Below are 57671 nucleotides of genomic sequence, written 5' to 3' on the forward strand. Positions count from 1 at the left end.
GGAGGGGAGGGTCTCGGATGAGCTGGCCGAGACGTTCGCCCGGTCGCGCAGCGCGATGGATGACATGCCGATGGACGACGCCGACTACACGCCGGATCCGTGGGACGTCGACCGGCTCCACGCCGTAGCCGATGCGGTGTCACACCGCGGCGAGATCCTCTGCGTGACGGCCGCGCAGAGTGACGACGGTGAGATCGCGGGCTTCACCGAGCTGGTCGTGCCCGGCGACGGCCGGGGCGACGCTCAGCACTACGGGACCGGTGTCCTGCCCGCCCATCGCGGGCGCGGGCTGGCCCGCTGGATGAAAGCCGGCCAGATCGCCCGGGTGCGGACCCGATTTCCGGAGCTGGGCGGGCTGCTCGCCGACACCGCCGACAGCAACACGGCGATGCGGCGGGTCAACGACTCCCTCGGATACGGCTTCACCCACCGGAGCCTGCTCTACCAGTACGACGTCGGTCAGGGCAGCACGACGCAGCGGCGGCAGCGGGCCTCGTAGGTGTAGGTGCCGTCGTCGGGGAGCGCGGTCGACGGGGCGAGCTCGCGGATCATCGGCTTGCCGTGCTCCAGAACCTGCGTGTGCGTCGCGCCCAGCGAACGGCAGACGTCGCAGACCGCACGCCGGTAGATGACCTTCTCGGGCGCCAGCTCGAACAGCGCCCGCACCGGGGCGAACAGCTGGCCCCGATGGTCGAGGTCGATGCCGGCGACGACCACCTTGACCCCGCGGCGGACCGCGACGCCGAGCTCCGCGATGTCGTCGACCGTGAACATGTGGATCTCGTCGACGCCGATCACCTCGACGCCGCCGTCGGCCGCCCCGGCCAGCGAGCTCACCTTCACCGTCTGCAGGCTGCCGCCGGAGCGCGAGGTCACCGCCGTGTCCCGCCCGTGCCGGGCCGACTGGTAGACGCGGTGCGGGATGCCGGCGTGCTGCAACGGCGACAGCAGGCTGATCATCTCGAGCGACTTGCCGCCCTTCATCGGGCCGAGGATCACGGTCAAATCCATGCCGCAGACCGTGCCATCGCCCACCCGGCGACCGCCACCCGGCCGTCCGCACCGAGACAACTGCCACACCGCCCGGCGCTACCAGGTCGGCCGGCGCCGCGGCTGAAGTTCCGGCACGTCGGCGAGCGGAACGCGATCCATCGGCAGCGCCGGGCCCGCAAGGGAACGGCCGAAGGGACACACGGCGTCCAGATAGGACATCAGGTCACCGTCGCTGACCAGTCCGAGGAGCCGGTCGAGCCCGCGGCGCGCGCCGTCGAACTCGTTCTTCGACACCAGGCCCAGCGTGACCGCTTCTTGCAGTTCGGGGAGGTCTTTCACCTGGTGGCTGATGCCGTCCGCCGCGACGAGCACATCCGCGAACAGATCTACGGCATAGATCGAATCTCCGCGGCGAGCCATCTGCGTGGCGACGTCACAGTTGAACGCGAACCCCGGGAGGCCGGTCTCGACGACCTGCCCCGCCTCGTCCAGGGTGACGTTGACTTTGAACCATTCGTCGCGGAAAGCGAAGTGCCGCAGCGTCACATCCCCGAACCGGGCATCGCTGACATACGCCTCGTCGTCGCAGCGCAGCACGTCGCGCTGGGGCACCTGAAATCGCCGCACATGCGGTTCGGAGGGGTGGAAGTCGAAGTCGCTGACCAGGGTCATCGAGACAAGTCCCTCCTCCGAAGGCAGCCGCCTGGGGTGAGCTGTAGCGACGGGAACAGCCCGGCGGCGGCACGCGGAGAAGGACCACGACGGACCTGATGCCCCTCGGCGGGGCTTACTGAAAATTCCGTATATCTGCGGTTTTCAAGGGGGTTATCGCATGCGGACCAGGGCGCCCCGGAGGCCTTCGCGGGTGCGGCGGCGATTTTCGTTCGTGGCGCCGACCCAGAGCAGGATGATGCCGAGCGGGACGAGGACCAGCCACGGGCCGACGAGATAGACGGCGAAGTGGATGGCGGCGAAGACGGTGGCCACGGCTCCGACGACCACGGGGGCCTGCTGGCGGTTGCGGGAGCCGATGATCAGGGTGGCTACGGCGCCCAGCAGGAGCAGGACCTCGCGGAGCTCGCCGCCGTTGCCGGCCAGGACGATGCCCATGGTGGGGACGAAAGCGGCCAACAGCGCCACGCCGTAGGCGGCCCAGCTGCTCAGGTCGGGGCGGTGATGGGACTCGATGACGCCGACGATCAGGGCAAGGGCGGCGAACGGGAGGGTGTACGCCTCGGGGAGCGCCACGTCGGCCAGGGCGATGAACAGCCACCAGCCGACGATCTCGAAGCCCACGGCGAGCCAGAAGAGCAGGCGGCGCTGGTTGGCGGGGCGGCCGGCCCGGGAAGCGGCCAGGCCCAGCACGGCGCCCCAGGCCGAGAGCAGGGCGGCCAGGTGGGCGGGGGAGTCGAAGGCCAGGACGCCGGCCAGGATGGCCGAGGCGTAGCCGCTCCACTCGACCGTCTGAGCCTCCAGGCGGTACTGCGGGAGGCCCATGCGGGGGACCGTGGCCTCCAGGATGAGCAGGGCGGCGCCCACGGCCAGGACGCCGAAGGCGGCCCACGGGCGCTCGACGCCGGCGGCGATGGCGGCGGTGAGGACGAAGAACTGGCCCATCACCGCGGTGAACAGCCAGCCCAGGACGCGGGCGTGGCGGCTGCGGCCGCCCAGGGCGCCGACCAGGCCGACGCCCACGGCCGAGCCCAGGGTGAACAGGGTCAGGCGCTGCTGGGCCAGGCTGCCGGCCAGGCCCGCGTTGCCGGCCAGCAGGCCGATCACGAAGACGATGGTGCGGGTGACGCGCAGCAGCGAGGCGCGGGTGGCGACCGGGGGCGGGGTCAGGGCCAAGCCCAGCATCGAGATCGTGAAGACGACCAGGGCGGCCGAGGTCGCGGCCGGGAAGGGCATGTGCAGGGCGATCGGGGCGATCAGCAGGGTGATGGCCAGGCCGGGCAGGATCACCGGCACGGACTCCGACGCCTTGCCGCCGAAGCCGATGGCGGCCAGGGCGGCGGCGCCGGTGAGCAGCACGATCGCCAGGACGCTGGTGCCGTCGACGTAGCCGGCGGGCGGGTCGGACAGGGCGGGGATCGGGCCGTCCCAGATGTGCTGGATCTGGGCCAGCGGGTCGATCAGGGCCGCCTTGAGCGCGGGGGCGATCGAGAAGAGGGCCAGGATGGTCGGTACCAGCGCCAGCACGACGGCGCTGGTGGCCGGGTCGACCAGCCAGCGGCCGCTCAGGCCGAGCGGGCGGCGCGGGCCCCGGAAACGGGTGTTCGACCAGTAGTGGTCGCGGGCCAGCGTGATGCCGGGAGCCGGAATGGAGCCGCGCAGCAGCTCGGCCATCACGCCGAGCAGGGCGGCGGCGGCCGCGTAGAGGGCGGTCGAGAACGGTGTCGGGATCGACACGAACGCGGTGACGGTCGCGCCCAGCACCAGGCCGGCGGTCGCCCACGGCAGGTACTGCGGGATCAAGCGCCCGGCCAGCGCCAGCAGGGCCAGGCCCAGGCTGGACGCGGCCAGGGCGGCGGTCAGCGCCACCTGCGCGTCGTGGCCCTGGTCGGCGGCGAGCGAGGCCAGCACGCCGGGCAGGGCCAGCAGGACGGCGCCGGTGGCGGCGCCGCCGATCTGGGCGCGGTGGCGGGGCATGCCGGTGTCGTCGCGGGCCAGGTCGCTTTCGGTCACCACGAACGGCGCCCAGAAACGGCCGGGACCCTCGGGCGCGGTGTCGTCCTCGACCGGGTCGGGGATCTCGGCCACCGGGGTCCGGGCCATCACGGCGGCCAGCAGGCCGACCATCACCACCACCAGCAGCGCCAGCGCGGTCGACCAGGGCCGGGCCAGGCCGGCGCCGACCGCGTAGAGCAGCACGACGGCGGCCGCGCCGGCGCGGCACAGCGCGGCCCGCGGGTCGACCGTGGCCACGGCCGCCATCACGTAGCCGACGGCGACCGCGCCGCCGAGCAGCAGCGGCGACCACCAGGGCAGGCCCAGCGCGAACGGGGCGCCGACGGTGGCCAGGGCGCCGCAGACGGCCGAGATCAGGTAGGAGAACGGGCGGGGCGCGGCGATGGCGGCCGCGAAGGCGACCATGAGCAGGGCGAACGGGGCCTGCCAGGCGCCCGGGCCGGGAGCGGGGTACCGGGTCAGGTCGGCGTCCCACACCTCGCCCAGCACGGCGATGACGCGGCTCGCGCCGGCCAGGGCCTGCCAGCCGGCGATCGCGCCGACCACGATGCCGGCGACGGCCAGGCCGCGGTTGGGGCCGCGGCTCCAGTCGGACGGCAGCACGGCCACGCCGAGGGCGACGATCAGCACGACCACGCCGGCCACGGCCAGCGGCGCGCTCGGGAAGGCCAGCGCGAAGACCCGGGCCAGGGCGCCGCAGATGGCGACGGTGGCGGCCGCGGCGGCGATGTCGGGGCCGTCCAGCACCCGGTCGCTGCGCCGGCCGTTGTCGATCGACTTGGCGAAGAACAGCAGGCCGGCCGCGACCAGCAGCAGCGCGCCGACCCAGACGTCGGGCGGGGTGGCGCCGGGCGCGAGCAGGGCGGCCAGGGCCAGCGAGATCGCGCCCAGGCTGGTGCCGGCGGTCAGCGGGGTGCTGATCTCGCGGCGGGCCACCTGGAAGACGGCGGCGTAGCTGAGCGTGGCCGCCACCGCGAGGAAGCCGACGGCCAGCGCGGGAACGGTGACGGCCTCGGTGGCCGGCGGGCCCTCGCCGCGGTCGGCCACGGCGAGCGCGGCGGTGACCACGGCCCCGGGCAGGGCCAGCGCGGCGGCGCCGGAGGCCCAGTCGCCGACCAGCCACGCGTACAGCCGGATCGGGATCTGCCGGGCGGCCACGGCGATCATCACGCCGGCGCCGGCCAGCGCGGTGAGCACGGCGGCGGTCAGCCAGGGTGCGCTGAGGGCGGAGCCGGCGCCGAAGAAGCCGACCACGGCGGCCGCGGCGACGTGGACGATGGCGATGCGCCGGGTGGTGGCGGCCAGGCCGGCCGCGCCGATGCCGACCGAGGCGATGACCAGCGGCCAGGGTGCCTCCGACCAGCGCATGCTGAGCGAGGCGGGCACGGCCAGGGCGGTCAGCGCGATACCGGCGACGGCGCCCTCGTGGCGCACGCTGCGGGGCAGCGCGAGCGCGGCGCCGATGGTGACGATCAGGGCGCTGAAGGCGAGCAGCCAGCCCTGGCCCTGTGTGGCCTCGGCCAGCTTGGCCGCGTAGCCCTCGGTGTCGGCCCGCCAGATCGGGCGGGCGGCCTGCAACGGGGCCAGGGCGGCGCGCAGGCAGTCGATGGTGAGGACGACGCCGACGATGCCGAGCGCGATCGCCGAGGCGATCTCGGGCCCGCGCCGGACCTCGGCCGGCAGCAGGGAGACGACGGCGCCGACGACCGCGACGACGGCGGCGGCCACGACGATGGTCCAGCGCGGCGACACGACATCGGCGATCCGGGCGGCCGAGCCGACCAGGGCCAGGGCCAGCACGCCGCCGGCGATGTTGCGGGCGGTCAGGTTGTCCAGCAGCCAGGCGGCGGCCACGGCGGTCAACGCGGCCAGCACCACGATCAGGCCGGAGCGCATCGCGTCGGGCACCAGCTGGGCCTGCAGCAGCGCCACCGACGAGTAGAGCAGGGCGCCCGCGCTGGCCACGCAGAGCAGGGCGAAGGTGAGCTCGCGGAGCCAGTCGGCCGAGGGCGGGCTGGCCGGCGGGGCGAGCGGCACCGAGCCCGCGGCGGGGGCGCCGGCCGGGCGGGGACCGGGGAAGATGCGGCTGCGCAGCCAGCGCCGCTTGGGCCCGGTCAGCCCATGGATGATCAGGTCGGGCTCCTCGGGCGCCGACTCGGGCCGGAGCGGGGTGTCCTCCGCGTAGGCGTCAGCGTCGGGGGCGTCGTCGGCCTGGGCCAGGTTTTCCCGGTCGCCGGCCACGGGGCGGCCGATCGGCCAGCGCGGCAGCAGCCGGCCGCTGCGGATCACGGTGGTGAGCAGCAGCAGGTCGAGCACGGCGACGATGGTCAGGGCCATGCCCCAGCCGGCCGGGCTCTGGATCATCGGCTGGGCCAGCAGCAGCGGCACCGGCTGGAGGGCGACGACGGTGGCGTAGCGGGGCGCGGCCAGGCGGGTGACGCCGGCGTAGAGGAAGCTGGCGACCGCGGTGATGGCGAAGGTGATGCCGAGATAGAGCGGGACGGGCACCTCGGCGCCGCCGGTCAGCTCGCTTCCGTGCAGGGCGAACATCGTCATGGGCAGCAGCACGAGGCCGACGCCGGCGACGGTCTCGGCGGTCGAGCTCAGGCCGCGCTTGGCGATGCCGGGTGCGGCGACCAGGGCGATCGCGGTGGCCATGGCGAGGATGGTGGCCCGGGCCAGGGGGTTGTTGACGGCCACGCCGGCGAAGACGACGGCGGCCACGCCGATCAGCAGGGCGCCCAGGGCGAGCGTGATGTTCTGCACCGACTGCGAGGACGCCTCGGGCGGGTGGACCTCGCCCCCGGTGAAGCTCGCGACCCGGCGCGGCGGGGGAGAGACCCGCTCGGTCGGTGGCGGGTCGTCGACGAGGGCGGTCACGCCGTCGGTGGCGACGCCGGGCGGGCCGCTGTGCGCCGTGCCTGGCGCGGCCCAGTCGGGCGGAGGCCCGGCCGGGCGGGCGGTCCGGCGCGGTGGAGGCGGCGGCTCCTCGTCGATCACTGTGCTGCCGGGCGGAGGCGGCGGGGCTCCGGTGGGGTCGTCCGGCCTGCGTACACGCTTGGCCTTCGCGGCCTTTTTGGCCTTTTTCTGCTGGTTGGCGTGCGCCAGGATGTCACGCTGGAACGCCGCCGCCTGGATCTTGGCGGCGATCTGGGTGCGCTCCTTGGCCGCGGCCATGTCGCGGATCTTCAGATCCGCGATCGAGGCTTCGATGCGGGCCAGCTCTTCGTCGTAGCTGTCGGGCTGTTCAGCCTGCGCCACGGAACCTCCTCGACCTGCCGGCCACCCAATCCATCTAGAGCATGCCCATACGACACCTCATTAGAACAGGCTCACGGGGGCGGAGATCTATAGAAAACGCCGCAGACCTCGTGCCCGGGTCTCAGGCGGGCGGGCGCCCCATCCCCCGATAGGACCACCCGGCGCGCGACCACTGGCGCGGATCCAGGCAATTCCGCCCGTCGATGACCTTGCGGTCGGCGACGAGCTCGCCGAGAAGCGTCGGGTCGGCGTTGCGAAATTCCGGCCATTCGGTCGCGACGAGGACGAGGGAGACGTCCGTCACGGCGGCCACCATCGACTCCGCGTAGTCCAGGGCGGGCTGGGCGCGGCGGGCGTTGGCCATGCCCTGCGGGTCGTAGACGCGGACGTGCGCCCCGGCCGCGGCCAGGGCGGCCGCGACGGCGAGGCTGGGCGCGTCGCGTACGTCATCGGAATGGGGCTTGAACGTCGCACCCAGCACCGCCACCGAGGTGCCCGAGAGGTCCGGCCCGGCCGGGCCGACCGGGCGGCCGAGCAACTCCGCGGCCAGGGTGAGCACCCGGAAGCGGCGGCGGGTGTTGATCAGATCGACCTCGTGCAGGAAGCGCAGCGCCTCGCCCGCGCCCAGCTCCTGCGCGCGGGCCTGGAAGGCGCGGATGTCCTTGGGCAGGCAGCCGCCGCCGAAGCCGAGACCGGCCTGCAGGAACCGGTTGCCGATGCGCGGGTCGTAGCCGATGGCCCGGGCCAGCTGGGTGACGTCGGCCCCGGCCACCTCGCAGACCTCGGCCATCGCGTTGATGAAGCTGATCTTGGTGGCGAGGAAGGCGTTGGCCGCCACCTTGACCAGCTCGGCCGTGGCGAAATCGGTCATCACCACCGGAACGTCGCGATCCTCGGTGGCCGCCAGGTCGAAGACGCCCTTGTGGGCGGCGCGCAGGCGTTCCGAGGCCCACTGGCTCTTCACCCCGCAGACGATCCGATTCGGCCGCAGCACGTCCTCGACCGCGTAGCCCTCCTGGAGGAACTCGGGCGACCAGGCGACCTCCACCCCGAGCGTGGGATCGGCGTGCTTGGCCACCAGCTCCTCGACCCAGTCGGCGGTGCCGACGGGCACGGTCGACTTGCCGACGATCAGCGCCCTCCGGCGCAGCCGGGGCGCCAGGTTGATCACGGCGCTCTCCACGTAGCTGAGGTCGGCGCCCATGCCGTCCGCCCGCTGTGGGGTGCCGACACAGATGAAATGAACATCGGCAAAAACGGCGATTTCCTCGTACGTCGTCACGAAGCGCAACCGCCCCGACGCGAGGTTGCGGCGCAGCAGGTCGTCCAGGCCGGGCTCGTGGAACGGCACCTCACCGCTCGCCAGCTTGGATATCTTCGCCTCGTCGACGTCGAACCCGAGGACCTCGTAGCCGAGCTCGGCGAAGCAGATGGCGTACGTGGCGCCGAGATATCCGGTGCCCAGGAAGGCCAGACGGGGAAGCGTGATCACGTCTGGCATAACGAGCGGGACCCTGGCGGGCGTACGCTACCTGCCAGTAACATCGCTCTCAAACGCGAGAAGGGCAAGGGCCATGACCGAGTTCGACGCCTACCGGCTTCCGGAGGACCACGAGACCATCCGGGCCGCCGTGCGCGAGGTCTGCGACGCCCGCGTGGCGCCGAACGCGGCCGAGGCCGACGAGACCAGCGAGTTTCCCAAGGCCTCGTACGACGCCCTGCGCGCGTCGGACTTCCACGCCCCGCACATCCCGGTCGAGTACGGCGGCGCCGGCGCGGACGCCCTGGCCACCGCGATCGTGATCGAGGAGGTGGCCCGCGCCTGCGCGTCGTCGTCGCTGATCCCGGCGGTGAACAAGCTCGGCACGATGCCGCTGATCCTGTCGGCGTCGGAGGAGCTCAAGCAGAAATACCTGCCCAAGGTCGCGTCGGGCGAGGCGATGTTCTCGTACTGCCTGTCGGAGCCGGAGGCCGGCTCCGACGCGGCCTCGATGACCACGCGCGCGGTCCGCGACGGCGACTTCTGGGTAATCAACGGCGTGAAGCGCTGGATCACCAACGCGGGCGTCTCCGAGTACTACACGGTCTTCGCGGTCACCGACCCCACGGCTCGCTCCCGGGGCATCTCCGCATTCGTCGTGGAGAAGTCGGACGAAGGCGTGTCGTTCGGCGCGCCGGAGAAGAAGCTGGGCATCAAGGGCTCACCGACCCGCGAGGTCTACTTCGACAACGTACGCATCCCGGCCGACCGCATGATCGGCGCCGAGGGCACCGGCTTCGCCACGGCGATGGCCACCCTCGACCACACCCGCGTGACGATCGCGGCGCAGGCGCTGGGCATCGCGCAGGGAGCGCTCGACTTCGCGAAGGGCTACGTGAAGGAGCGCAAGCAGTTCGGCAAGCCGGTCGCCGACTTCCAGGGCGTCCAGTTCATGCTGGCCGACATGGGCATGAAGATCGAGGCCGCCCGCCAGCTGACGTACGCGGCAGCCGGCAAGAGCGAACGCGGCGACGCCGACCTCACGTACTTCGGCGCGGCCGCGAAGTGCTTCGCCTCGGACGCCGCCATGGAAATCACCACCGACGCGGTCCAGCTCCTGGGCGGCTACGGCTACACCCGCGACTACCCGGTCGAGCGCATGATGCGCGACGCGAAGATCACCCAGATCTACGAGGGCACCAACCAGGTCCAGCGCATCGTCATGGCCCGCCAGCTCCTGAAGGACTGACCCCCTGCCGGACCGGGATCAGCTTTCCGCGGTGGATCCCGGCCTGGAACGCAGCGCATCCGGCGATGGGATCGGCCCGATGCTGTCGAGAGCGAGGGGTTTGAGGTCACGGTCGATCTGCGCTTGGAGACCTTCGCCCGGACTCGAGCCGGCTCAGGTTGCGGCGATGCGTGATCGTTTCCGAGCATGGCGGGCCTTCAGTCCCCAGGCGGCTGATACACCGTGTCCGGCGGTGGAGAGAAGTACGCGTGCAGCTCTGCGCTCAAGGCGACGGCGAGAAACAAGACTCCGGACGTGGCCACGGCGGTCAGGGCGGCCATCGCCGGGCGGCCCCGCAGCCAGCCGGTGGCGCCCAGGCCCAAGGTCCAGGGGGACAGGAAGCCCAGCGCGGCGAAATAGCCGAAGCCGTCGGCGGCCAGCAAACCCGGCATTGTCACGAGCAATGTGAGGCCGCCGGCGGTGAAGCCGGGCAGGATCGGGGTCAAGCTGGTCCAGCCGCCGGCCGGGGAGCGGCGTGCCGTTGAGATCACGCTGATGGCCGCCGCGGTCAGGATTGTCGTTGCCACGACGGCGGCGGTGGTCCAGGCGAGCAGCAACGGCCACGTGAGGCCGCCTCCGAGGTCATCGGTCATCTGGGCTCAACCTCGTGACCGGGCCTTCGGTCACGATGCTGTAGGACTGAGAACGTGATCGAGTACGTGGTGCGGGACGGGGCCGGGTGGGTGACCATCGACAATCCGGCTCGGCGTAATGCCCTGTCGGTGGCGATGATGGGGGCGCTCGAGGCGGCCGTCCGTGACCTGGACGAGGACCCTGAGGCCCGCAGCATCGTGCTGGAGGGTGCGGGCGAGACGTTCTGTGCGGGGGCCGACATCTCCGAGTTCGCGGGGCACCACGACTCCGCGGACGGGCGGCGGGCCTTCAACGACGCGCTGTCGGGGCTGTTCGGGTCGTTGAGTGGGCTTCGGACGCCGTTGATCGCCGTCATTCGGGGGCATTGTCTCGGCGCCGGCATGGCTTTGGCGCTCAGCGCCGATCTGCGCATCGCGGCCGAGGGGAGCTCCTTCGCCATTCCGGCGGCGCGGCTCGGGGTGGGCTATCCGGTTGCTTTGGCGGAGACGCTCGTGCATGTGGTCGGGCCCGCCCACGCGGCCGATCTGCTGCTCACCGCGAGGACCTTCAGCGGGGGCGAGGCGCTGGCGGCGGGCTTCGTCAACCGGCTCCTTCCGGGCGATGAGCTTGAGTCGGACGTACGGCGGACTGTTGAGGCCATCGCGGCCAACGCGCCCCTGTCGGTGCGGGCGGCCAAAGCCTCCATCAAGGCGACCGCCCACCCCGAGCTGGCCGCGCGGGCCCGCGAGCTGGTCGACGCGTGCGCCGACAGCGCCGACGAGCGTGAGGGGCAGCTCGCCTTCATGGAGCGCCGGCCCCCGATCTTCCACGGCCGGTAGCCGCGGGCGGATGTGTTCAGTTGTTTTGTCGGTTTGTCCAGATTGATGGAACTGATTGCTTCGCCGGCGGTTGCTTTGCCACTGTCGGAGGCCGCCGCACGGGGGCGGCGACGAAGCATTGGGGATTGTCTTGGACAGCGAGGAGCTGGCGGGCCTTCTCGAGGAGGGCGAGGAGCTGGCGCGGACGGCACAGTCCGCGGCGACCGCGCCCGCGGGGCCCGGCTCGGACGAGACCGGCTCGGTGCGCGTGACGGTGGACGCGCAAGGGCAGGTGGCCGAGGTGTCGGTGGCCGCCGGCTGGAAACGGGAGCGCGGGCCGGAGGGGCTGCCGGCCGCGGTGATCGAGGCGGTGCGGGACGCGCTGTCGCGCCGGCTTGCTGCCTGGGGTGAGGCGTACGGGGAAGGCAAGCCCGAAATGCCCGGGCCCATGGAAAAAGGTCAGGGCGATTTCCAGCGGAAACTGGGGGAGCTGGCCACCCGGCGGATGTCGGCCGAGGACCGGCGGGCCGCCCTGAGCGAGCTGCTGAGCCTGCTCGAGGCGGTCGAGCGGGGCCTCGACGAGGTCGACGGGCAGCTGGAGTCCACGTTGGGCGCCACCCACACGGGGCATAGCCCGGACAGGCATGTCGCTGTCACTGTTACCGGCGGCGGCGAAGTCGTCGACGTGCGGTTCGGCCGGGAGTGGCTGCGCGGCGCGCACGAGATCAACATCGGGCGCCAGACGACGGCGGCGTTCCGTTCGGCGTACGAGAAGGCGGCCGCGCACGGCGTCCAGCAGCTGATCGCCGGCAGCCCGCTTGGTGCGGCCCAGCGCGAGACGCAGGATCCGTTCGGTCTGGCTCGCAGGCTGAAGCTGACATCGGATGAGGGGACACGCTGGTGAGCGTTACGGCCGCGATCGAGGCGCTGCGGCGCGACGCCGAGATGTGGGACCGGGTCGCCCAGGTGACCGGCCGGGCCGGCCAGGAGGCGAGTGCCCTGACGCTGGACAACACCCAGCTCTCCTGGGCCAGCGTGCCGTCCGGGCTGATGCACACGTACGCCGAGATCCACGACAAGGTGACCATGCTGCTCGGCGAGGCCACGACCGTGTACGCCGATCTCGGCGTCGCCCTCGACAAGGTGGCCGCCGCCTACGAGGCGAGCGACGAGAAGGCCGCGCGCCAGTTCAAGGGGGTGTGGGATGTCCGTGAGTAGCACCGAGGCCGACCTGCTGGACAAGATCGACTCGGTCCTGGAGAGGATCCAGGCCAAGACCACCGAGCTCCAGAACGCCATCAACGCCAAGATCGGCTGGCTGCCGGGCTTCCTGCAGGACAAGGTCGTGGCCGGCTGGAACAAGTTCACCGGCTTCATGCAGCGGGTCTGGACCAACCTCAACGAGGTGCTGTCCAACATGGGCTCTCCGTCGGCGCTGGGCGACACCGCCGAGGCGTGGAGCGACCTGGTCGGCGGCCCGGTCAGCGCCCAGGTGCAGACGGCCGAGGCCGGCCTGCTCGGCGCGGACGACAAATGGGACGGTGACGCCGCCGACGCGTACCGGCAGACCCTGCCCTTGCAGAAAGCCGCACTGGACAAGGTCAAATCGACGCTGACCGACGGCATCGCCACCGCGCTGAGCACCGTGTCGACCGGCATCCTGGCGTTCTGGGGCGGCCTGGTCGCCGCCCTTGTCGCATTGGTCATCGGCATCATCGGCGCGCTCGGCTCCACCGCGACGATCGTCGGCCTGCCGGCCGCACCCATCATCGCGGCCGGCGCCGCCCTGACCGCCTCGGCGTCGATGATCGTCGGTGCCGAGACGCTGAAAGGGCTCTGCCGATCGGCCAACGCGACGCTGAGGCAGAAGCTCAACGACGACGGCGGCTTCCACGAGGGGCACTGGCCGCCGGCGGCGAAGGCCTGACATGACGACCTCACCGATCCGGGGCAGCCGCAGCATCGCCTCGGCCGTGCTGACCGCCGTGGTGATCGCGGCCGAGCTGGGCCTGGCCGCGATCAGCTATCTGGGCTGGACGTTGAACGACAACGCCAAGGGCGTGACGTTCGTCCTGGCCGGCGTCTCGGCCGTGATCGGAGCGGCGCTGCTGGTCCTGGTGGCCGTCGCGTTCGCCGGGGGTTCGGCCCGCCTCGCCGGCCGCGCGGAGGGCCTGATGTGGCTGCGGCTGTTCGGCGTGCTGGTCACGTTGACGGTGTTCGCCTTCCGCCCGGGATGGGTGGCCATGGCCGGTGCCGCGGCGGTCGTCGGCGCGGTCATCGCATTGGCCGACGCTGCCGGCGGTGTGGTGCTGGCGAGGCTGGCGCTGCGGCGCACGTCCCGTGTCTGAGCCCTTCGGCGCCCTGATCGGCCTGTTCTGCCTCGTGTTCGGGCTGCTGTTCGCCGTGCTCCTGGTGGTCGCGACCCGCCGGCGGCGCCGCGAGCGCGACCGCCTGCGCACCTGGGCCGAGAGCAACGGGTGGGGCTACACCGAGCGCCCGGCCGTCGACTGGGGCCGCCATCTGCCCGGTGCCAACAGGCGGGGCATCGAGTACGCCTTCTCGACCGTGCTCCACGGGCGCCGGGTGACCGTGGCCCAATATCTGGTGACCGACGCTGACGGCAGCTCCCATCACCACGTCGTGACCGTGGCGGCGCTGCACCGGCCCCTCCCGCCGGCCGAGATCAGCCGCCGCGGTCGCATCGCCCGGATGCTGAGCGGTGGCGAGAGCGGAACCGGACACCCCGGCTTCGACCGCGAGTTCCGCCTGCGCACGCCGGCGCCGCCCGGCTGGCTGACGGGCGCGCTGATCGACGCCCACCTGCGCGGGCAGATCCCGGTGCCGTGGCTCATCGACGGCACCGAGCTGATCCACCACTACCCGGGGCGGCTCGAGTTGGCCGACGTCGCGCGCCACGCGGCGGCGATCTCCTATCTGGCCGACTTCGTGGACGGGACCATCCGGCAGTAGATCGTTGCCCCCGAAGTAGCTCAACGTCACGTGTACGGGCCTGCTACCTGCGGGAATGAACCCGCGGCATGAGTCTTACGAAGCAGGACCTCCGTGCCGCCGTGGCGCGGGAGATGCCCGGCGCCCGCGCCGATCTGGAACGGCTGGTGCGCATTCCCGGCATCGCCTTCGACGGCTTCGACCACAGTCAGGTGGACCGGTCGGCCGAGGCGGTGGCCGATCTTCTGCGCGGGTGCGGTCTCGACACGAAGGTCGTCCGCAACGGTGGCCGGCCCGCGGTGATCGGGCGGCGGGCCGCGCCGCCGGGAGCGCCGACCGTCATGCTCTACGCCCACCACGACGTGCAGCCCGCGGGCGACCCAACACTGTGGACCGACGGCAGCCCTTTCGAGCCTCAGGAGCGGGACGGCCGGTTGTACGGGCGGGGAACCGCCGACGACAAATCGGGCATCATGGCGCACGTCGCGGCGTTGCGCGCCTTCGGCGACGACCTGCCGGTCGGCGTGGTGGTGTTCGTCGAGGGCGAGGAGGAGTACGGCTCCCAGTCACTGCGCGGCATCCTCCGCGACCACCTCGACGACCTGCGGGCCGACGTCATCGTGATCGCCGACTCGACCAACTGGGACATCGGCGTGCCGGCGCTCACCACGTCGCTGCGCGGCGAGGTCAACTGCTTCGTGGAGGTACGGACCCTGGAGTCGGCGGTGCACAGCGGCATCTACGGTGGCCCGGCCCCGGACGCCCTGACCGTGCTGTCGCGGCTGATCGCGACCCTGCACGACGCCGACGGCAGCCCGGCCGTGGACGGCCTCGGCGGCTACGACCAGACGACGCTCGACTATCCGGAGGAACGCTTCCGCCGGCAGGCCGGCGTGCTCGACGGCGTACGCCTGATCGGAACCGGCAGCGTCGCCGCCCGCAACTGGACCAGGCCGTCGATCTCGGTGCTCGGCCTCGACGCGCCGCCGACCGACGCCGCGCCCAACGCCCTGGTGCCGGCGGCCAAGGCGAAGATCGGCATCCGGGTGGCGCCGGGCGACGACGCCGGCGCGGCCTGGCTGGCGGTCCGCGCCCACCTGGAGAAGCACGTGCCGTGGGGCGCCCGGCTCACGGTCACGCTCGAGCTCACCGGCGAGCCGACCGCCCTCGACGCGACCGGCCCGTTCTACGACGCGGCCCGGCACTCGCTGCGCGACGCCTGGGACGGCGCCGAGCCGGTCGACATGGGCCTGGGCGGCTCGATCCCGTTCATCGCCGACTTCCGCGCCGTCCTCCCGGACGCGGTGATCATGGTGACCGGGGCCGAGGACCCGTACTCCCGAACGCACTCCCCGGACGAGAGCCTCGACCTTTCCGAGTTCGCCCGCATCTGCCTGGGCGAGGCGTTCCTGCTCCACCACGTGGCCGGGGTTCACCGCTGACACGAGCATCACTTTCCGTTTTGGCCGGATCGGCCGCGGAGAAGACGACGGACACCAGGGACAACGGGGAGGAATCATGCGCAGGACGATCATCGCGGTGGGGGCGGGCCTCGTGCTCGCGGCCGGGGGTTGCGCGTCGTCGAACGGCGACTCGGGCGCCGCTCCGGCTACGACGCCCCCGGCCACCGCAACGACCACACCGGACACCGCGGGGGCCACGGTCGCACCCACACCCAGTGCCACTCGGACCATGACCACCTCCGTGAAGTCCTGCCTCAGCAAGAACCTCGAGGTCACGGTCGTGGCCGACGCGGGCGGCGGCTCGGCCGGGCACACCACCGAGAACATCGTCTTCGCCAACAAGTCCGGGTTGGCCTGCACGCTGTACGGATATCCGGGCGTCTCGTTCGTCGCCGGTGACCAGGGCAAGCAGGTCGGCAGCGCCTTCACCCGCACGCCGGGGGAGAAGCGCAAGGTCACGCTGGAGCCGGGCGACAAGGTGCGGGCCGCGATCCAGATCGCGAACTACCAGAACGTCGACGCCGCCTCCTGCAAGCCGGTCCAGGTGCGCGGCTTGCGGGTCTACCCGCCGAACGAGACCGCCGCGGTCTTCGTCGCCCAGCCGCAGACCGCCTGCTCGGCGCCGAACCAGGCGGCCGGCCAGGTCCAGCCCGTCACGGCCGAGTGATCCACGCCTCGGTCCCGAACGCGCCGCCGTATCGCGCGTTGCAGTGAAAGTGCAGACCAACGACGTTTTCGCGTACGCCTTCCGGGACGGCATCGAGGCGCTGACCTCCCTCGTGCCGGGCTCGTTCCACACCACCGGCCCGGCGGGCACGCTGCTCGCCCTGACCCGCTCGGTGATCCCCGCCCTCAACCCGATCGTCGTTCCGCAGTCCGAGCCGGACGTGGACGAGGTCGCCACCCTGGCCGAGCTGGCCGACCGCGAGGCCGGCCCGGCGCCGTGGTCGATCCGCCTGCGCGGCCGGCCGGGCGAGCACCTTCGCGAGGTCGCCGCCCGGCACGGCCGGACGACGGCCACCGTTCAGCCGTTCATGACGCTGTCGCAGCCGCCGCTGTCGGCGGCGGGCCGGGTGCGGCGGATCAAGGGCGACGAGTACAAGACCTTCGCCACCGTCGTGGCCGGCGTCTTCGGCGCGCCGCCCGAGCTGGTGTCGGCCGTCTACACCGCCGAGGTGCTCGACAGCCCGCAGGTCACCGCCTACGTCGCCGAGACCGGCGAGGGTGAGCCGGTCGCGGCCGGCGTCGCCATCACGACCGGCGACCACGCCGGCCTCGCGAACATCGGCACGCTGCCCGCGTTCCAGCGGCAGGGGTACGCCCGGACGGTCACCCAGGCGCTGCTGTCCAGCGGGGCCACGCACTTCTACCTGCACGCCGACGAGCAGACGACGGCCTTCTTCGAGCGATTCGGCTTCGCCACCGAAGAGAACTGGACGATGCTCACGCAGTAAGTTCCCCGACTGCCCGCCGGCTCCGGGCAGGCCAGACTGTGCCCCATGCGTCTTCTCGAGCGCGAGCATGCCCTCGCCTCCCTGGTGGAGTACGCCCGCGACGGCGACGTGGGTCTCGTGCTGGTCGCGGGCGAGGCCGGCATCGGCAAGACGAGCCTGGTCGAGGCGCTGCGCGAGCGGACCGGCGACGAGACCCGGTGGGCCTGGGGGATGTGCGACGGGCTCTTCACGCCCCGGCCGCTCGGCCCGCTGTTCGACCTGGCGGCCGAGCTCGGCGGCGAGATCGACCAGCTGTGCCGCCGGCGGGCGCCGCGCGAGGAGCTCTTCGACGCGCTGCTCCAGCAAACGAATCAAAGGCCGCACGTCCTGGTCGTCGAGGACCTGCACTGGGCCGACGAGGCCACCGTCGACCTGGTGCGGTTCCTGGCCCGGCGGCTGCGCGGCACGATGCTGATCGCGACCTACCGCGACGACGAGCTCGACCCGCACGGGCCGCTGCGGATCGCGCTCGGCCGGTTGGCCGCGCTGCGCGGCACGCGCCGGATCAACCTGGCGCCGCTGTCGCCCAAGGCGGTGGGCGTGCTGGCCGGCGACAGCGGCCTGCCGGCGGCCGAGCTGCACCGGTTGACCGGCGGCAACCCGTTCTTCGTGACCGAGGTGATCCGCGCCGGGAGCACGGCCGTGCCGGCCTCGGCCCGCGACGCTGTGCTGGCCCGGGTGGCCGAGCTGAGCGCCGAGGGCCGCGCGTTGCTGGAGACGGCGGCGCTGGCCGGGTCGCGGGTCGATCCGCGCCTGGTCGAGGCGGCGCCGCTCGACGAAGTGATCAAGAGTGGCCTGCTGGTCGAGGACCCGCCCTGGCTGCGGTTCCGGCACGAGCTGGCCCGGCTCGCCGTCGAGCAGGCCGTCCCGGCTCATCGGGCCACCCGCGCGCACGCCGCGATCCTGGCCGCGCTGCACGAGCTCGGCAGCGACGACGACGCCCAGATGGCCTTCCACGCCGAGGTGGCCGGCGACGCCGAAGCCACACTTCATCACGCCGTACGGGCGGCCGACCGCGCCGCCGAGTTGGGCGCCCACCGGGAGGCGGCCGCGCAGTACGAGCGTGCGCTGCGGATCACCGAGAGCGCCGAGCTGTACGACCGTCTGTCGGCGCATCTGTCCCTTCTGGACCGTGGTGCGGATCAGCTTGTGGCCGCGACGAAAGCCCGGGATCTGTGGCGGGCCGAGGGCAACGAGCGCCAGGAGGGCGTGGCGCTGCTGCGGCTCTCGATCGCCCTGGTCGCGCTGTGCCGCCGGCGCGAGGCGATGGTGGCGGCCGAGCAGGCCCTGGCCATTCTCGAAAGACATGACAAAACCCCGGAGCTGGCCCGGGCGTACGCCCACCTGGCCGCCCAATGCATGCTGACCGACCGCCACGCCGAGGCGATCGACCTGTCCCTCCGGGCCCAGGAGGCCGCGGCCGAGCTCGGCCTGCCCGCGATCCTCAGCGACGCGCTGAACACGCAGGCCTGCGCCCTGTCGATGAGCGACCAGGAGTGGTGGGCCGAGATGACCGCCGCCCTGCGGGTCGCCCGGGAGCACGACCTGGACGAGCAGGCCGGCCGCGCCTACACCAACTTCTACGGCATCCTCACCTGCGAGCGCCGCTACGAGGAGGCCGAGCCGCACTACGAGACCGGCATTGCCTTCTGCGACGAGCACGACGTCTCCACCTTCGGCACCTGTATGCGCGGCGAGCGCACGGTCAGCCTGGCCCGCACCGACCGCTGGGACGAGGCGGCCCGGCTCGGCCGCCGGTTGATCACCGAGGTCGAGGCGTCGCCGATCAACCGGATCAGCCCGCTGCTCGGCCTCACCACGGTGCTGGTCCGCCGCGGCGACGACGACATCGCGCCGCTGCTGGACGAGGCGGCGGCCACCGCCGACGGCTCGGCCGAGCCACAGTGGATTGTCTACGCCCGCCTGACCAGGGCGGAGTGGCGCTGGCTGGCCGGCGACCGGGACGAGGCGCGCCGGGAGGCCGAGCTGGCCGATGACGTTGCGGGCGCGGGGAACCGGTGGCTGCGGGGTGCGGTTGCGGTCTGGCTCGTGCGTACACAATCGGAAAGGTCCTGGAAATCGCCAGTGGCCGAGCCGTTCCAGCTCTTCCTCGACGGCGACTTCGCGGGCTCGGCCGAACGGTGGGACGCGATCGGCAGCGGATACGAGGCGGCCCTGTCGCTGATGGCCTCGCCTCAGGAGGAACACCTGCGCGAGGCCGTCCGCCGGTTCGACGAGCTGGGCGCCGTGCCGGCCGCCCGCCGGGCCCGGCAACTGCTGAGGAGCCGCGGTGTGCGCTCGGTGCCGGTCGGCCCGCGCGCCGCCACCCGCGCCCATCCGGCCGGGCTGACCCGTCGCGAGCACGAGGTGCTCGACCTGATCGGCGCCGGGCGCACCAACGCCGAGATCGCCGCCCACCTGGTGCTCTCGGTCAAGACCGTCGATCACCACGTGTCGGCCGTGCTCGGCAAGCTCGGCGCGCCGACCAGAGCGGCGGCCGCCGACAAGGCGCGGAGTCTCGGGCTAATTGGGTAGCCGGTGAGGAAATCTGGGTAGCCGCTCCCGATCTCCCGGAACGCGCCGGCGGCGAGGGTGGAAGCCATGAATACGTACATGGATGTCCACACCGTCCCCGGCGGCGTCAACCTCGACGACGTCGTCAAGGCCCACCAGGCCGACCTCGCCACTCAGGGCGAGTTCGACGTCAGCTACCTGCGCTACTGGGTCGACGAGGCCCACGGCAAGATCTTCTGCCTCGTGGCCGCGCCGTCCGCCGACGCCGCCGCGGCCGTGCACCGCAAGGCGCACGGCCTGGTGGCCGACGAGATCTACCAGGTGGCCGAGGGCGCCTGAGACCCACTAGTCAGTCTTCCTGCTATGCAGCTAGTCTGACTACATGACGCCCCGGCCGTGGTTGCACGGCTTCCTCGACCTGTGCCTGCTCGCGATGCTGCGCGAGCGGCCCGACTACGGGTACGGCCTGGCCCAGCGGCTCGCCGCGGCCGGCGTGGCCGACGTGCCCGGCGGCACGCTCTATCCGGCCCTGCTGCGCCTGGAGCAGCAGGGCCTCGCCGTGCCCGGCTGGCAGCCGTCCGAGTCCGGCCCGCGCCGCAAGTACTACGCGATCACCGACGCCGGCCGGGACCTCCTCGACGGCCAGGCGGCCGAGTGGCGGCAGTTCCGCGACGGTGTGGATGCCCTGATCGAAGCCAGGGCTCCCCGATGAGCGACTGGCCCCGGCTCTTCGAGAGCGAGCTCCTGCGCCTCGGCCTGCAACCGGTGCGAGCCCGGCAGCTGACCGACGAGACGGCCCAGCAGGCGGCCGAGCACGCGGCGCCGCCGGCCGACGTCTTCGGCCCGGCCCACCTCTACGCCCGACATCTCGTGGCCGAGCTCAACACGCCGGCCACGGCGCAGAGGCTGGCGCCCGGTCCTGTCCTGCTGAGCCTGACCGGCGTCAGCAAGCGCTACCGCCGCCGGACCGTCTTCGCCGGCGTCGACCTGCGGGTCCGCGGCGGCGAGGTGGCCGCGATCGTCGGCGCCAACGGCTGCGGGAAGTCCACATTGCTCAAGATCTGCGCCGGCCTGACCCGGCCCAGCGCGGGCGAGGTCCGCCGCACCCGGCGCGTCGGCTTCGTGCCGCAGGACGGCGGCACGGCCGGCTGGCTCACCGCGGAGGAACACTTCACGCTCTTCGGCGCGGCGGCCGGCATGGTCCCCGGGCGCGCCCGTTCCACCGGCGTGCATCTGGCCACCCGGCTGGCCTGGCGGCCGAGCCGCAAACAGCCCGTGCAGCAACTCTCCGGTGGCACCCGGCAGAAGCTCAACCTCGTGCTCGGCGAGCTGCACGCGCCCGACCTGCTGCTGCTCGACGAGCCCTACCAGGGCTTCGACCAGGGCACGTACCTCGACTTCTGGCAGCAGGTCTTCGCTTGGCGCGACGCCGGCCGGGCCGTCGTGGTCGTCACCCACCTGCTGCACGACCTGCAGAACGTCGACCACGTGCTCGATCTGGGCGCTTCATTCGAGGAGGGACAGCGATGACAGCCTTCGTGGTGGCGAGCCTGTCGGCCCGCGAGGTCTCCCGCCGATGGGCGGCGCTGGCCCTGGTGGTCGCGCTTCCGCTCTGGTTCTATCTCGTACGGCGTGACCTGGCCGGCCAGTCGACGCGCATGCTGGCCCTGGGCATCGGCTGGTCGGTGTCCACTTTGACGTTGTTCGTGGTGAACGCCTCCCGCAGCGTCGATCCGCGCCTGCGGCTGACCGGCGCGTCCACGGCGAGCATCATCGGCGGCCGGCTGGCCGCGATGTCCGGCGTCGGCCTGGCCGTGGCGTTCGGATACTGGGTGCTGCTCGGCGTCGACCAGGACCTGCTCCACTGGTGGGTGGCCGGGCTGATGATGGCGGTCACGGCGCTGGTCGCGGCGCCGCTCGGCAGCCTGATCGGCGCGCTCTTGCCGCGCGAGCTGGAGGGTGCGCTGGCCCTGCTCAGCGTGTGTGCGGTGCAGATGCTGGCCGACCCGGCGGGCACGGTGGCCAAGTTCATGCCGTTCTGGTCCACACGCGAGATCGGGACGTACGCGGTGGACGGCGGCAGCTTCGACATGGTGTGGCGCGGTCTCGGGCACGCCGCTCTCATGTGGTTGATCTGCGCCGGCGGCACGCTCGCGATCTTCCGATGGCGCCTGCGCTTGGCGAACTACCCAGAACCCAGTTAAAACCTGACAAACGGTCAAGCAAGATCAGCCGAAAGTACGTATCAGCCTCCGCAAGACTCTTATGTCCGATATGCCACGATCTGTGGCGTAAGCGGAAAACACAGCTGGAGGTTGGATATGAACAAGGCAGTTCGGATGCTGACCATGATCGGCATGGGTGTGATGGCCAGCGCCGCGATCGGCGCCCCGGCCCTCGCGGCCGACAGCGGCTCGTCGGCGGCGGCCAAGAGCGAGTCCACGGCGAAGGTGCAGCGGCACGACCGCGACCAGGTCGTCGGCTTCTACCGGACGCTGCGCGACTGCGAGCGGGCCGGCCGGGTCGGCGAGTGGTTCGACCGCTGGGAGGACCACGACTGCGAGCGGGTGCGCTTCGGCTTCCGCCGCGGTTACTGGGCTCTCGAGGTCGAGCGGGACTGGCGCGGCGGCGGCCACCACTTCCGCGACCGCGACTTCCGCGACCGTGACCGTCACGACGGCAACCGCCACGACCGCAACCGTCACGACAACGACCGCCACGACAACGACCGTCGCGACTCGCGTCGCTGAAACGGCGGTTCAGACACGCCGCCGGCCATGACGCCCCGAACCGTCAGGGCCGCCGGCGTGCTCTGACACCCGCGCCCACCCAGCGCTCGAACAGCGAGGGGAGGGCGCGGCACCGGCCCCGCCGCTCGAGCGATGGCAAAGCGCGGCCTTCCCCAGCGCCCGGACGGCGTCGGCGCAGTGCGGCGCCCCATGCCCCATCCCGGCGCTGGGAAAGGCGTGGTCCCGCCGCCCGGCGCTTGGAGGGCGTTGGCGCGGCGGGGCGCCGACTGCCCCACCCCGGCGTTGGGGAGGGCGTGGACCCACCTCGGCGTTTGGGCGACGTCGGCGCAGCGCGGCGTCCACTGCCCCATCCCGGCGTTGGGAAGGGCGTGGACCCACCCCGGCGCCCGGGCGGCGTTGGCGCAATGCGGCGCCCAAGCGCTTGGGCGGCGCTGGGAAAGTGCGGCTCACGCCGCAGTCAAATCCACCCCGGTGCTCGGGCCGTGCCTTTCGGGGCGCGGCCCGAGCATTTTGCGCTAGATGCGCCGGAGAACGCTGACTACCTTGCCGAGGATGGTGGCGCCGTCGCCTGGGATCACGTCGTAGGCCGCGTTGCGCGGCACCAGCTCGACATGACCGTTGCTGCGGCGCAACACCTTCACCGTGGCCTCGCCGTCGAGCATGGCCGCGACGATCTCGCCGTCCTCCGCGACCTGCTGCTGGCGGACCACCACCGTGTCGCCGTCGCAGATCGCGGCGTCGACCATCGAGTCTCCCTTGACCCGCAAGGCGAACAGCGTGCCCTTGCCGACCAGGCTGACCGGCAGCGTGAGCTGCTCCTCGACATGCTCGTCGGCCAGGATCGGCGCACCGGCGGCGATCGCGCCGAGGACCGGGACCGAGACGTTGCCGTCGCCGGGCGTGCGGATGTCGATCGCCCGGGAGCCGCGCGCGCCCCGGCGGATCAGGCCGCGCTCCTCGAGGACGCCGAGCTGATGGGCGACCGACGACGGCGAGTCGAGCCCGACCGCGGCGCCGATCTCACGGATGGTCGGCGGGTAGCCGTGGCGGTCGATCCAGTCGCGGATCATCGCGTAGATCTGGCGTTGTCGCTTACTGAGGTGCACGTCATCCGGGGACGTCATGCGTGGATGATACTACAATCTTCGATCATCTGTACGAAACTCTTTTGGGTGATGCTCAGCCGCGAAGCCGGTTGAGCAGCGCGTCCTCGGTCTCGTCGACGTCCGGGTCGGTCCAGTAGTCGAGCGGGACCGGGCGCAGGTTGCGGCCCTGCGGATCCAGCAGGTGGCCGCCCAGCTTCATCACCCACAGCGCGACCGCCCGGTCGGTGACGGTCAGCTCGGGCACCCGCGCGACCAGCCGCGCCTCGAAGGCGGCGATCTCCTGCACCGAGCGCAACCACACCACGAGCAGCAGGTTGGCCGTGCCCGACAGGGTCGCGCACAGCCGCGTCTCCCGCATGCCGCTCAGCTGGGCCACCACCCGGGCCGTCTCGGCCGGTGGCACGCTGCCCCACAGCGACACCGAGATCGGCCAGCCCGACGCGTACCGGGCGATCTCGCACCGGTAGACGATCAGCCTGGCCGCGTCGAGGCGGTCCAGCCGGCGCCGCACGGTCGTCGCGTTCATGCCGACCAGTTCGGCGATCCGCGCCGCGGGGCGGCGGGGATCCTCGGCGAGAACACGGATCAGTCGCAGATCGCCGGCGCTCACCGGCCGTACAGCCGAAGGGTTTGTGGCCGCGGGACGCGGTTGCAGTTGATCTCCGCCATCGCTCAGCCGGTCCAGCCGCCAGCGACTGCCCTCGGCGTGCACCGTGACGGCGATCTGCGTCCGCGTCGACGCGATCCCCGGCATCGCGCCCAGCCGAAATCCGAGATAGCGGCCGAGCTGCACGTGATCGGCGAAGACGGCCGTGACCAGCAGGTCGCGGGGCCCGGTCACATGCTCGAGGGTCATCACGTGCGGATCGCCGGCGACCTCGGCCGCCACCTCGTGCAGCCGTCCCGCCACACAGTCGATCTCGATGAACGCGAGCACGACGGTGGACACCGCCAGTTGGGCCGGGAAACAGCTGATCCACGCGTGCCCGCTGCGGTGCAGCCGGTTCCAGCGCCGGGCCGCGGTCGAGCCGTCGACGCCGAGCGCCGCCCCGATCCGCTGCCAGTCGGCCCGCGGCCCCACCTGCAACGCGGTCACGAGCTGGTAATCAAGCTCCGTCAAGCGCGTTTCCGGCGTATCAGGGGCGCTCATCGCCGGATCTCTGCAATCCGGCGGCCAGGACGATCACTCTCGGGACCATACCCCGCATGTTCTCGCTCGATGACGGCCATCGCCTGGCCGACAGCCTGATCGACCTCCGCCACGCGCTGCACCGGGAGCCGGAGATCGGCCTCGACCTGCCGCTCACCCAGGCCAAGGTGCTGGCCGCCCTGCACGGGCTGCCGCTGGAGATCGAGACCGGCAAGGCGCTCACCTCGGTCACCGCGGTGCTGCGCGGCGGGCGCCCCGGGCCGGCCGTGCTGCTGCGCGCCGACATGGACGCGCTGCCCGTGCACGAGGAGAGCGGCGTCGAGCACACCTCGCGGATCCCTGGCCGGATGCACGCCTGCGGCCACGACCTGCACACGGCGTCCCTGGTCGGCGCGGCCCGGCTGCTGGCCGCGCGGCGTGCGGAACTGGCCGGCGACGTCGTCCTCATGTTCCAGCCCGGTGAGGAGGGCCAGGGCGGGGCCAAGCTGATGATCGACGAGGGTGTCCTGGAGGCGGCCGGCGAGCGGGTGACCGCCGCCTACGCCCTGCACGTGGCCGCGACCGCCCTCCCGCTCGGCATGATCGTCACCCGTCCCGGCAGCATCCTGGCCGCCAGCGACTCGGTCACCGTGACGGTGACCGGCGCCGGCGGGCACGGTTCGTCGCCGCACCTCGCGAACGACCCGATCCCCGCCCTGTGCGAGATGGTCACCGCCCTGCAGACCATGGTCACCCGCGGCGTCGACGCCTTCGACCCGGCGGTGGTCACCGTGGGCGCGATCCACGCCGGCGGCGCCGGCAACGTCATTCCCCATGCGGGGACCTTCGAGGCGACCGTACGGACGTTCTCGGCCGCCACGCACAAGAAGGTCCGGGAGGGCTTCGAGCGCGTCGTACGCGGCATCGCCTCGGCCCACGACCTGCACGCCGACATCGAATACCGGGAGAACTACCCGGTCACCGTGAACGACACCGCCGAGGCGGCGTTCGCCCTGCGCACCGCGGTCGGGCTGGCCGGGCCTCAGCAGGCGTTCAACGCCCCCAAGCCGATGGCCGGATCGGAGGACTTCGCCTTCGTGCTCGACCAGGTGCCCGGCGCCTATCTCGGCGTCGGCGCGGTACCACCCGGCACCGACCCGCGGACGGCCCCGATGAACCATTCCGCCCAGGCGGTCTTCGACGACCGGGCGGTGCCGGTCTCCGCGGTCCTGCTGGCCCAGCTCGCGGCCCGGCGCCTCCAGGAGAGCCCGGCATGACAGCCGTCTCGGACAAGCGCACCGCCACCTCGGTCCGGGCAGTCGTCGGCCTGCTCGTCCTGTTCGAGATCACCAGCGGCTTCATCCAGGGCGGTGTCGTCCCGCTGCTGCCCGACCTCGGCGACGCCCTGGGCATCTCCACCGCCGACCTGAACTGGGTCATCTCGGTGCAGTTGCTGGCGGCGGCGGTCTCGGTGCCGGTCTTCGGCCGGCTCGGCGACCTCTACGGCCACCGCCGCCTGCTGCGCATCGCTCTGATCTGCGTCGCGGCCGGCTCGGTGCTGGTCGCCGTGGCCCCGTCCCTGCCCCTGCTGCTGCTCGGCCGGGTGCTGCTGGGCCCGCTGGCCGCGCTGCTGCCGTTGGAGATCGCCCTGGTCCGCGACCGGCTGCCGGTCGAACAGGCCCGCTCGGCGATCGCCCGGCTCGTGGGTTCGCTGACCCTGGGCGTACTTCTCGGTGGTGTCCTCTCGGCCGGCCTGCACCAGGCGATCGGCAGCGTCCGCGGCACCCTGCTGGTGCCCGCGATGCTCGCCCTGATCTGCGTGCCGGTGTCGTTCCTGGCCGTGCCGGAGACCCGCACCCTGGCCCGGGGCAGGCTCGACCTGCCGGGCGCGGCCCTGCTCAGCGTGGGCATGATCGGCGTCCTGCTGGGGATCTCGGCCCTGGACTCCGACACCGGCCTGGGCCTGGCCCTGCTGGGAGCGGGCGTAGTGGTCCTGGTGGTGTGGGCGGTGGTCGAGCTGCGCACCACCGACCCGCTGGTGGATCTGCGCGCGTTGAAGGCGCCGACGGTGGCCCCGTACTTCGCCTGCTCCTTCGCCTTCGGCATCGTCTACTTCGGAAGTCAGTCACCGGACACGACGTTCCTGGCCGCCGACCGGGAGGTGGCCGGCTACGGCTTCGGCCTGTCGGCGCTGAACATCTCGCTGGTCTCCCTGCCGGCGGCGGTCGCGGCCATCATCGGCTCCACCCTGACGGTGCGGCTCGCCACCCGCCTCGGCTATCAGCGCACCCTGGCCGGCGCCTTCGTGGCGATCGCCGTCGGCTTCACGGTGACGGCGGTGTTCCACGACGCCATCTGGCAGTTGGTGGCCATCAAGGTGCTGCTGGGGCTGGCGCTGGGCACAGCACTGAGCGCCATGCCGACGGTGATCGCCGAATCAGCCGACCCGAGCCGCACCGGAATCACGACGGCCCTCTACAACAACGTGAAGACGTTGGGCGGCGCGGTGGCCGGCGGCATGGTCGCGGCGATCCTGGCCGAGGCGGTCCTGAGCGGAACAGACACACCGAAGGAATCGGCCTACGTGGCGGTGTGGTTGATGTGCGCCGCCCTGTGCCTGGGCGCCGCGGTGCTGTCGGCCCGCACCCGCCGGGCGAACTAGTCGCCGGCGGGCTTGCGCTGGGCGGGAATCTCATCCGGCGGACGTTCCATGCTCATCACGGTCATCTCGCGCTTCTCCGGCTCCTCCACACGAGGCCCAGGCGGCACGATCCGGCTGGTCGGATCGTCCGAGATGTCGGGTTGCTCGGCGTCCGCGATGGAGGCGGCCGGCTTCTTCACCGCGGCTTCGGCCGGCGAGGGCTGCAGGCGAATGATCTCGGTCCGATCGCCCGGCGGCTCCACCGAACCGGGCCGAACGACCTGGGTCTTCTCCGGATCCGGCTGCGACAGGCGAATCACCTGTGTCTGATCCCCGGTGAGCGAGCGGGTGGTTTCGTCGTCGCCGGGTCGGGCCGGCTGGACTCCACCAGGGACGGTGGTGGAGGGCTCGTAGGCGGGAATGGCCATGCCGGACTCGAGGCCGGGAAGCTTGATGGCCTGGGTCGGCTCAGAATCCGGGGCCTTCAGAGAACGGGTCGTGTCGGAATCGGGCGATACGGCGCCGATGGTCGAGGTGGCTTCGGCGTCCCCGGTCGTCTCGTCATCGGTGGACGCTTCGGCCGCGGCGGCGGTGACCTCGATCGGCTCGGTGGGTTCGCTCGCGGAGGCGGTGATTTCGACCGGCTCGGTGGGTTCGCTCGCGGAGGCGGTGACCTCGACCGGCTCGGTGGGTTCGCTCGAGGAGGCCAGCGCTTCGGTGGTGACTTCGCTCGGCTCGGAGGGTTCGCTTGGGGGAGTGGGCGTTTCGGCGGTGGGGTCGCTTGGGGGAGTCGGCGTGGGGGTCTGACCGAGGGAAGCGACGGTGGCGGCCTCGTCCGACGAGACGACGACGCCGGTCGAGTGTGAGGTGGGTGCGATCAGCCGGGAGGGCGTGGACTCCAGGTCGCCTTCGCTGGAGTCGTATGCCGTGGTTACCGGCTCCACGTGGAGCGGCTTGGCTGCCGGGGCTTCCGAGGGGCGGCCGGTCTTGCTCGCCGGCGCGGTGACCTGACTGCCGGCCACGGTGGGCTCGTCGCTGTCCGCGGTGGGTTCGCCCTCCGCGGGACTCGGGGCCGCCACTGTCGGTTCGTCGCTCGCGAATACCGTCGTCGGCTCGTCATCCGTGGTCGTCACGCTGGGTTCGTCGGTTGCGGTGACAGCCGGGTGACCCTGGGCGGGGGTGGTAACGGTGGGTTTGTCGGCGCCGGTCACCGTGGTGGGTTCGCCGCCGGCGGCGGCCACAATGAGCTTGTCCTTGGCGGTCACCGTGGTGGGATCGTCATCCGCGGTGGCCCCGGTGGGCTGGTAGTCCTGGGTGGCCGCGGTCGGGGCGTCGTTCGCGGTGGGCTCGTCAGCGTCGGCCGTGATCGGCTCGGTCATTCCCGCCCGCGCGCCGGGCCGCGTCGGCTCGGTGTTGTCGCGGACGGCCACGGTCGGGTCGTCGGTGAAAGAGCCGGTGGATGAGCCAACGGGAGAACCGGTGGAAGAGCCGGTGGAATAGCCAGCGGGAGAGCCGGTGGAAGAGGCAGCGGAGAAGCCAGGGGTGGAGCCGGCGGAAGGAGGGCTGGTGAAAGCGACCGTCGGGTCACTGCCGGGAACGGTGGGATTCGTGCCGGGGACGACCACGGCTGTGGTGCTGTCGGTGGTGGGTGGCTGAGGGGCCAGGCGCATGACCGTGGTCGGATTCGGGTCGGATGCTCTGTGAAGGACCGTTGTCTCCAGGACGGCGGCCGGGACGGTCGGGGCGGGTGCGGTGGCCCGGAAACGGCCGATCTGGCCGATCAGCGGGAGGACCGGGGGCTCGTATCGCTCCCAGCGCCGCGCGCTCAACGCCGTACACACCAAAGGAATTGCGAGCATCGCCGCCAAGCCGTAGCCGGGGCGGCTCAGGTCGAAGCCGTCTTTCGTCACCGAAGCCGGCCAGAGCGCCGCGTAGTCGGCCGGCGAGGCCAGCGCCCAGATCGACACCCCCAGGAAGGCCAACCCTCCCAGCAGCGGGCCGGCGGGGGAGATCGGGGCCAGGAGCAGGATGGCGTACGCCGCGCCGGCCAGCAGGAGCAGGGACAGGCCGCCCAGGGACTCGACCGCGAAGTCGTCGCGCCCTCGCGTCGTCAGGTCCTGGGTGAAGCCGACGGCGGCGAGGATCCACACCGCCGGGGCCAGCACGACGGCGTACAAGATCGACCTGAAGTGGCGCAAGGGGTGTCTCCACGTTTCTCTAGCTGCGATGGAAACGTACCGCCGCCGGGCAAGCCGTAACCTACGGCGCATGAGTGATCAGCTTGCCGGCCGGCCGACGTCGTATTCGCGGGTCACGCTTAGCCGGATCATGACCGCGGTGGACGTCAATCTGTACGGGACCGTGCACGGTGGTGTGCTGATGAAGTTCGTCGATGATGTGGCCGGTGCGGCCGCCGCCCGGCACAGCGGCGGCACCGCCGTGACCGCCGCGATCGACGAGATCCTGTTCCTGGAGCCGGTGCGGGTGGGCGATCTCGTGCACGCGTACGCGCAGGTGAACTGGACCGGCACCAGTTCGATGGAGGTCGGCGTCAAGCTGGTCGCCGAGCGCTGGGACGTGGTGAGCCCCGAGCCGCTGACCGTGGCGACCGCCTACCTGGTTTTCGTGGCCGTGGATGTGGCCGGCCACCCCCGGAACGTGCCGCCTGTGTTGCCCGAGCACATGGACGACGAGCGCCGTTTTCGCGAGGCTCTGATCAGGCGCGAGCACCGCCTGTCGCGCCGGACGGCGATCCAGCGGGCTCGTCAGGAGCAGGTGAATGAACGTTAAGGTGAGCGCATGACGGGCACAGTGTTGTGGGAGCCGCCGGCCGGCGTCCGGGAGACTTCGCGTATCGGGCGCTACATGTCCTGGCTGGGCCGGGGCGGGGACGACTACGCGGCGCTGTGGCAGTGGTCCGTCGACGATCTGCCCGGCTTCTGGCAGTCGATTTGGGACTATTTCGACGTGCAAGCGGCACAGAAGCCGACCGCGGTGATCAGCGAAAAGAGCATGCCCGGCGCGAAATGGTTCCCCGGCGCCACTCTCAACTACGCCGAGCACGTCCTGCGCGCGCCGGGGCTCGGCGAGGATGAGCCGGTCGTCATCGCGTACAGCCAAAGCCGTGACCGCAAGCAACTGACCGTGCGCGAGTTGCGCGAGGAGGTCCGGAAAGTCCGAGCCGGGCTGAAAGAGCGCGGTGTCGGCGAGGGTGACCGAGTCGCGGCGTACGCCCCCAACATCCCCGAGACGTACGTTCTGATGCTCGCGACCGCCAGCCTCGGCGCGATCTTCTCGTCGTGTGCGCCCGAGTTCGGTGTACGCAGCGTCATCGACCGCTGGCAGCAGATCGAGCCCAAGGTGCTCGTCGCGGTCGACGGTTACCGGTACGGCGACAAGGCCATCGACCGCCGCGAGGAGGTCGCCGCGATCGTCGAGGCGCTCCCGTCGATCGAGCACGTGGTGACGATCGGTTACCTGCATGGCGGCGGCGACTTCGCCGACCTCTACAAAGACGAGCCGATGGCGTACGCCCACGTGCCCTTCGATCACCCGCTGTACGTGCTCTACAGCTCGGGCACCACCGGCCTGCCCAAACCGATCGTCCACGGGCATGGCGGCATCCTGCTGGAACACCTGAAGATGCTCGCCCTGCATCACGATCTCGGCCCCGGCGACCGCTTCTTCTGGTTCACCACGACCGGCTGGATGATGTGGAACTTCCTGGTCAGCGCCCCGGCGGTGGGCGCGGCCATCGTGTTGTTCGACGGCAACCCGGCCTATCCGGACATGTCGGCGCTGTGGGATCTGGTCGACGAGGCCGGCATCACCTACTTCGGCACCTCGGCCCCGTACATCATGGCCTGCCGCAAGGCCGGTCTGACCCCGCGCAAGCGGCTCAAGGGCATCGGCTCGACGGGCGCGCCGCTGCCGCCCGAGGGCTTCGACTGGGTGTACGAGGCGGTCGGCTCCGAGCTGCAACTGCAGTCGCTGTCCGGCGGCACCGACGTCTGCACCGGCTTCGTCGGCGCGGTTCCGCTGCTCCCGGTGGTCGAAGGAAAGATCGCTTGCCGCGCTCTGGGTTCCAAGGTTGAGGCGTACGACCCCTCCGGCCACCCGGTGATCGGTGAGCTCGGCGAGCTGGTGATCACCGCGCCGATGCCGAGCATGCCGGTCGGTTTCTGGAACGATCCGGACGGCAAGCGCTACCGCGAGGCGTACTTCGACTACTTCCCGGGGGTCTGGCGGCACGGCGACTGGATCACGATCGGCGCCGACGGCAGCTGCGTGATCACCGGGCGCTCGGACGCGACGCTCAACCGCGGTGGCGTGCGGCTGGGCACCGCCGAGTTCTACTCGGTCGTCGAAAGCCTGCCCGAGATCGCCGACTCGGTCGTCGTGCACCTCGAGCAGGAGGGCAACCCCAACGGCGAGCTCCTGCTGTTCGTCGTGCTGGCCGAGGGTTTCACCCTCGACGACGATCTGCGCAAGCGGATCGGTGGAGAGCTGCGTGCGGCGCTTTCGCCCCGGCACGTTCCCGACGAGATTTTTGCCGTACGGGCGGTGCCGCGCACCCTTTCGTCGAAGAAGCTCGAGGTGCCGGTGAAGCGCATCCTCACCGGCACGCCGGTCGAGTCGGCCGCCGCCGCGGGCGCGCTGGCCAACCCGTCGTCGCTGCTCGAGTTCGAGAAGCTGTTCAGAGAACGAGGCTGACCTTCTCCGAGCGGGCGCGCGTTTCGATCTTCGCGGCGTCCAGGTTGGCACAGAGGACGATCGAGGCGCCCGCGACCAGCGGGGCCAGCAGCCAGTCGACCGGGTCGGGATGCTCGGCCGCGTCGATCAGCACGCGGGCGCCGGCCGGGATCGTGGTCTCGGCCGCTTTCGCCAGGACCTCTCGGTGTGTACGGCCGTTGAGCGCCTTGTCGTCCGGCGCGACCGGCTGCCCGGGGAAGTAGTCGCCGTGCTGGCGTACCTCGAGGACGTAGTCGGCGAAGCCCGCGGGCAGCTCGCGCAGCGGCATCGCGAACGGGAGCAGGCCCGTGGCGTACCTGTCTGGTGCTTTTGTCGCACTGGTCTGTCCTGGCGTGGTCACCAAGACATCGGCCGACTCCGTGTCCCCGGTCTCGGCGGCCAGGCCGGCCGACCACACTCCGAGCAGGATCGCCGCGGTCTGCCAATGCGGCGGCAGATGGACGGCCGCGGTGTCGCCGTTACCCAGGCCGAGGCCGTCGACCAACAGGTTCGCGGTCTTCGAGACCCAATTGTCCAGAGTCGCCCCGGACAATTCGGTGCGGTCGCCACTGGCGTCGTCATAGAAGGTCAGCAGCGGCGAAGCCGGGTCATTCCGGACGGCTGCGGCGAGAACCTGCGGGATCGTCGGTTGCACTTCGACCACGATAGTGTCGTGACCGTCCGTAATCGATCCTGGACGCGCGATGAGTTCGCCGAAACGCCGGGAACAAGGCGGTGTCGCCGTCACATGCGCGATGCATTGCGGGCGTAGTCTTGCCAGTGGTCTGAATTACAACCTCTTTGGGAGTTGCCTCGTGACCGCCGGTCGCCCCCCGCGAGTGCTCGTCGACGCCACCAGCGTCCCCGCTGACCGGGGAGGCGTCGGCAGATATGTCGACGGCCTGCTCGGCGCCCTCGGACGGATGGACCCCGACCGGGTCGATCTGGCCGTCGTGGCCCAGCGTTCGGATGCGGAGCGTTACAGCCGCATGCTCGACGACAAGGCCGAGGTGATCGCGGGCCCGGCCGCGGTCGCCCACCGGCCGGCCCGGCTCGCCTGGGAGCAGACGGGTCTGCCGCTGCTCGCCCAGCAGGTCGGCGCCCAGGTGCTGCACTCACCGTTCTACACATGCCCGCTGCGCGCGGGCTGCCCCGTCACGGTGACCGTGCACGACGCCACGTTCTTCACCGAGCCGGAGCACTACGACAACACCAAGCGGACCTTCTTCCGCAGCGCGATCAAGACGTCGCTGCGCCGCGCGGCCCGGGTCATCGTGCCCAGCAAGGCGACCCGCGACGAGCTGATCCGCCTGCTCGACGCCGACCCGACCCGCATCGACGTCGCCTACCACGGTGTTGACCAGGCCGCGTTCCACGCGCCGACCGATCAGGAGAAGGCGCGCGTGCGTGCCCGCCTCGGCCTCACCGACTCCGGTTACGTGGCGTTCCTGGGGGCCAAGGAGCCCCGCAAGAACGTGCCCAACCTGATCCGCGGCTGGGCCCGCGCGGTCGCCGACTGGCCGCACCCGCCCGCGCTGGTGCTCGCCGGCGGCCAGGGCCACGACGACGAGATCGACCGCGCGGTGGCCGAGGTCCCGTCCCACCTGCGGCTGCTGCGCCCCGGCTACCTGCGCTACGCCGACCTGCCCGGCTTCCTGGGCGGCGCGCTGGTCGCCTGCTACCCGTCGTTCGGCGAGGGCTTCGGCCTGCCGATCCTCGAGGCCATGGCCTGCGCCACGCCGGTGCTCACCACCCCGCGGCTCTCCCTGCCCGAGGTCGGCGGCGACGCGGTGGCCTACACCACGGAGGACCCGGACCGGATCGCATCGGACCTGGCCGATCTGCTGCACGACGAGCCCCGCCGCCTGACCCTCGCCAAGGCCGGCTTCGACCGCGCCAAAGAGTTCACGTGGCAGTCGAGCGCCGAGGTACATGTCACAACCTGGAAACGAGTCGCGGCGCTCTGACCTTTACACTCTGTGCACATGAGCGATCAATCCGGTGGACTCTACGGTGTCGTGCTGGCCGGTGGCACGGGCACTCGCCTCTGGCCTCTGTCCAGGGCGGGTCACCCGAAATTCCTGCACCCGCTGACCGGCACTGACGCCTCGCTGCTCCAGGCGACGGTCCAGCGCCTCGACCTGCTCGCGCCCCTCGACCGCATCTTCGTGGTCACCGGCGTGGCGCACGCGGCGGCGGTGTCCCGCCAGCTCGACGCCATCCCCGACACGAACGTGCTGGTCGAACCGTCCCCACGCGACTCCTGCGCGGCGATCGCGCTGGCCGCGGCGGTGATCGCCCGCCGCGACCCGCAGGCGATCATGGGCTCCTTCGCGTCGGACCACCTGATCTCCGACAAGGAGCGGTTCACCGAGGTCATCCGCAAGGCGATGGTCGGCGCCCAGCAGGGCCTGCTGATGACGCTCGGCATCACGCCGACACGCCCGGAGACCGGCTACGGCTACCTGCAGTGCGGCGGCGAGATCGGCGACGGCCCCGTCCTCGGCGTCGAGGAGTTCAAGGAGAAGCCGTCGTACGACGTTGCCGAGAGTTACGTGAAGTCGGGCAACTATCTCTGGAACGCCGGCATGTTCGTCTGGCGCGTCGACGCGTTCCTGTCCGAGCTGTCCCGCCAGCAGCCCCAGCTGGCGGCCGGCGTCTCGCGCATCGCCGCGGCGTGGGACTCGCCCGAGCGCGAGGAGGTGCTCGGCGAGGTGTGGCCGACCCTGCCCCGCATCTCGGTCGACTACGCGGTGATGGAGGGCGCGGCCACGGTCGGCCGGGTCGGAACGGTGCCCGGCGACTTCGGCTGGAACGACGTCGGCGACTTCCACACCTTGGGCGAGGTGCTGGCGGCCGACCCGTCCGGCAACGTGGTGGTCGGCCACGCCCTCGAGCCGGAGGCCAAGTCGGGCGTCCTGCTGCGCGACACCGAGGGCCTGGTCGTGGTCCCCACCCCCGGCCGCCTGGTGGCTGCCATGGGCGTCCGCGACCTCATCATCGTGGACACCCCCGACGCGGTCCTGGTGTGCCCCCGCGAGCGCGCCCAGGAGGTCAAGCACCTGGTCGACGAGCTGAAAGAACTAGGCGAACACGACTACGTCTAGCTCGCCGAGCACGGCCCACTCGCCGCGCCAACCCGGCTCACCCGCGGTCGACCGGCTCGCCTTCGCGCGTCAATCCGGCTTACGCGCGCCCACCGGGCTCCCTCGCGTGCGCCGCGCCCGCCCTCCCCTCCCGCTTCCGGGAAATTTCGGATAAATCCGACTGGCGGGGGTGGAGGGTGGGCTGTGGCGGTTTGCCGGGGCGATAGAGTGCCCGGATGTCTGACGACGACTTCCGGGCCGGTGTGATCAGCGCGGCCGAAGAGCTGGTCCGCGAGCGACTCGGCGCCGACGCCACCGGGCACGACTGGTTCCACGCCGACCGCGTCCGCCGGACGGCGCTGCGGATCGCCCGTGAGGAGGGCGCCGACCTCTTCGTGGTCGAGCTGACCGCCCTGCTGCACGACATCGCCGACTACAAGTTCTCCGGCAGCGAGGAAGCGGGCCCGCAGCTCGCCCAGGCCTGGCTGATCGGCAAGAACGTCGATGCCGAGACCGCCGAGGCGGTGGCCCACATCATCCGGCACCTGTCCTACAAGGGCGCCGGTGTCGCCGACGTCCCGCTCAGCCTCGAGGGCCAGTGCGTCCAGGACGCCGACCGCCTCGACGCGATCGGCGCGATCGGTGTGGGCCGCGCCTTCGCGTACGGCGGCTGGGACAAGCGCCTCATGCACGATCCCGACGTGCCGCCCACCATGCACGCCGACGTGGCGGCGTACCGGGCGGCGAAGGGCACGACGGTCAACCACTTCTACGAGAAGCTGCTGCTCCTGAAGGACCGCATCAACACCAAGGCCGGCGCCCGCATCGCCGAGCACCGCCACCAGGTCCTGTCGGACTTCCTCGACGAGTTCCTCGCCGAGTGGGACGCCAAGGACTGAGCCGGCACGCCCGGGGCCACCAACCGGCGGCCCCGGACGGCGTTCTCACCAGAGGCGCGCGAGCAGTTCCGCCTCACGTTCCGGCGGGAACGGGTCGGTGCCGGCCACCGGCCCGCCGCGCGCCCGGTCCCAGGCGAGCGTGTCGGCGACCGTCTCGGTCACCGGCCTAGGGGTGAGCCCCGCCGCGCGGGCGCGGGACCCGTCCACCAGGTTGGCCGCCGACCACTCCGGGTCGGCGATCCACAGTGGCACGCCCATCCACGGGTCGAGCCCCGCGCCGAGGAGTTCGGACGTGGGGACCCACACCAGCTCGGCGGGCACGCCCGCGACGGCACGACAAACATCCAGCAACGCGGCCATCGGCATGGTCTCGCCGACCGCGTTCATGACACCGGACGCCTCGGTCGTCACCAGCCACCGGGCCAGATCCCGCACGTCGATGAACTGCGCCGGATCGGCGGGATCCCCAGGCGCCAGCACCCGGCCACCCCGCGCCAGCCGGCGCGGCCAATGCGGAAACCTTTCGGTCGGGTCGTACGGCCCGGCGATCAGCCCCGGCCGCGCGATCAGCGCCCGGTCGCCGAAGCCGTCCAGCACCACACGCTCGCACGCCGCCTTCCGGCCGCCGTACGAGTCGTCGGACAGGGTCGGCGCGCCCTCGACCGGCGGCACGCTCTGGTCGGCGTAGACGGACGCCGACGAGATGAACACATAACGGGCGGTTCGGCCGGCCAGGGCGCCGACCGACTTGGCGACCACGTCCGGGTGATAGCCGGCCACGTCCAGCACGGCGTCGAAAGACCTGCCGGCCAGCGCGGCGAGATCCGCCGTACGGTCTCCGAAGACGCTTTCGGCCTGAGGGAAGAGCCCGGGGTTGGTGAGACCGCGGTGGAAGAGAGTCACGTCATGACCGGCGGCCAGGGCCGCCTCGACGACGGCGCGCCCGGCGAACCGGGTGCCGCCCAGCACCAGAAGATGCACTGCTGGAAGTCTCCAAACGATGAGTCAGATCGATGTCGGGCATGCTGAAGCCAGGCACTGATCGTGCATAACCTCACCCCGATACGAACCTCATCGCCCGGTGTCCCTCATGGAACCGGGACCGTCCCCAGCCTAGTGCTACGCGCCCGAGAGATCGAGGCGGATGCCGTCCTCGTGAGGGAGTGACAGGGTGACGATGCCCTCCGCGACCAGGGCCACCCGCAGGCGGTGGGCGTCGGAGCCCAGTCGCATGAAGCCGGCCGGGCTGGCGTCTCGCGTGCTCAGGTGGAGGGCGGCGGTGGCGCCGCTGCCGGTGATGGCCTCGGCCGGGGCGATGACTGTGGAGTGTGAGACGGCGTCGGCGATCGCGGTCAGGGCGCGGTCGACGGCGGCCGGGTCGACCGGGAGGCCGGGCAGGGCCGCGCGGGGGCCGTCGGGGAGCTGCGCGGCCGTGCGCAGGCCGGTGGCCACGGCCTCGGTGGTGCCCAGGCTGAACATGTCGCTGGCGGCGTCGCGGAGCAGGACCGCGGCGCCGTCCGAGTCGCGGATGCCGGATCGGGGGTAGCCGCGGACCACGGCCACCGGCACCGCGTCGACCTTGCCCTTCACCAGCTCACCGGCGCCCGCCAGCTCGTCGATCACGGCCATCTGGGTGATTTCTAGTTCGTTGCCGTACGGGTCGGTCTCGCCCCGGTGGTCACGGACCGGCTCGATGCCGGCCGCGCCCAGGGCCACGTCGGTCAGGCCGTTGCGCCAGGCCCGGCCCATCGTGTCGGAGATGATCACGCCGACGTCCAGGCCCCGGGCGCGCAGGTCGGCCCGCAGGCGGCGGGCCGAGGCGTCCGGGTCGGCCGGGAGCAGGACCAGGTGGGTCTTGTCCACGTTGGAGGCGTCGATGCCGGCCGCGGCCATCACGAAGCCGTGGTGGGTCTGCACGATCGTGGTCGGGCCGCGGCGGGCCACCACCCGGGCCGTCTCCGACTCCAGGGCGGCGGCGCGGGCGGCGTCGCGCTCGGGGCCGTCGGCCGGCACCTCGACCAGGCGGCCCTCGGCCTTGGAAACGATCTTGCTGGTCACCACCAGGACGTCGCCGTCGGCCAGCCACGGCGCGGCGGCGGTGATCAGGTCGGCCAGGTCGTCGCCGGCCACCACGTCGCCGATGCCGCGCACCGGCCGGATCTCGAGCCCATCAGTCACAAGGACATCCTTCCCGACCGGCGGGTCGCCGAGTCGCCGTGGAGAGCAGGGTCACGCGGGGCCGTTCCGCGCGGGCGGGGCCGTTCCGCGACGGCGGGGCCGTTCCGCGAGGGCGAGGCCGCTCCGTGAGCGCGGCGATCCCGCGGGCGTGACGCCGCTCGGGGAGCAGGTCACGCGACGCCCGCGAGGGCAAGGGCGTCCGCGACCATCTGGGCCGTGGTCTCCTCGGAGCTCATCCACAGCGGGACGGCGCGGGTGGTCACGCCGGGCACCTCGGCGCCGGCGTCGCTGGAGTCGACCAGCCAGCCGTCGAGCACGCCGCCGTTCGCGCGGGCGCCGTAGAGACGGCCGACCGCCGCCGCGCTGACCTCGACGTCGATGGTGGCCAGGCACTTGTCGGCCATGCCGCGCAGGGGCGAGTCGCCGATGATCGGGGAGAGGCCGACCACTGGCGCCTTCCCGCCGGCCAGCGCCTCGCGCAGGCCGCCGACGGCCAGGATCGGCGCGATGCTCACGACCGGGTTGCTCGGGGCGATCAGCACCACGTCGGCCGTGGCCAGCGCGTCGAGCACGCCGGGGGCGGGCTTGGCCGCCTCGGCGCCGACGAAGACGAACCGGTGGGTCGGCACGTCGCCGCGGTAGCGCACCCACCACTCCTGGAAGTGGATCGCCTTGCGCTCGCCCTCGACGTCGGCCACCACGTGGGTCTCGAGCCGGTCGTCGGTGGCCGGCAGGATCGTCACGCCGGGCTGCCAGCGGTCGCACAGGGCGGCCGTGACCTGCGACAGCGGATATCCCGCGGTGAGCATCTGGGTGCGTACGAGATGAGTCGCCGTGTCCTTGTCGCCCAGGCCGAACCACGACGGCTCGGCGCCGTAGGCGGCGAGCTCCTCCTTCACCACCCACGTCTCACCGACGCGCCCCCACCCGCGCTCGCGGTCGTGGGCGCCACCGAGCGTGTACATCACGCTGTCGAGGTCGGGGCAGATCTGAAGACCGTGCATCCGTACGTCGTCACCGACGTTCACGACCGCGGTGACCTCCGCGCCGATCGCCTTCGCGTGCGCGCGCACGCCGACGAGGAATTTGGCACCGCCGATGCCGCCGGAAAGGACCACGATCCGCATGCCCCCATCCTCGCGCACGGCGTATCGGTGCACCGTGCGGCCCCGGACTACGCTGAGCGGACCCGACCATCCCCACGTTCAGGGAGTTCCCGTGACCAGCCCACCGCAGCCGCCGCAACCGGGCGACGCCTCGGCTCTTCAGTTCCTGCGCCCGTTGCGCGACATCGCGGTGTACGCGCTCGTGGGCGCGCCCGCGCTGCTGCTCTTCGTGGCGATCGTCCGGCTCATCCCGGACAGCGGCCTCGGGTTCGGCCTGCGCTCGCAGGGCAGCTTCGGCGACTTCATCAACCTGACGACGATCCTCTTCCCGCTCGCGGCCGTGCTGCTGGCGCTGCTCGTGAAGCCGCAGCACCCCAAGGCCCGGCTGGTCGTCCTGGCCGCCCTGGTGGAGTACGCGGTGATGGCCGTCTTCGGGGTGCTCTTCGGCTTCCTGATCGGCCTGATCAACCTCGCGAGCAACAACGGCGCCCGCGCCGCGTTCGAGGAGCTGCTGGTCCGCGCCGCCTGGCTCGGCGTCTTCGGCGTCGCGGCCTACGCGGTCTTCCGCATCTGGCAGGGCCTGTTCCAGGTGCCGAAACCCCAGAGCCAGCCCGGGGTGTACGGCCGTCCGCAGTACAACCAGCCCGGCACGTTCCCCGGCCAGCCCGGCTACGGCCCGCCCCCGGGCCAGCCCGGCTACCCGCCGCAGCCGGGCTACCCCGGCCAGCCCCAGCCGGGCCAGCCCCAGCCGGGCCACCCCCAGCCGGGCCACCCCGGCCAGCCGCAGTCGGGCCACCCGGGCCAGCCGCAGCCGGGTCAGCCGCAGCCCGGTGGCTACCCGCCGCCCCCGCCGGGTGCCGCTCCTTACGGCCAGCCGGTCTACGGCCAGACCCAGCCGCCCGCCTGGAACCAGCCCGCCGTCCCGATCCCGGCCCCGGGCGCGCCCGGCTTCCCGACGTCCGCCCCGCCCGCCTCGGGCTTCCCGACTTCGGCCCCGCCCGCTTCCGGCTTCCCGGCGTCGGCTCCTCCGGCCCCGCCCGCGCCGTTCAGCGAGCCCACCCAGGTGGTCCCGCCGGCGAATCAGGCGTCCGCGGCCCCGGCTCCCGACGACCGCACCGAGAAGATCCCCGACGATCGTCCCGGCTTCGGTCCCGCCGACCAGGACCCGCCCCGCCGCTGAGCAAGGCCCGGGTGCCGCGGAAGTGACGCTCTCGAAGGCCGCTGAACGGAGCGGTAAGGACCGCTGTGCCCGGGTGCCGTGTCTAATCCCACTGCGCGCGCCCGGGCACCGCTGGGGCAGCGAAAAGAATTCCGGCCTAGGCTGCTCTGGTGGTCGAGGTCAACGCGGCAGTAGCCAACATCAGCATCACGCCCACCGAGCCGGCGCCGACCGAGGCGCAGATCAAACGGGCCCTGCGCCGGGCCGCCGACGGCAAAGCCGTCGATGCCGAGGAGGCGGCCGCCCTGCTGGCCGCCACCGGTGAGCAGTTCGACGAGCTTCTGGCCATTGCCGGCGGCATCCGCGACGCGGGTCTGCGCGAGGCCGGGCGGCCGGGCGTCGTCACGTACTCCCGCAAGGTCTTCATTCCGTTGACCCGGCTCTGCCGCGATCGGTGCCACTACTGCACCTTCGCCACGGTGCCGCACCGGCTGCCCGCCGCCTTCCTGGAGCGCGACGAGGTGCTCGCCATCGCCCGCGAGGGCGCCGCCCAGGGCTGCAAGGAGGCCCTGTTCACGCTCGGCGACCGCCCCGAGGAGCGCTGGCCCGCGGCCCGGCAGTGGCTGGACGAGCGCGGCTACGACTCGACGCTCGACTACGTGCGGTCGGTCGCGATCGCCGTGCTCGAGGAGACCGGCTTGCTCCCGCACCTGAACCCGGGGGTGATGAGCTGGGCCGAGCTTCAGCGCCTGAAGCCGGTGGCGCCCAGCATGGGCATGATGCTCGAGACCACCGCGACCCGGTTGTGGTCGGAGAAGGGCGGCCCGCATTACGGCTCGCCCGACAAGGAGCCGGCCGTGCGCCTGCGGGTGCTCGACGACGCCGGCCGGGTCGGCGTGCCGTTCACCACCGGCATCCTGATCGGCATCGGTGAGACCCGGGCCGAGCGGGTGGACGCCATTTTCGCGATGCGCCGGGCGGCCCGCGAGTACGGCCACATTCAAGAGGTCATCATCCAGAACTTCCGCGCCAAGCCGGACACGGCGATGCGCGGCATGCCCGACGCCGAGCTGCGTGAGCTGGCGGCGACGGTGGCGGTGGGCCGGATCATCATGGGCCCGCGGGCCCGGGTGCAGGCCCCGCCGAACCTGATCGACTCCGAGTTCTCGCTGCTGCTGCGGGCCGGCATCGACGACTGGGGCGGCGTCTCGCCGGTGACTCCCGATCACGTCAACCCCGAGCGCCCCTGGCCGCAGATCGACCTTCTTCGCGAAAAATCGGCGGATGCCGGATTTGTTCTGCGGGAGCGTCTGACGATCTATCCGGAGTACGTCCGCCGGGGCACCGAGGGCTGGCTCGACCCCCGGCTGGCCGCCCATGTGGCCGCGCTGGCCGACAAGGACGGGCTCGCTCTGGACAAGAGCCCCGAGGGACTTCCGTGGCAGGAGCCCGACGACGCGTACGGCGAAGGTCGCACCGATCTTTTCGCCACGATCGACACCGACGGGCGCACGGGCGACCGCCGCTCCGACTTCGACGACGTCTACGGCGACTGGAAAGAGGTCGCCGCCCACGTCACCACCGACACCCACACGACGCTCGACAGCGATGTGATCAAGGGCCTCAAGCTCGCCTCCGAGAACCCGGCCGCGCTCCTGGAAAAGGAGCACGAGGACGAGGCGATGGCGCTGTTCAACGCCGACGGCCCCGCCCTCGACGAGCTGGCCCGCATCGCCGACGACCTGCGCAAGCACGTCAACGGCGACGACATCACGTACGTGGTCAACCGGAACATCAACTTCACCAACGTCTGCTACGTCGGCTGCCGCTTCTGCGCCTTCGCCCAGCGTGAGAAGGACGCCGACGCCTACCGCCTCTCGGTCGACCAGGTCGCCGACCGGGCCGAGCAGGCCTGGCGGGACGGCGCCTCCGAGGTCTGCATGCAGGGCGGCATCGACCCCAAGATGCCCGTCACGGCGTACGCCGACCTGGTCCGCGCGGTCAAGCAGCGGGTGCCCGGGATGCACGTCCACGCGTACTCCCCGATGGAGATCGTCACCGCGGCCGCCAAGGCCGGCGTCTCCGTGCGGGAGTGGCTCACCGACCTGCGCGACGCCGGCCTCGGCACGATCCCCGGCACCGCCGCCGAGATCCTCGACGACGACGTGCGCTGGGTGCTGACCAAGGGCAAGCTGCCCGCGAGCGCCTGGGTCGATGTGGTGACGACCGCCCATCAGGTGGGCGTCCGGTCGAGTTCGACCATGATGTACGGCCATGTCGACCACCCTCGACAGTGGCTCGGCCATTTCCGGGTGCTGGCCGGCATCCAGGACGTGACCGGCGGTTTCACCGAGTTCGTGGCCTTGCCGTTCATCCACACCAACGCGCCGATCTATCTGGCCGGTATCGCGAAAGCGGGTCCCACCTGGCGGGAGAACCGGGTCGTGCACGCGATGGCCCGTATTCTGCTGCACGGCCGGATCGACAACATCCAATGCTCATGGGTGAAACTCGGCGACGACGGAACGCGAGAAATGCTCAACGGTGGTTGCAACGATCTCGGCGGCACCCTGATGGAGGAAACAATCTCCCGAATGGCGGGTTCGGAGCACGGTTCGGCGCGTACGGTCGCCGAGTTGAAGGAACTCGCCGCGACGGCCGGACGGCCTGCGGTGGAGCGGACGACGACCTACGGTCGACGATAGGTCACAAATCGGGTTAAATTGGACTCGTGTGGCCGAGGACGCGTTACCAACCGGGGCTTCGGAGAGATAGGGCAGGAACGGGACCACGACGCGCCGAAGGCGCGCCGGGGAAACGGGCCTATTTATCAGGTTCGGCTTGACGACGCACGTCTTACACGCGTGTAATTTCGGTGGGGTTGTGGGCTGCGACGCCGCAAAATGCGCGGCTCACAAAAAACACGCTGCGTGCGTGGGGGGTCAGCGCCGGCATCGCTGCCGGTGCGGAAATTGGGAGGCACGCCGATGGAAGCGCAGGTTGAAGGGGTCGACCTGCTCGGGGACGCGCCCGAGTGGCAGGAGCGGGCGCTGTGCTCGCAGACCGACCCGGAGGCCTTCTTCCCGGAGAAGGGTGGGTCCACCCGGGAGGCAAAGAGGATCTGCGGCCGGTGCGAGGTCAAGGCCGAGTGCCTGGAATACGCGCTGGGTCATGACGAACGGTTCGGCATCTGGGGTGGACTGTCCGAGCGGGAACGTCGCAAGCTCAAGCGCAGGGTCGCCTGAGACTCAGGACAACTCGTCAGGGTCCACCCCGAGCAGGTTGGCTACCTGCTCGATGATCACATCGTGGACGAGGTCGGCGAGGTCCTCACGGTCCATCGCCCGGAATTCCAGCGGCCGCCGGTAGAGCACGATCCGTGGGGGGAGCTCCTGCCGGCCGGGGCGGCCGGGCAGCAGGCGGGCCAGTGGCACCTCGCCGTCCTCGAGCACGTCGGAGTCGTAGACGTTGAGATCGGGCGGCACGTCCTCGACCGCGAACTCGACGCCGGCGAGCTCTTTGGCATAGCGCCGCTCGAGGCCCTCGACGGTGTCGAGCACCAGGTCGTCGAAGATCTCGGCCTTGGTGCGGGCCAGGGGGACGGTCGCCGGCACCAGGCGCCCCCGCAGTCCGCGCCCGTGCCTGTCGCGCCGGGCGGGATGACCGGGGCCGGATCGGCGGGGCGACCGCGCCGGCTGATCGCTGCGGCTGCGTTCGGGGCTGGTGGTCACCGGACAACTCTAGTCCTCCGACGGTGTGACGGGCCCTCAGGTCGCGTCACAAGCGTGTCGTGCCCGAATTCGCCCCATCGGGGGCGGCGTGTCTGCCCGGCATCGCCGAATCGTGATGCATCGTGAGTCGGCGTGTCGCGGCCCTTCCGCGCCCTTGCGGGCCGTCGGGGCGATAACGTGCCGCCGTGAGGTCACCACGGCGCTGCTCCCGGAACGGCTGTCCCCGACAGGCGGTCGCCACGCTGACCTACGTCTACAGCGATTCGACCGCCGTCGTGGGCCCCCTCGCGGCGTTCGCCGAGCCACACACGTACGACCTGTGCGAGCCGCACGCCCGCAGCCTCACCGCCCCCCGAGGCTGGGACCTGGTGCGCCACGACGGCGATTTCGCCCCGCCGCCCCCCACCACCGACGACCTGGTCGCCCTGGCCGACGCCGTCCGCGAGGCGGCCCGCCCGGTCGCGCCGCCCCCGCGCACCGACGAGCAGGACACCCCCGGCCACCAGACCGGCCGCCGGGGACATCTGCGGGTGATCCCGCCCAGCCATTGAAACCACCCAGCCGGCACACGAAATGCCGCTGACCGCCCGGCGGACGTGGGGAATGCGTTAGAGGGCGGCTGGGTCCTCGTCGACGATGGCCAGCGGCGGGAACGTCGGTCCCCGGTCGATCAGGTGTGGGCGGCCCGGCGGCAGGACCGGGGCGAGCGCCCGGAACGCCGGCTCGGCGGTGATCGCGGTGTGGTCCCGGAAGCCGGCTGTGGTCCGGAGCAGGACGCCGCCACGAGCCAGGGGCCGCACTTCGGCGAAGGCCCCGCTAGCGGCCAGCCCGCCGGCGCCGCCGAGCCTGCCCACCAGCTCGGCCGGAACGACGGTCACCCAGTCGTATCCGCGCAGCGTCTCCCGGCACCGGCCGATGGTGTGCTCCGGCCCGCGCCGAGCCCGGTCGGGCGCCCATCGGTCGACGGCCTGCTCGACCGCGGTCCCGCCTCGCCACTGGTGATAGCCGATCTGGCCGTAGCCCGGGTTGACCCGGTCGGCGAATGCGGCGAACGCCCCGGCCCACTGCTCCTGGGCCGCCCGATCGAAGCGGGACACCCGCGTGTAGGCCGACAGCTGCAGCCACCCGGGCGACGCCTCGAACGGTTCGACGCCCAGGGACAGCCACCCGATCTGTGCGTGCACCTCGACGAGGGCGTCGCGCACCTGGCCGGCGAACCATGTCAGGCCGGCGTCCGACAGGATCCGGCTGCCGTTACGGACCTTGCCGTTGACCAGGCGCTTGACCTTGATCTCGCCGTAGGGGTCGCCGTCCCGGTATGCCTCGAGGACCGCCTTGACGGAGGCCGGCCAGGGCGCCATCCGGGCACGCTCCTCGGCCGCGAGGTGGCTCGTCATGTGTTCCACCCAGTCGCGGATGACGTACGGCAGGTCGCCGGCGCTCGCGTCGATGTCGAGGTGGGCGCCGATCGTGAAGTCGTGCCCGAGCGGGGTCGTCAAGGAAGGGCGATCAGCTGGAAACGCTTGCGGAGGTACGGCAGCAGCGTGCGGTACGCGGCGATCGTGTCCGGCTGCGCGTAGTCGTGGGACAGGATGATCGATCCCGGGTGGGTGTGCTTCTCGATCGTCGCGATGACCCGGGCCCGGTGGGCGGCCGACGACTCGCCCTTCTTGTGGTCCCAGTCGCGCGGGTCGAGCTTCCAGTAGATCGACGACATGTGCAGCTTGTTGGCCACCGAGACCAGGCGCGGCGTGAAGTTGCCGCCGGGGGCGCGGAAGTACTTGATCTTCCCGTTGGGCACGGCCCGGAGGATGGCATTGTTCGTGCGCAGCAGGTCGGTGCGGATCTTCGCCTCGGGATCCTTGCCGATCTTCAGGCTGTGGTTCCAGGTGTGGTTGCACAGGGTGTGACCGTCGGCGGCGATCTGGCGGACCAGGTCGGGGAACTTGGCCGCGTTCTTGCCGACCAGGCAGAAGGTGGCCTTGACGTGCTGCTGCTTGAGCATCTTCAGCAGTTGCGGCGTGGTCGCCGGGTCGGGGCCGTCGTCGAAGGTCAGCGCGACGCCCTTGGACCCGGTCATCGTGCGGCTGCCGGCCGGCCCGCCGGCGTACGAGATGCTCTTGCCGGTCGGCTGTTGACCCTTGGTGGGTTTTTTCTTCGGCGGCTTGACCGGGGCCTTCGTGGGGGTCTTGGACGGCGGCGCGGGCTTGACGGCGGCGGAGGCCGAGGGGGAGGGCGCGGGTGCGGCGACCGGTTCCTCGGACGTGGACTGGGCCGCGGCCCGGCCGGTCAGGCTCACCGCGAGTAACACCACACCGAGCAGCACGGCCTTCCTGGCACGCGACATCCGCATCACAACCTCCCCGAACCTTGCTTCTCCCGACGTTGCCGGGTTCGAGGGGCGTTCCGCTACATCTACGGTGCTTTCGGCACGATCTGGTGAGGTGTCAGTAGGTCGATCAGCTCCAAATAAGAGCGAAATAAGCCATTTGTCCGCGCGAGCAAGGAAGCGGCCGATGACAGCGAGGACCCGGCCGGCTACCGCGAGTACGGGAGCTAGGCGGCTGAAGGTTTTTCGCATGTCTCGCAGGCTGGCATACGCCCGGTAACGGAAGTTCGGCACACTCGTCCTCTGTGATCCGGCCCAAACGACACAGTGAAGTACGTGCGGGCAAGCCCCGAGGATCAAGGACGAGGCCGGGCCGCACGGCCGGCCCGGCCTCGAGCAGAGGGGATCACGATGCGAGTTCGGCCAACTCCTCAGAGGTGAGCAGGCGGGAACGGATCAGGAACCGTACGCCCTCGGGCGCCTCCAGCGAGAAGCCGGAACCGCGGCCGGGGACCACGTCCACCGTCAGGTGGGTGTGCTTCCAGAGCTCGAACTGCGACGACGACATCCAGAACGTGATCGGCTCGTCGACGCCGTCGATCTTCAGCGACTCGAGCAGCACGTCGGACTGGCCGGTGCGGAACTCGCCGTCCAGGTAGCACATGGGTGAGCTGCCGTCGCAGCACCCGCCGGACTGGTGGAACATCAGTGGACCGTGCTGCCCCCGCAGCCGCCGCATCATGTCGGCGGCCGCGGGGGTCACGTCTACGCGAGTGGCCATGGCCGCCGGCCTAGAAGAAGCCCATGGCCTTCGGGCTGTACGACACCAGCAGGTTCTTCGTCTGCTGGTAGTGGTCCAGCATCATCTTGTGGTTCTCGCGGCCGATGCCGGACTGCTTGTAGCCACCGAACGCGGCGTGCGCCGGGTAGAGGTGGTAGGAGTTCGTCCACACCCGACCGGCCTTGATCGCGCGGCCGGCCCGGTAGGCCAGGTTGATGTCGCGGGTCCACACGCCGGCGCCCAGGCCGTACAGCGTGTCGTTGGCGATCTTGATGGCGTCGGCGTAGTCGGCGAACGAGGTCACCGAGACGACCGGCCCGAAGATCTCCTCCTGGAAGATCCGCATCGAGTTGTTGCCCTCGAAGATCGTCGGCTGTACGTAGTAGCCGCCGGACAGGTTGCCGCCCAGGTCGGCCCGCGCGCCGCCGGTCAGCGCCTTGGCGCCCTCCTGCCGGCCGATGTCCAGGTACGACAGGATCTTCTCGAGCTGGTCGTTCGAGGCCTGCGCGCCGACCTGGGTGTCGGTGTCGAGCGGGTTGCCCTGCTTCAGGTTCTCGACCCGCTTCACGCCCGCGGCCAGATAATCGGGGTAGATGCTCTGCTGGATGAGCGCGCGCGACGGGCAGGTGCAGACCTCGCCCTGGTTGAGCGCGAACATCGCGAAGCCCTCGAGCGACTTGTCGTAGAAGTCGTCGTCGAGGCGGCTGATGTCCTCGAAGAAGATGTTCGGGCTCTTGCCGCCCAGCTCCAGAGTGACCGGGATGAGGTTCTCGGAGGCGTACTGCATGATCAGCCGGCCGGTGGTGGTCTCACCGGTGAAGGCGACCTTGGCCACCCGGTTGGACGAGGCGAGCGGCTTGCCGGCCTCGACGCCGAACCCGTTGACGATGTTCAGCACGCCCGGCGGCAGCAGGTCGGCCACGAGCGACAGCCAGTAGTGGATCGAGGCCGGGGTCTGCTCGGCCGGCTTGAGCACGACCGCGTTGCCGGCGGCCAGGGCCGGTGCGAGCTTCCAGACCGCCATGAGGATCGGGAAGTTCCACGGAATGATCTGGGCGACCACGCCGAGCGGCTCGTGGAAGTGGTAGGCGACGGTGTCGTCGTCGAGCTCGCCCGCGGTGCCCTCCTGGGCGCGGATGGCGCCGGCGAAGTAGCGGAAGTGGTCGATCGCCAGCGGGATGTCGGCGGCCAGGGTCTCGCGGACCGGCTTGCCGTTCTCCCACGCCTCGGCCACGGCGAGCTTCTCGAGGTTCGCCTCCATCCGGTCGGCGATCTTGTTGAGGATGACGGCCCGTTCGGCGGCCGAGGTGCGGCCCCACGCGTCGGCGGCGCCGTGCGCGGCGTCGAGCGCCTTCTCGACGTCCTCGGCGGTGCCCCGGGCGATCTCGCAGAAGTCCTGGCCGGTGACCGGTGACGGGTTGGTGAAGTATTGGCCCTTGGCCGGCGGCACGTATTCGCCGCCGATGAAGTGGTCGTACCGGGACTCGTAGTTGACGATGGCGCCGTCGGTGCCGGGCGCGGCGTACACGGTCATGGACTGCCTCCGTACCTTCTGGGTACGGGCGACGCTAATTACGCGGACGTTGCGAGAACGTTGCAAGACCGTATTCGAGGCTGAGCTCGCGGATGCGGGCGCGGGCCTGGGGATTCAAGGGCGAGAGTTTGGCGTACGCCTCCCAGACCGCCAGATCGTCCGATCCCCACGCCGAGTTGAGCCAGCCTCGCAGCACCTCGGTGTCGCGGCTGTTCAGCACGGCCGAGCGCAGCCGGCCGTCGACGAGGCGGCGCAGGCGCACGACTCCGGGCGCCTCCGAACCCGGGAGCAGCGGTCCCGCGTACTGACGCAAAGCCTCTTTGACGTTCTTGGCGTTCAGAAGGCCGAGGACGCCGCTGAAGTCGGCCTCGAGCTCGGCGCGCAGCCGGTAGGGGCGCGACTCCATCAGCTCGGGACCGAGCGTGCGGCGCAGCCGGGACAGCTCGGCCCGCACGGTGACCGGGTTGACCTCGTCGCCGTAGAGCTCGAAGCCCAGCTCCTCGCCGGTGCTGCCCTCGGGCCGGGCCAGCAGGAGCACGAGCAGCTCGGAATGCCGCCGGCCGAGCCGCCACCGGCGCCCGCCGAAGCTCAGCAGCGCCTCGTTGCGGCCCAGCGCCGAGACCGTGCCGGCGGTCGTCCTGGTGATGACGTGACCGCGCAGATAGGCCTCGGCGGCCAGCGCGGTCGCCCGGACCAGGGCCAGGCTGTGCGGGTTGGCCAGATGGTCGCCGCCGGTCACGTCGATCGCGCCCAGCAGGCCGCCGGTCGCCGGATCGTGGATCGGCGCGGCGGCGCAGGTCCAGCGCTGGACCTGCCGGCTGAAGTGCTCGGTCGCGAAGATCTGCAACGGATGGTCGACGGCCAGGGCCGTGCCCGGCGCGTTCGTGCCGGCGTGTGCCTCGTCCCAGCGGGCGCCCGGCACGAAGTTCATCCGCTCGGCGCCGCGCAGCACGCTCGCGCTGCCCTCGACCCAGAGCAGCCGGCCGTACGCGTCGCAGACCGCCATGAGGTGTTCGCCGTCCTCGGCCAGCCCGCCCAGCAGGTCGCGGAAGATCGGCATGACCCGGGCCAGGGGATGGGCCGCCCGGTAGGCCTCAAGCTCGCTGTCGCCGAGCTCGATCGGTGCGGTGCTGTCCGCGCTCGGCAGGGCCACCGCCGAGCGCTCCCAGGACGCCGCCACCACCGGGCGGATGCTGTTGGCCGCCTTGTCGCCCCCGACGAACCGTTCATGGGCGCGCCCGATCTGCCGGATGCGTTCGGCCGGGTCGGCGCCGGTGTCGAGGGCAAGCCAGGGGTTGGCCACAGGAGCACCTCCAGGGACACCATCATCGTGACCCGCATCACGCCGGACGACAAGCGCCACCCGTAATAGTGGCGCTGCGTGGTTCTGGCTTTTCGGACATCCGGCTCGGCTACTCTCGGCGGGTCATCAAAGGAGCAGGGGGAGCAGTGTCCGATCTGTCCGGCATCATCAAGGCGTACGACGTTCGCGGCACCGTCCCCGACCAGTTCGACGAGCGAACGGCCCGGGCCATCGGCACGGCCTTCGTCGAGATGCTCCGCGAGTCCGGCGACGACGCCGACCAGATCGTCGTCGCGCACGACATGCGCGAGTCCGGCCCCGGCCTGGTCGCCGCCTTCGCCCGCGGCGCCAACGCGAGCGGCACGGCCGTCGTCAACATCGGGCTGGCCTCGACCGACGAGCTCTACTACGCGTCCGGCTCGCTCGGCCTGCCCGGCGCGATGTTCACCGCCAGCCACAACCCGGCCAAGTACAACGGCATCAAGATGTGCCGGGCCGGCGCCAAGCCGGTCGGGCAGGACAGCGGCCTGGCCGTCGTCCGCCGCCGCGCCGAGCAGCTGCTCGACGACCTGAACGCCGAGGCCGACGGCCCGTCCCGGGTGGAGTCGCGCGACCTGCTGGCCGACTACGCGGCCCACCTGCGCTCGCTGGTCGACCTGTCCGGCATCCGGCCGCTCAAGGTCATCGTGGACGCCGGCAACGGCATGGGCGGGCACACGGTGCCGGCCGTCCTGGGCGACCAGGTGCTGCCCGCGCTGCCGCTTCAGATCGTCCCGCTCTACTTCGAACTGGACGGCTCGTTCCCCAACCACGAGGCCAACCCGCTCGACCCGGCCAACCTGGTCGACCTCCAGCGGGCCATCCGCGAGCAGGGCGCCGACATCGGCGTCGCGTTCGACGGCGACGCCGACCGCTGCTTCATCATCGACGAGAAGGGCGACCCGGTCTCGCCCTCGGCCATCACGGCGCTGGTCGCCAAGCGCGAGCTGGCCAAGTTCCCGGGCAGCACGGTCATCTACAACCTGATCACCTCGGCCGCGGTCCCCGAGATCATCACGGAGAACGGCGGCAAGCCGGTCCGCAGCCGGGTCGGCCACTCGTTCATCAAGGCCGAGATGGCCCGCACCAACGCGATCTTCGGCGGCGAGCACTCGGCCCACTACTACTTCCGCGACTTCTGGTTCGCCGACACCGGCATGCTGGCCGCCATGCACGTGCTGGCCGCGCTCGGCGGGCAGAGCAGCCCGCTGTCCGAGTTCGCCGCCGAGTTCGAGCGCTACTCGGCCTCCGGCGAGATCAACTCCACGGTCGACGACGCCAAGGCCCGGATCGCGGCCGTACGGAAGGTGTTCGCCGGCGCCGAGTTCGACGAGCTCGACGGCCTCACCGTCGCCCTGCCCGACGGCGCCTGGTTCAACCTGCGAGCGTCCAACACGGAGCCGCTGCTGCGCCTGAACGTCGAGGCCACCAAGCCCGACCGCATGGCATCGCTGCGCGACGAGGTGCTCGCGATCGTTCGCGGATAGGATCTGAGGGTTCGACAGCCCTCCGCGACAAAAGGAGCCGTTCGGTGGCCCTCGATCCGCAGTTGCTGGACATCCTGGCCTGCCCGGACACGCATCACGCGCCGTTGACGTACGACGCCGGTGCGCAGACCCTCACGTGCACCGAGTGCGGGCGCGTCTTCGAGGTCCGGGACGACATCCCGGTCCTCCTGCTCGACGAGGCCCGCGAGCCGCAGGGCGGTGCCTCCTGATGGCGGGTCCCCTGGAGGGCGGCGCGGCCGGGGTCCACGGGCACCGGCACGCCGACGAGAGCCTGCTCGACGACGAGAAGACCATGCTCGCCAGCGACCCGGGCGGCATGCTGCGGGCCACGGCGTCGGCCGGCGCCCAGGTGCGCGAGTCGGCGGCGCTGGCCGCCGAGACCGACCTGAGCATGCTGATCGACGAGGGCCGCCCCCGTGCGGTCGTCGTCGCCGGCATCGGCACGGCCGGGCTCACCGGCAACATCCTGGCCACCGTGGCCGGCCCCCGCTGCCCGGTGCCGATCATCGGCCACCGCAGCGCGGGCGTGCCCGGCTGGGTCGGCGCGGCCGACGTGGTCATCGCCGTCTCCGCCTCCGGCCGCAGCCCCGAGGCGCTGGCCGCGGCCGACGCGGCCGCCCGCCGCGGCGCCCGCCTGGTCGCCATCGGCAACCCCGACTCCGAGCTGCAGGCGGTGGCCGCCCGCGCCCGCGCGCCGTTCATCCCGGTGCCGCGCCGCGCGCCGGCCCGAGCCAGCCTGTGGGGCCTGACCGTGCCGGTGCTGCTCGCGGCCCGGGCCATCGGCCTGGTCAAGGTGACCGAGGCCGACCTGGCCGAGACCGCGACCCGGCTCGACGCCGACGCCGAGCGCTGCCGCCCGGCCGCCGACTCGTTCGTCAACCCGGCCAAGGAGCTCGCGCTCGGCCTGGCCGGCTCGATCCCGATCGTCTGGGGCTCGTCGCCGCTGGCCACCGTGGCCGCCCGCCGGTTCGCCGACACGCTGGCCGCCAACGCCCGCTACCCGGTGATGGCGGGCGCGCTGGGCGAGGCCGGCCGGGGCCGGGTGGGCCTGCTCGACGGCGTCTTCGGTGGCCTGGCCGAGTCGTCCCGCGACATCTTCGCCGACCCGGACGAGGACCAGGACGACTCCGCCAACACCCGCCTGCGCCTGGTCGTCTTCCGCGACGGTGGCCTCAACCCCGAGGACGACGCGGACGAGCCGGTCGCCGTCGAGGAGCGCCGCGCCGACGCGGTGCAGACCCTGGCCGAGCGCCGCGGCGTGCGCTGCGACGTGCTGACGGCCGAGGGCGGCTCGACCCTGGAGCGGCTCGCCTCGCTCACCTCGGTGCCCGACTTCGCGTCGCTCTACCTGGCCCTGGCCCACGGCCTCGACCCGATGGCCGTCCCGGCGATCAGCGAGATGAAGGAGCTTTCGAACCCGATGCCCGAGGCCATTCAGTGATGGAGCGCAGCGGAATCACCAATGTCACAGAGTGCCCGGCGCTTGCGGCGACGCGGAGCGCCAGCGGAGCGTTGTCGTGAGCGCAGAGGGTGGCACCAAGGCAATTCTGGCGGCTCTCACGGCAAACCTCGGCATCGCGGTCACGAAGTTCGTGGCGTGGCTGCTCACGAGCTCGTCGTCGATGCTCGCCGAGTCGATCCACTCGGTCGCCGACTCGGGCAACCAGCTCCTGCTGCTGATCGGCGGCAAGCGGTCGAAACGGCAGGCGACCCCCGAGCACCCGTTCGGCTTCGGCCGGGAGCGCTACATCTACGCGTTCATCGTGTCGATCGTGCTCTTCAGCGTCGGCGGGCTGTTCGCGCTCTACGAGGGCTACCACAAGGTCTCGCACCCGGAGCCGATCGAGTCCTGGCAGTGGGTGCCGGTGGCGGTGCTGGTCGTGGCGATCGGCCTGGAGTCGTACTCGTTCTACACGGCGATCAAGGAGTCGAACCACACCCGTGGCAAGACGTCCTGGGTCAACTTCGTGCGCCGGGCCAAGGCCCCCGAGCTGCCGGTGGTGCTGCTGGAAGACTCGGGCGCGCTGCTCGGCCTGGTCTTCGCGCTGTTCGGCGTGGCGCTCACGCTGATCACCGGCGACGGCACGTGGGACGGCATCGGCACGCTGCTGATCGGCGCCCTGCTGGTGGTCATCGCGGTGGTGCTGGCCATCGAGACGAAGAGCCTGCTGCTGGGCGAGGGCGCCAACCCCGAGGCGGTACGCCAGATCGAGCAGGCGGTGCTGGCCGGCGAGGGCATCGAGCGGATCATCCACATGAAGACGCTGCACCTCGGCCCCGAGGAGCTGCTGGTCGCGGTGAAGATCGCGGTGCCGAGCTCCGAGCGCGCCGACGAGGTGGCCCGCCACATCGACGAGACCGAGACGCGCATCCGCGAGGCGGTGCCGATCGCCCGGGTCATCTACATCGAGCCGGACATCTACCGCCCCGCCAACGCGACCGCCGCCAACGCTTCCTAAGGTAATTTGCCCGCTATGAGCGTCTTTCAGTTGACCGGGGCCGTCCGGCCGTACGCCTGGGGATCCCGCACCGTCATCGCCGAGCTGCAGGGCCGGCCCGCCCCCACCGAGGGGCCCGAGGCCGAGCTCTGGCTCGGCGCCCACCCCGGCGACCCGTCCACGGTCACCGGCCCGGACGGCCCGGTCACACTGGACGCGCTCATCGCCGCCGACCCCAAGGCCCAGCTCGGCGAGCAGGTGGAGGCCGCCTTCGGCCCCCGCCTGCCGTTCCTGCTGAAGGTCCTGGCCGCCGAGAGCCCACTCTCGCTGCAGGCCCACCCCGACCTGGAGTACGCGAAGCAGGCGTACGCCAGGCAGGAGGCCGACCCCTCCCTCCCGAAGAACTACACCGACGCCAACCACAAGCCGGAAATGCTGGTCGCGGTCACGCCGTTCGAGGCCCTGTGCGGCTTCCGTGACCCGGCCAAGGCGGCCGACGACATCGAAGCCTTCGCCGTGCCGTCGCTGGCGCCGGTGGTGACCGCGCTGCGCGGGGGAGACCTGCGCACGGCGGTCGAGACGCTGCTGAGCTGGCCCGCCGAGGACCGCCCGGCCCTGATCGAGGCGGTCGTCGCGGCCGCACCCGGCCATGCCCTGGTCACGTCGTTGGCCGCCCACTACCCGGGAGACCCGGGCGTGCTGGTGGCGCTCCTGCTCAACCACGTGCGCCTGGAGCCGGGCGAGGCGATCTGGATGCCGGCCGGCAACCTGCACGCCTACCTGCGCGGCGCCGGCGTCGAACTGATGGCCGCCAGCGACAACGTCCTCCGGGGCGGCCTCACCCCGAAACGGGTGGACGTGGCCGAGTTGCTGAACGTCCTGCGCTTCGAGGTCCTCGACGACCCGATCCTGCGTTCGGAGACGGTCGCCCCCGGCGTCGACACGTGGCCGGTCCCGGTCCCCGACTTCGTCCTGTACAGGGTCACCCTGGACGGCACCCGACCGCCCACGGAGGTCCCGGCCGCCGGCCCCCGCATCATCCTGTCCACCGCCGGCGACGTCTTCGTCGGCGAAAGCGTCGACGGCAACCCGGTCGAACTGACCCCCGGCACCGCCGCCTTCGCCTCGGCCGACGCCGGCCCCATCAAGGTCGCCGGCGCGGGCCAGGTCTTCGTAGCCGCCGTCCCCGCCTGACCGGCTCGCCTGGCTGGCGGTTCGCCTCCATCGGCTTCGCCCTGGCCGGTGCCTTGCCTGGCCGAGGTGGCCGGTCGCCCCAGGGGAGCCCGCAGTCGGCGGGGCTCCGGGGTTGCTCCCTTTGTGCACCCTGCGTCACCCCCGCAGCCTTCCAAAATAGGAAATTTCTGGATTTGCTTGACACGGGTATGTGCGGAGTGTGAATCTATAACCACGCAGCGTCATTGGTGATCGGGGGGTCCCACGGACGCGCGCGGTACCAAACCGGGGGGATGAACGGGGCGGCGGGTCTAGGCCTGCCGTCCCGTTCGCTATGTGCGCCCGCGGTTCGGCGGTGGGCGCGACAAAGGTAAGGGCCCGGGATTCGGGTGCTCGAGGCACGCAGCGATGAGGCGGCCGGGGTGACGGGCGGGAGCTGCCATTCGGCATCGGCGTTGCAAGGGGCTCGAGCCGCCCCAGTGAGGCCGGCCACGACGGGCCTCGCGGCCCGGGAGCCGGGTTGCCGCCCTTGCTTTTGTGGGCCGGCGGGCCCGTACTTCAGCCGCCGCCGCAACCGGATCACCCACCGCAACCATCGCAACTGGGGGGTCGCCCCCCAAATAGGCAACAGAGTCGAGCCCCGTCCGCCCGCCGGACGGGGCTCGATCTCTTCGGGTCCGGCTGAGTTTGCCGCCACTGCCGTTCCCGTCGTTCGGCCCCCTCATCCTTCATGGCCTCTGACCTGCATGCAAGTGCATAGCGTGGGATGCAAGTTGCAGACAGCGACCGATATCCCGTTATGGTGTTCGCGTGGCGAGGGCGACTTCGACGGCGCGGCGGGAGCTGGGCACCGAGTTGCGCCGTCTGCGTGCCGAGCGCAGGGGCGCGGCGGTGGCGACCGCGCTCGGCTGGTCCGAGTCGAAACTGTCGCGCATCGAGACGGCCCACACGGGCATCAGCGAGGACGATCTCGATCGGTTACTGACGATTTATGGCGTACGGGTCGAGGACCGTGACCGGCTGCGCGAGCTGGCCCGCCGCGGGCGCGCGCGGGCCTGGTGGACGCCGTACCGGTCGTCGGTGCCCGACCCGTACGACGAATATGTCGCTCTCGAGGCCGAGGCCGTCGCCATCAGCGAGTGGGAGTCGCAGATCGTTCCCGGTCTTCTCCAGACCGACGAGTACGCGCGGGCCGTGATCGAGGTCGGCGCCGATGTGGGCGACACCGAGACGATCCAGCGCCGGCTCGCCCTGCGGATGGCCCGGCAGGCCGTGCTGACCCGGGAGCCGCCGCCCCTGCTGCGGATCGTGCTCGACGAGGCCGTGCTGCATCGTGAGGTCGGCGGGCCCGAGGTTCTCCGGCGGCAGTTGGCGCGGCTCGTCGAGGCCAGCGAGCGGCCCGGTGTGGAGCTTCTCGTGCTTCCGTTCTCGGCCGGGGCGCACGCCGGCATGACCGAGTCGTTCATGGTTCTGGAGTTCGCGCCGGGCACCCGGTCGCCGATCGTGCACATCGAGGGGCTCACCGGTGGTCTCTTCCGGGTGAAGCCGCCGGATGTCGACGTCTATCGGGACGGGCTGTCTGACCTGCGGGAACGCGCGCTGTCGCCAGAGATGAGCCGAACGGCCATCGCTGAGAGGGAGGAAGCGTTGCGCCGGGTGGCCGCTCCGTGAGCTGAAATGGAGGCGAATCCATCCTGGAAGGGGCCCACGATGCAGGACGCCAACCTCACCTGGCGTAAGAGCACTCGAAGCGGAGCCGCCGGGCACTGCGTCGAGGTTGCCAACGTTCCGACGGCCGTGCTGGTCCGCGACTCGAAGGACGCGGCCGGCCCGGTCCTCGCCTTCGGTGACACCGATTGGTCGGGCTTCATCGCCGGCGTGCGGGCCGGTGAGTTCGACCGGCCCGGCGCCTGAGGCGAAGTGTGTGGGGCGGCCCTTTCGGGGGTCGCCCCGTCCTCCCGGGTGGCCTAAGCTGACCTGTGCATTCCGGCAAGATCGGCCCCGGGGTACGCGGGGTTCGGGAGGACAGTGCAATATTGGACCGCATGAGAGCCCGGGTACTCGTCGTCGATGACGACCCAGCGTTGGCCGAGATGCTCGGCATCGTCCTGCGCAGCGAGGGATTCCTGCCCTCGTTCGTCGCCGACGGTGAGCGCGCCCTGGCCGCCTTCCGGGAGAGCCGCCCCGACATCGTCCTGCTCGACCTCATGCTTCCGGGCATGAGCGGCATCGACGTGGCGCGCGCGATCCGCGGCGAGTCGGGCATCCCGATCGTCATGCTCACGGCCAAGAGCGACACCGTCGACGTGGTGCTCGGCCTCGAGTCGGGCGCCGACGACTACGTGGTCAAGCCGTTCAAGCCCAAGGAGCTGGTGGCCCGCATGCGGGCGCGGCTGCGCCGGGGCGAGGACGCGGCGCCCGAGATGCTCACCATCGGCCCGCCCGGCAACCAGATCACCATCGACGTCCCGGCCCACACGGTGTCGCGCGACGGCGAGGAGGTCAAGCTCACGCCGCTCGAGTTCGACCT

54 protein-coding genes (2 of these 54 only partly in view) are annotated in these 57671 nt (G+C 71.5%); 36 read left to right on the top strand and 18 right to left on the bottom strand.

Annotated elements, in window-relative coordinates; translation table 11 throughout:
- Positions 1-499, top strand: partial view of a GNAT family N-acetyltransferase gene (locus tag CRP55_RS09380; protein ID WP_097319872.1) — the 3' portion only. It extends 392 nt beyond the left edge of the window; 499 of the gene's 891 nt are visible here — the last part of the coding sequence; its start codon lies off the left edge, out of view; it ends in the stop codon at positions 497-499.
- Here the strand turns inward: CRP55_RS09380 and CRP55_RS09385 are convergent.
- From CRP55_RS09385 to CRP55_RS09400, 4 genes are all read right to left on the bottom strand, one after another.
- Positions 460-1011: a thymidine kinase gene (locus CRP55_RS09385; RefSeq protein ID WP_097319303.1), complete on the bottom strand. Its 552-nt coding sequence runs from the start codon at positions 1009-1011 to the stop codon at positions 460-462. The genes CRP55_RS09380 and CRP55_RS09385 overlap by 40 nt on opposite strands.
- Before the next feature lie 78 nt (positions 1012-1089).
- Entirely contained in the window at positions 1090-1665 is a 576-nt protein-coding gene (locus CRP55_RS09390) for a DUF402 domain-containing protein (RefSeq protein ID WP_097319304.1), read from the bottom strand.
- 153 nt (positions 1666-1818) lie between these two features.
- Complete coding sequence (locus CRP55_RS09395) at positions 1819-6942, bottom strand: SCO7613 C-terminal domain-containing membrane protein (protein WP_097319305.1); 5124 nt, start codon at positions 6940-6942, stop codon at positions 1819-1821.
- A gap of 121 nt (positions 6943-7063) precedes the next feature.
- Positions 7064-8443 carry a UDP-glucose dehydrogenase family protein gene (locus CRP55_RS09400; RefSeq protein WP_097319306.1) on the bottom strand — a complete coding sequence of 460 codons (1380 nt, stop codon included), beginning with the start codon at positions 8441-8443 and terminating at the stop codon, positions 7064-7066.
- A gap of 73 nt (positions 8444-8516) precedes the next feature.
- Between CRP55_RS09400 and CRP55_RS09405 the strand changes: the two genes are divergently transcribed.
- Positions 8517-9671 (top strand): acyl-CoA dehydrogenase family protein, encoded by a 1155-nt coding sequence (locus CRP55_RS09405; RefSeq protein WP_097319307.1) that lies wholly within the window; start codon positions 8517-8519, stop codon positions 9669-9671.
- Between the two features lie 197 nt (positions 9672-9868).
- On the opposite strand, the gene CRP55_RS09410 is transcribed toward CRP55_RS09405, so the two are convergent.
- Positions 9869-10303, bottom strand: a complete 435-nt coding sequence (locus CRP55_RS09410) for a hypothetical protein (RefSeq protein ID WP_097319308.1) — start codon at positions 10301-10303, stop codon at positions 9869-9871.
- A gap of 54 nt (positions 10304-10357) precedes the next feature.
- On the opposite strand from CRP55_RS09410, the gene CRP55_RS09415 reads away from it, so the two are divergent.
- From CRP55_RS09415 to CRP55_RS09485, 15 genes are all read left to right on the top strand, one after another.
- On the top strand, positions 10358-11122 hold the full coding sequence (locus CRP55_RS09415) for an enoyl-CoA hydratase-related protein (protein ID WP_097319309.1): 765 nt from the start codon (positions 10358-10360) through the stop codon (positions 11120-11122).
- Between the two features lie 130 nt (positions 11123-11252).
- The gene (locus tag CRP55_RS09420) at positions 11253-12005 is read left to right on the top strand and encodes a YbaB/EbfC family nucleoid-associated protein (RefSeq protein WP_143234502.1); all 753 of its coding nucleotides are present in this window, start codon (positions 11253-11255) and stop codon (positions 12003-12005) included.
- The gene (locus tag CRP55_RS09425) at positions 12002-12319 is read left to right on the top strand and encodes a type VII secretion target (protein ID WP_097319311.1); all 318 of its coding nucleotides are present in this window, start codon (positions 12002-12004) and stop codon (positions 12317-12319) included. Before CRP55_RS09420 ends, CRP55_RS09425 begins: the two co-directional genes overlap by 4 nt.
- Entirely contained in the window at positions 12312-13028 is a 717-nt protein-coding gene (locus CRP55_RS09430) for a hypothetical protein (protein ID WP_097319312.1), read from the top strand. The genes CRP55_RS09425 and CRP55_RS09430 overlap by 8 nt, the downstream gene beginning before the upstream one ends.
- 1 nt (position 13029) lies before the next feature.
- Complete coding sequence (locus CRP55_RS09435) at positions 13030-13449, top strand: hypothetical protein (protein WP_097319313.1); 420 nt, start codon at positions 13030-13032, stop codon at positions 13447-13449.
- Positions 13442-14071 (top strand): hypothetical protein, encoded by a 630-nt coding sequence (locus tag CRP55_RS09440; RefSeq protein WP_097319314.1) that lies wholly within the window; start codon positions 13442-13444, stop codon positions 14069-14071. Before CRP55_RS09435 ends, CRP55_RS09440 begins: the two co-directional genes overlap by 8 nt.
- Before the next feature lie 68 nt (positions 14072-14139).
- Positions 14140-15492, top strand: a complete 1353-nt coding sequence (locus CRP55_RS09445; RefSeq protein WP_097319315.1) for a dipeptidase — start codon at positions 14140-14142, stop codon at positions 15490-15492.
- Positions 15493-15568: 76 nt separating this feature from the next.
- Positions 15569-16180, top strand: a complete 612-nt coding sequence (locus CRP55_RS09450) for a DUF4232 domain-containing protein (RefSeq protein ID WP_097319316.1) — start codon at positions 15569-15571, stop codon at positions 16178-16180.
- Positions 16181-16229: 49 nt separating this feature from the next.
- Positions 16230-16967 (top strand): GNAT family N-acetyltransferase, encoded by a 738-nt coding sequence (locus CRP55_RS09455; protein WP_097319317.1) that lies wholly within the window; start codon positions 16230-16232, stop codon positions 16965-16967.
- A 45-nt stretch (positions 16968-17012) separates the two neighbouring features.
- The gene (locus CRP55_RS55590; protein ID WP_097319318.1) at positions 17013-19541 is read left to right on the top strand and encodes an ATP-binding protein; all 2529 of its coding nucleotides are present in this window, start codon (positions 17013-17015) and stop codon (positions 19539-19541) included.
- Between the two features lie 66 nt (positions 19542-19607).
- Positions 19608-19859 carry a DUF4242 domain-containing protein gene (locus CRP55_RS09465; RefSeq protein WP_143234503.1) on the top strand — a complete coding sequence of 84 codons (252 nt, stop codon included), beginning with the start codon at positions 19608-19610 and terminating at the stop codon, positions 19857-19859.
- Positions 19860-19902: 43 nt separating this feature from the next.
- Positions 19903-20232, top strand: a complete 330-nt coding sequence (locus tag CRP55_RS09470; protein ID WP_097319320.1) for a PadR family transcriptional regulator — start codon at positions 19903-19905, stop codon at positions 20230-20232.
- The gene (locus tag CRP55_RS09475; protein WP_097319321.1) at positions 20229-21050 is read left to right on the top strand and encodes an ATP-binding cassette domain-containing protein; all 822 of its coding nucleotides are present in this window, start codon (positions 20229-20231) and stop codon (positions 21048-21050) included. The genes CRP55_RS09470 and CRP55_RS09475 overlap by 4 nt, the downstream gene beginning before the upstream one ends.
- Positions 21047-21724: a hypothetical protein gene (locus CRP55_RS09480; protein WP_097319322.1), complete on the top strand. Its 678-nt coding sequence runs from the start codon at positions 21047-21049 to the stop codon at positions 21722-21724. Before CRP55_RS09475 ends, CRP55_RS09480 begins: the two co-directional genes overlap by 4 nt.
- Positions 21725-21841: 117 nt before the next feature.
- The gene (locus CRP55_RS09485) at positions 21842-22270 is read left to right on the top strand and encodes a hypothetical protein (RefSeq protein WP_143234505.1); all 429 of its coding nucleotides are present in this window, start codon (positions 21842-21844) and stop codon (positions 22268-22270) included.
- Positions 22271-22785: 515 nt separating this feature from the next.
- Here the strand turns inward: CRP55_RS09485 and lexA are convergent.
- Together lexA and CRP55_RS09495 are read right to left on the bottom strand one after the other, a co-directional pair.
- Entirely contained in the window at positions 22786-23394 is a 609-nt protein-coding gene (lexA, locus tag CRP55_RS09490; RefSeq protein WP_097319324.1) for a transcriptional repressor LexA, read from the bottom strand.
- Between the two features lie 55 nt (positions 23395-23449).
- On the bottom strand, positions 23450-24496 hold the full coding sequence (locus tag CRP55_RS09495; protein WP_245922897.1) for an Lrp/AsnC family transcriptional regulator: 1047 nt from the start codon (positions 24494-24496) through the stop codon (positions 23450-23452).
- 86 nt (positions 24497-24582) lie between these two features.
- On the opposite strand from CRP55_RS09495, the gene CRP55_RS09500 reads away from it, so the two are divergent.
- A complete protein-coding gene (locus CRP55_RS09500) occupies positions 24583-25782 on the top strand; it encodes a M20 metallopeptidase family protein (RefSeq protein ID WP_097319326.1) in 1200 nt (399 codons plus the stop codon).
- Entirely contained in the window at positions 25779-27167 is a 1389-nt protein-coding gene (locus tag CRP55_RS09505) for an MFS transporter (RefSeq protein ID WP_097319327.1), read from the top strand. The genes CRP55_RS09500 and CRP55_RS09505 overlap by 4 nt, the downstream gene beginning before the upstream one ends.
- Here CRP55_RS09505 and CRP55_RS09510 read toward each other — a convergent pair.
- Positions 27164-29344 carry a hypothetical protein gene (locus CRP55_RS09510; protein WP_097319328.1) on the bottom strand — a complete coding sequence of 727 codons (2181 nt, stop codon included), beginning with the start codon at positions 29342-29344 and terminating at the stop codon, positions 27164-27166. The genes CRP55_RS09505 and CRP55_RS09510 overlap by 4 nt on opposite strands.
- Positions 29345-29414: 70 nt before the next feature.
- On the opposite strand from CRP55_RS09510, the gene CRP55_RS09515 reads away from it, so the two are divergent.
- Both CRP55_RS09515 and CRP55_RS09520 read left to right on the top strand, forming a co-directional pair.
- Entirely contained in the window at positions 29415-29936 is a 522-nt protein-coding gene (locus CRP55_RS09515; RefSeq protein ID WP_097319329.1) for an acyl-CoA thioesterase, read from the top strand.
- A gap of 9 nt (positions 29937-29945) precedes the next feature.
- Positions 29946-31859 carry an acetoacetate--CoA ligase gene (locus CRP55_RS09520; protein WP_097319330.1) on the top strand — a complete coding sequence of 638 codons (1914 nt, stop codon included), beginning with the start codon at positions 29946-29948 and terminating at the stop codon, positions 31857-31859.
- On the opposite strand, the gene CRP55_RS09525 is transcribed toward CRP55_RS09520, so the two are convergent.
- Positions 31843-32532 carry a TIGR03089 family protein gene (locus CRP55_RS09525; RefSeq protein ID WP_097319873.1) on the bottom strand — a complete coding sequence of 230 codons (690 nt, stop codon included), beginning with the start codon at positions 32530-32532 and terminating at the stop codon, positions 31843-31845. The two genes, CRP55_RS09520 and CRP55_RS09525, sit on opposite strands and share 17 nt — an antisense overlap.
- A 160-nt stretch (positions 32533-32692) precedes the next feature.
- Between CRP55_RS09525 and CRP55_RS09530 the strand changes: the two genes are divergently transcribed.
- From CRP55_RS09530 to CRP55_RS09540, 3 genes are all read left to right on the top strand, one after another.
- The gene (locus CRP55_RS09530) at positions 32693-33844 is read left to right on the top strand and encodes a glycosyltransferase family 4 protein (protein ID WP_097319331.1); all 1152 of its coding nucleotides are present in this window, start codon (positions 32693-32695) and stop codon (positions 33842-33844) included.
- Positions 33845-33862: 18 nt separating this feature from the next.
- A complete protein-coding gene (locus tag CRP55_RS09535) occupies positions 33863-34984 on the top strand; it encodes a mannose-1-phosphate guanylyltransferase (protein ID WP_097319332.1) in 1122 nt (373 codons plus the stop codon).
- A 215-nt stretch (positions 34985-35199) separates the two neighbouring features.
- Complete coding sequence (locus tag CRP55_RS09540) at positions 35200-35862, top strand: HD domain-containing protein (protein WP_097319333.1); 663 nt, start codon at positions 35200-35202, stop codon at positions 35860-35862.
- 45 nt (positions 35863-35907) lie between these two features.
- Here the strand turns inward: CRP55_RS09540 and CRP55_RS09545 are convergent, their stop codons facing one another.
- The 3 genes from CRP55_RS09545 to cofD all read right to left on the bottom strand — a co-directional run bounded on the left by CRP55_RS09545 (position 35908) and on the right by cofD (position 39167).
- Complete coding sequence (locus CRP55_RS09545; protein ID WP_218854271.1) at positions 35908-36843, bottom strand: NAD-dependent epimerase/dehydratase family protein; 936 nt, start codon at positions 36841-36843, stop codon at positions 35908-35910.
- A gap of 138 nt (positions 36844-36981) precedes the next feature.
- On the bottom strand, positions 36982-38040 hold the full coding sequence (locus CRP55_RS09550) for a coenzyme F420-0:L-glutamate ligase (RefSeq protein ID WP_097319334.1): 1059 nt from the start codon (positions 38038-38040) through the stop codon (positions 36982-36984).
- Between the two features lie 170 nt (positions 38041-38210).
- A complete protein-coding gene (gene cofD / locus CRP55_RS09555; protein WP_097319335.1) occupies positions 38211-39167 on the bottom strand; it encodes a 2-phospho-L-lactate transferase in 957 nt (318 codons plus the stop codon).
- Positions 39168-39258: 91 nt separating this feature from the next.
- Between cofD and CRP55_RS09560 the strand changes: the two genes are divergently transcribed.
- The 3 genes from CRP55_RS09560 to CRP55_RS09570 all read left to right on the top strand — a co-directional run bounded on the left by CRP55_RS09560 (position 39259) and on the right by CRP55_RS09570 (position 43550).
- Positions 39259-40326, top strand: a complete 1068-nt coding sequence (locus tag CRP55_RS09560; protein WP_097319336.1) for a hypothetical protein — start codon at positions 39259-39261, stop codon at positions 40324-40326.
- A gap of 149 nt (positions 40327-40475) precedes the next feature.
- On the top strand, positions 40476-43010 hold the full coding sequence (locus CRP55_RS09565; RefSeq protein WP_245922898.1) for a bifunctional FO biosynthesis protein CofGH: 2535 nt from the start codon (positions 40476-40478) through the stop codon (positions 43008-43010).
- Positions 43011-43292: 282 nt separating this feature from the next.
- Positions 43293-43550: a WhiB family transcriptional regulator gene (locus CRP55_RS09570; RefSeq protein WP_014688021.1), complete on the top strand. Its 258-nt coding sequence runs from the start codon at positions 43293-43295 to the stop codon at positions 43548-43550.
- Positions 43551-43553: 3 nt separating this feature from the next.
- On the opposite strand, the gene CRP55_RS09575 is transcribed toward CRP55_RS09570, so the two are convergent.
- A complete protein-coding gene (locus CRP55_RS09575) occupies positions 43554-43919 on the bottom strand; it encodes a metallopeptidase family protein (RefSeq protein WP_212986377.1) in 366 nt (121 codons plus the stop codon).
- 302 nt (positions 43920-44221) lie between these two features.
- Between CRP55_RS09575 and CRP55_RS09580 the strand changes: the two genes are divergently transcribed.
- Complete coding sequence (locus CRP55_RS09580) at positions 44222-44587, top strand: DUF3499 domain-containing protein (RefSeq protein ID WP_097319338.1); 366 nt, start codon at positions 44222-44224, stop codon at positions 44585-44587.
- Positions 44588-44644: 57 nt separating this feature from the next.
- On the opposite strand, the gene CRP55_RS09585 is transcribed toward CRP55_RS09580, so the two are convergent.
- The 5 genes from CRP55_RS09585 to CRP55_RS09605 all read right to left on the bottom strand — a co-directional run bounded on the left by CRP55_RS09585 (position 44645) and on the right by CRP55_RS09605 (position 49983).
- Complete coding sequence (locus CRP55_RS09585; RefSeq protein WP_097319339.1) at positions 44645-45535, bottom strand: hypothetical protein; 891 nt, start codon at positions 45533-45535, stop codon at positions 44645-44647.
- A complete protein-coding gene (locus CRP55_RS09590; RefSeq protein WP_097319340.1) occupies positions 45532-46389 on the bottom strand; it encodes a polysaccharide deacetylase family protein in 858 nt (285 codons plus the stop codon). Before CRP55_RS09590 ends, CRP55_RS09585 begins: the two co-directional genes overlap by 4 nt.
- 382 nt (positions 46390-46771) lie before the next feature.
- Positions 46772-47146, bottom strand: coding sequence for a DUF779 domain-containing protein (locus CRP55_RS09595; protein WP_097319341.1), 375 nt, complete (start codon positions 47144-47146; stop codon positions 46772-46774).
- Positions 47147-47156: 10 nt separating this feature from the next.
- Positions 47157-48680, bottom strand: coding sequence for an aldehyde dehydrogenase (gene adh, locus CRP55_RS09600; protein WP_097319342.1), 1524 nt, complete (start codon positions 48678-48680; stop codon positions 47157-47159).
- Between the two features lie 34 nt (positions 48681-48714).
- Complete coding sequence (locus tag CRP55_RS09605) at positions 48715-49983, bottom strand: GAF domain-containing protein (RefSeq protein ID WP_097319343.1); 1269 nt, start codon at positions 49981-49983, stop codon at positions 48715-48717.
- Between the two features lie 146 nt (positions 49984-50129).
- Between CRP55_RS09605 and CRP55_RS09610 the strand changes: the two genes are divergently transcribed.
- The 8 genes from CRP55_RS09610 to mtrA form a co-directional block, all read left to right on the top strand.
- The gene (locus CRP55_RS09610; protein WP_097319344.1) at positions 50130-51509 is read left to right on the top strand and encodes a phosphomannomutase/phosphoglucomutase; all 1380 of its coding nucleotides are present in this window, start codon (positions 50130-50132) and stop codon (positions 51507-51509) included.
- A 44-nt stretch (positions 51510-51553) separates the two neighbouring features.
- Complete coding sequence (locus CRP55_RS09615) at positions 51554-51739, top strand: Trm112 family protein (RefSeq protein WP_097319345.1); 186 nt, start codon at positions 51554-51556, stop codon at positions 51737-51739.
- Positions 51739-52971, top strand: coding sequence for an SIS domain-containing protein (locus CRP55_RS09620; RefSeq protein WP_438865774.1), 1233 nt, complete (start codon positions 51739-51741; stop codon positions 52969-52971). Before CRP55_RS09615 ends, CRP55_RS09620 begins: the two co-directional genes overlap by 1 nt.
- 76 nt (positions 52972-53047) lie before the next feature.
- Positions 53048-53989 carry a cation diffusion facilitator family transporter gene (locus CRP55_RS09625; protein ID WP_097319346.1) on the top strand — a complete coding sequence of 314 codons (942 nt, stop codon included), beginning with the start codon at positions 53048-53050 and terminating at the stop codon, positions 53987-53989.
- Between the two features lie 15 nt (positions 53990-54004).
- Complete coding sequence (gene manA / locus CRP55_RS09630) at positions 54005-55162, top strand: mannose-6-phosphate isomerase, class I (RefSeq protein WP_097319347.1); 1158 nt, start codon at positions 54005-54007, stop codon at positions 55160-55162.
- 789 nt (positions 55163-55951) lie between these two features.
- Positions 55952-56812: a helix-turn-helix domain-containing protein gene (locus CRP55_RS09635; RefSeq protein WP_097319348.1), complete on the top strand. Its 861-nt coding sequence runs from the start codon at positions 55952-55954 to the stop codon at positions 56810-56812.
- A 39-nt stretch (positions 56813-56851) separates the two neighbouring features.
- Complete coding sequence (locus tag CRP55_RS09640) at positions 56852-57055, top strand: DUF397 domain-containing protein (RefSeq protein ID WP_097319349.1); 204 nt, start codon at positions 56852-56854, stop codon at positions 57053-57055.
- A 131-nt stretch (positions 57056-57186) separates the two neighbouring features.
- Positions 57187-57671: the 5' portion of an MtrAB system response regulator MtrA gene (gene mtrA, locus CRP55_RS09645; protein ID WP_097319350.1), read on the top strand. It continues 205 nt past the right edge of the window; the window shows 485 of its 690 coding nt (coding positions 1-485); it begins with the start codon at positions 57187-57189; the stop codon falls past the right edge of the window.

The sequence above is a fragment of the Paractinoplanes atraurantiacus genome (genome assembly GCF_900215205.1).
GTDB classification, from domain to species: domain Bacteria; phylum Actinomycetota; class Actinomycetes; order Mycobacteriales; family Micromonosporaceae; genus Actinoplanes; species Actinoplanes atraurantiacus.

What these genes read in the sequence shown, in the direction of transcription:
- CRP55_RS09400 (WP_097319306.1), bottom strand. Translation starts at nt 8,443, where the DNA reads ATGCCAGACGTGATCACGCTTCCCCGTCTGGCCTTCCTGGGCACCGGA.
- CRP55_RS09595 (WP_097319341.1), bottom strand. Translation starts at nt 47,146, where the DNA reads ATGGCCACTCGCGTAGACGTGACCCCCGCGGCCGCCGACATGATGCGG.
- lexA (WP_097319324.1), bottom strand. Translation starts at nt 23,394, where the DNA reads ATGACGTCCCCGGATGACGTGCACCTCAGTAAGCGACAACGCCAGATC.
- manA (WP_097319347.1), top strand. Translation starts at nt 54,005, where the DNA reads ATGAGCGTCTTTCAGTTGACCGGGGCCGTCCGGCCGTACGCCTGGGGA.
- CRP55_RS09640 (WP_097319349.1), top strand. Translation starts at nt 56,852, where the DNA reads ATGCAGGACGCCAACCTCACCTGGCGTAAGAGCACTCGAAGCGGAGCC.
- CRP55_RS09445 (WP_097319315.1), top strand. Translation starts at nt 14,140, where the DNA reads ATGAGTCTTACGAAGCAGGACCTCCGTGCCGCCGTGGCGCGGGAGATG.
- cofD (WP_097319335.1), bottom strand. Translation starts at nt 39,167, where the DNA reads ATGCGGATCGTGGTCCTTTCCGGCGGCATCGGCGGTGCCAAATTCCTC.
- CRP55_RS09435 (WP_097319313.1), top strand. Translation starts at nt 13,030, where the DNA reads ATGACGACCTCACCGATCCGGGGCAGCCGCAGCATCGCCTCGGCCGTG.
- CRP55_RS09620 (WP_438865774.1), top strand. Translation starts at nt 51,739, where the DNA reads ATGGCGGGTCCCCTGGAGGGCGGCGCGGCCGGGGTCCACGGGCACCGG.
- CRP55_RS09390 (WP_097319304.1), bottom strand. Translation starts at nt 1,665, where the DNA reads ATGACCCTGGTCAGCGACTTCGACTTCCACCCCTCCGAACCGCATGTG.
- adh (WP_097319342.1), bottom strand. Translation starts at nt 48,680, where the DNA reads ATGACCGTGTACGCCGCGCCCGGCACCGACGGCGCCATCGTCAACTAC.
- CRP55_RS09485 (WP_143234505.1), top strand. Translation starts at nt 21,842, where the DNA reads ATGAACAAGGCAGTTCGGATGCTGACCATGATCGGCATGGGTGTGATG.
- CRP55_RS09470 (WP_097319320.1), top strand. Translation starts at nt 19,903, where the DNA reads ATGACGCCCCGGCCGTGGTTGCACGGCTTCCTCGACCTGTGCCTGCTC.
- CRP55_RS09570 (WP_014688021.1), top strand. Translation starts at nt 43,293, where the DNA reads ATGGAAGCGCAGGTTGAAGGGGTCGACCTGCTCGGGGACGCGCCCGAG.
- CRP55_RS09520 (WP_097319330.1), top strand. Translation starts at nt 29,946, where the DNA reads ATGACGGGCACAGTGTTGTGGGAGCCGCCGGCCGGCGTCCGGGAGACT.
- CRP55_RS09405 (WP_097319307.1), top strand. Translation starts at nt 8,517, where the DNA reads ATGACCGAGTTCGACGCCTACCGGCTTCCGGAGGACCACGAGACCATC.
- CRP55_RS09450 (WP_097319316.1), top strand. Translation starts at nt 15,569, where the DNA reads ATGCGCAGGACGATCATCGCGGTGGGGGCGGGCCTCGTGCTCGCGGCC.
- CRP55_RS09465 (WP_143234503.1), top strand. Translation starts at nt 19,608, where the DNA reads ATGAATACGTACATGGATGTCCACACCGTCCCCGGCGGCGTCAACCTC.
- CRP55_RS09590 (WP_097319340.1), bottom strand. Translation starts at nt 46,389, where the DNA reads ATGCGGATGTCGCGTGCCAGGAAGGCCGTGCTGCTCGGTGTGGTGTTA.
- CRP55_RS09480 (WP_097319322.1), top strand. Translation starts at nt 21,047, where the DNA reads ATGACAGCCTTCGTGGTGGCGAGCCTGTCGGCCCGCGAGGTCTCCCGC.
- CRP55_RS09410 (WP_097319308.1), bottom strand. Translation starts at nt 10,303, where the DNA reads ATGACCGATGACCTCGGAGGCGGCCTCACGTGGCCGTTGCTGCTCGCC.
- CRP55_RS09500 (WP_097319326.1), top strand. Translation starts at nt 24,583, where the DNA reads ATGTTCTCGCTCGATGACGGCCATCGCCTGGCCGACAGCCTGATCGAC.
- CRP55_RS09535 (WP_097319332.1), top strand. Translation starts at nt 33,863, where the DNA reads ATGAGCGATCAATCCGGTGGACTCTACGGTGTCGTGCTGGCCGGTGGC.
- CRP55_RS09475 (WP_097319321.1), top strand. Translation starts at nt 20,229, where the DNA reads ATGAGCGACTGGCCCCGGCTCTTCGAGAGCGAGCTCCTGCGCCTCGGC.
- CRP55_RS55590 (WP_097319318.1), top strand. Translation starts at nt 17,013, where the DNA reads ATGCGTCTTCTCGAGCGCGAGCATGCCCTCGCCTCCCTGGTGGAGTAC.
- CRP55_RS09505 (WP_097319327.1), top strand. Translation starts at nt 25,779, where the DNA reads ATGACAGCCGTCTCGGACAAGCGCACCGCCACCTCGGTCCGGGCAGTC.
- CRP55_RS09385 (WP_097319303.1), bottom strand. Translation starts at nt 1,011, where the DNA reads ATGGATTTGACCGTGATCCTCGGCCCGATGAAGGGCGGCAAGTCGCTC.
- CRP55_RS09540 (WP_097319333.1), top strand. Translation starts at nt 35,200, where the DNA reads ATGTCTGACGACGACTTCCGGGCCGGTGTGATCAGCGCGGCCGAAGAG.
- CRP55_RS09515 (WP_097319329.1), top strand. Translation starts at nt 29,415, where the DNA reads ATGAGTGATCAGCTTGCCGGCCGGCCGACGTCGTATTCGCGGGTCACG.